Genomic DNA, 54,283 nt, shown 5'->3' on the forward strand with positions numbered 1-54,283 from the left:
GTGTTAGCCGCTTTCTTTTGCCTACTTTTCTTTGCGGCGGCAAAGAAAAGTAGGTGCCGCCCCGCACAGGGGCGACGCTTGAAGCACGCTAACAAAGCGCGGATGCCAGCGAAAAGGCAAAAATCACCAGGGCAACACATGAACAGCGAAGGCAAATCGCGAATGCCAGCGCAAAAACCAAAACACCGAACAGCAACGCATGAAGCACGAAAGGCAAAGAGCGATGCCAGCGCGAAGCACAGCGAACCACCCAGCGTCGCAGACAAAAAAACCAAACCCACTGCGACATCCCACCACACAACCGCGTCGCGCGACATCGACAAACCCTGTGCTGCGACGCGGTCGATTGCCGCACTTCACGCGCAAACGCACGCGACTGCCCCACAAAACAGAAAACCAAAATCCTGATCCAGATCAACCGCTTACAGAAAAAAAGCGCGCCCGCAGAAGCGCAGATCTGCGCCAAATCGCCACACAACGCGCCGCAGCAAAACAACAAACATTCCCCTACGCTTGCGGTCATCTGCACGAACCCGGATTCGGACACATGACCACCGCAATCTCCGCCTTCGACCTTGCCCGCATGCAGTTCGCGTTCACGGTCTCGTTTCACATCATCTTTCCCGCGCTCAGCATCGGGCTCGCCAGTTTCATCGCCGTCCTCGAATGGCGCTGGCTCAAAACCGGTAAGGCCTACTACAAAGATCTTTGTCTGTTCTGGTCGAAGATCTTCGCCGTGGCCTTCGGCATGGGCGTCGTCTCGGGCGTCGTCATGAGCTACGAGTTCGGCACGAACTGGTCGGGCTTCTCGTCGTTCGCCGGTCCCGTCACCGGCCCGCTGCTGATGTACGAAGTCATGACCGCGTTCTTCCTCGAAGCAGGCTTTCTCGGCATCATGCTGTTCGGCTGGCAACGCGTCAGCCCGCGTGCCCACTTCGGAGCAACGCTAATGGTCGCGATCGGCACGCTGATCTCGACGTTCTGGATTCTCGCGTCCAACAGTTGGATGCAAACGCCGCAAGGCTTCGATATCGTCGATAACCACGTCGTCCCCGTCGACTGGTTCAAGATCATCTTCAATCCGTCGTTCCCCTATCGCCTCGCGCACATGGCGATCGCCGCCTTCATCGTCACGGCGCTCGTCGTCGCGGCCGTCGGTGCATGGCATCTGCTTAAGGGACGGCGCGACAACGCGGTCAAAAAGATGTTCTCGATGGCGCTGTGGATGCTGCTGGTCCTCGCGCCCGTCCAGGCCTTCGTCGGCGACGCGCACGGACTGAACACGCGCGAACACCAGCCCGCGAAGATCGCGGCGATCGAAGGTCTGTGGGACACGGAGAAAGGCGGCACTGCGCTGAACCTGTTCGGCATCCCCGACATGCAGGCGGAAACCACGAAGTACGCCGTGTCGATTCCGCATCTCGGCAGCCTGATCCTCACGCATAGCTGGGACGGCGAAATCCGCGGGCTGAAGAGTTTCCCGAAAGAAGACCGCCCGAATTCGACCGTGGTGTTCTGGAGCTTCCGCGTGATGGCGGGCCTCGGCGTCGCGATGATCGGCTTCGCAATCGCCGCATGGGCGCTGCGCCGGCGCGGCAAGCTGTACGACGCGAAGTGGTTCCACCGCATCGCGATCGCGATGGGACCGACGGGCTTTGTGTCGCTGCTCGCGGGCTGGGTGACGACGGAAGTCGGGCGTCAGCCGTGGGTCGTGTATGGCGTCAAGCGCACCGTCGAAGCCGTGTCGCCGCTCTCGGCGCAACAGGTCGGCATTTCGTTGATGGCGTTCGTCGTCATCTACTTCCTCGTGTTCGGCACGGGCATCTACTACATGTTCAAGCTGATGCGCTCGGGCCCCGCGTTGCCCGGCCACACACCGGATGGCGTCCCCGACGCGCCCGGGCGCCGCCCGCTATCTGCCGTCGATCGGATGATCGACGCCTGATCCAACCTACGATACCCGCGAGAGAAAAATGGATGTGACCATAGTCTGGGCCGCGATCATCGCACTGGGCCTTTTCATATACGTCGTGCTGGACGGTTTCGATCTGGGCATCGGCATCGTGTTTCCGTTCTTCCCCGACGAAAAAGAACGCGACCTGATGATGAACACGGTCGCGCCCGTCTGGGACGGCAACGAGACATGGCTCGTGCTCGGCGGCGCTGGCCTGTTCGCGGCGTTTCCCATCGTTTATTCGACGGTGCTTTCCGCGCTCTATCTGCCGCTCGTCTTCATGCTTGTTTGCCTGATTTTCCGCGGCGTGTCGTTCGAAATTCGCGCGAAGGCGAATCGCACGAAGCATCTTTGGGATCTGGCGTTCATCGGCGGCTCGACGGGTGCGGCATTCTTTCAGGGCATCGCGCTCGGCGCGTTTTTGCAGGGCATTCCCGTTGTCGACGGCAGCTTCGCGGGCGACGCATTCGGCTGGCTCACGCCGTTCTCGCTGCTCACGGGTCTCGGCCTCGTCGTCACCTATGCGCTGCTCGGCTGCTGCTGGCTCGTCGCGAAGACGGAAGGCGATCTGCAACGACGCCTGCATCGCGTCGTATGGCCGCTGACGATCGTGCTGCTCGGCTTCATCGTCGTCGTCAGCCTGTGGACGCCGCTGCAAGAACCCGAGATCGCGCAGCGCTGGTTCGACGCCGGCATCTTCTGGCGCCTGCTGCCCGTGCCGTTCCTCGTCGCGATCTGCACGTTCTTCATGCGCCGCGCGGTGCGCGACCGGCATCACAACACGCCGTTCATGATGGCGCTCGGGCTCGTGCTGCTTGGCTACGTCGGGTTGCTCGTGAGCCTGTGGCCGTACGCAATTCCGTCGAGCCTCACGCTCTGGGAAGCGGCCGCTCCCCGTTCGAGCCAGATGTTCACGCTGGTCGGCGCGGCCATCATCATCCCCATCATCATCGGCTACACGACGATGGGCTACTGGGTTTTCCGCGGCAAGGTGCGCCATGGCGACGCCCATTACCACTAAGGCCGCCCGTTCGCGCCGGGTGCGGCTCCCCGGCTGGCTCTGGTTCGTCGCGCTGTGGTGCGGCGGCGTGGGCGGCGCGATGATCGTCGGCTATGCGTTCAAGGCGCTGATGAACGCGACGCTGTTTGCGATTACCTGAGCAGCTCACGACGGCCAAACACGCTTGCGCGCATCCGCCGCGCATAACCTGCCGGGCGGCCCGTCGAGGCCGCCCGCTTGCCTTCAAAATCCTTCCGCGAAGCTCGTCTACGTAGCAGGCCGCGAGAGCACCTTCCTCGTGGCCTCCGATGCAGTGCCGTACCAACCAGGGAAAACCACACGCGCCCAAACCGCGATGACCGCGCCGGACTTTCCGGCGAGGCCGCAGCGGCTGCGCGAGCGAGACCAGAGCATCTGATAAAACCACGCCGACGCCGTTGCATTCCAGACGGCCGACGCGAACAATGAAGCGCGGACACGCGCTGGCCGCAAGGCCGGCGCAGCCGGGCGACAAGCATGACCCATCCGGCGATCCGGCATATGATCGCGGCTTGGGAAGCAAAACAAGCTGTTGCTGCATGGACGGCCCACCGCTGGTCGGGCCGCAGGGAGTGCAGCGGGTTGCGATGCGCAGCGGGCGTACACGTCCGGGGTGCGTCGCGGCCTTGCGGACGGAGCGCGCGCAACGGGGAGCGCGCGCTCCGCCCTCGTCCCGACCGACAACATGGCACAACACCGGCAGGGCCGAGCGCCTGCATGGGACGAGAGGAAGGCGCTAAAGCGCCAACTCTGGTCCACAGCGGAGACATCATGAAGTTTCTTGTAGCCGACGATCATGAACTGATCCGCCAGGGCGTCAAGGGTCTGCTACGCGGACTCGATCCCGACGCCGTATTCGACGAAGCCGACACCTGGGAAACGCTGGCCGCCGCCGCAAGGCCCGACGCCAACCACGATCTCGCCATCGTCGACCTTCACATGCCCGGCATGACGGGCGCCTCTTCATTGCACGCCCTGCTGAAAGCCAATCCGGCGCTGCCCGTGGTCGTGCTGTCGGCGGAAGAATCGCCGGATGAGATGCGCGCCGTGCTCGCAGCGGGCGCGCTAGGTTTCGTGCCGAAGCGCCAGCCGGCCAGCGTGATGCTCAAGGCGATCGAGCTGGTGCTGTCGGGCGGCGCCTATGTGCCGATGGAAGCGCTCAGCCTGCTCGGCTCGCGCAGCGCGGATACAGCGACCGCGACTGCCACGGCGGAAGCCGCTATGACAGCAGGCGCAACAGCCATCGCCGGGCAGACGACGGCCGCGCCACCGGAAGCTGCGCCCGTTCGCATCGAGGCGCTGCAGCCGCATCAACAACATCTGCTGGAGAACCTGTCGCCACGTCAACAGGAAATCATGCGGCTCGTGCATCGCGGCTGGACCAACAAGATGATCGCGCGCGATCTCGGCGTCGCCGAAGGCACGATCAAGGTCCATCTTTCGGTGATCTTCCGCGCGCTCGGCGTGCATAACCGCGCGACCGCCATTGCCGTGATCAACGGCTGGCTCGAAGCGGGAAAGACGCTTTGAATGGGGATAAAAAAGAAGGCGACAGAACGTCGCCTTCGGCAGAACGCGGCCTTTGAAGCCGCACTTGATACATGCCCGTCAGAGCATTTCCGTCGCCAGCGTGACGCCTAGCGCAACGCCGCCGATCACGCCGATCGCGCGGCCGAGCAGCATCGCGTTGAGGTCCTCGTCGAGGAGGAACTCGCTGCGGCGCTCACGCATGACCGTGCGATGCAGCAGCGGCATGGGAAACAGCAACGCGCACGACAGCGCGACGGGCGCGCCCAGGCGCATTGCCATGTTCGCGTGGTGCTCGGCGGGAATGCCGAGATACAACATGCCGACCACGAAAACAGCCGTCAGCAGCGCGCCCGCCAGCACGCCTGCGACGAGCTTGTCGGATGGATGTCCGTTCACTTCTACACCTCATTGAATCGAAAGACCGCGCCGGGCCGATGGGCCGGACGCGAAGGTTGCCGGAATCGTTCGCGGCGGCCTGGGGAGCCGCTGTTATCGCGAAACGGCTTATTTCAGCAGCCAGGCATGGCTTCGGTCGATCAGACACTTCTCAAAAAGGCTGACGAACAGGACGGGACGCGGTGGCGCAGGCGGTAAACGGACGCGCAACGGCGCTATACGGCGCCGCTGCTATTAGGAAAAGATCGTCGATGGTCGCGATGCGGCTCGCGTTATGACGCGAGCCTTTGACTCTGTGACGGGGAGCCGGACCGAAAGGCGTGGCGCGTCGCGCCGGGGAGGATCAGCTGCGCGTCGTCAAAGGTTGCTCCGACGTCACGGGCTCCGCGCGGTCACCCGGCTTGTCTGCCACCGCGCCCGGCTGCTGCCACAGCATCTCCAGCGTGCGGCGCAGCCGCGCGGGCGTCACGGGCTTGTGCAACACGGGAATGCCCTGCATCGCCAGCGCCTCCAGTTCGACCGACGCCATATCGCCCGTGATCAGCAGCGTCACCACGCGTTCGCGGCCACGCCTTCGGAGCGCGTCGCGCACGGCGCCGAGCGCCTGCGCGCCCGTCCGGTGGTTCGCCAGCTGATAGTCGCAGAGCACGGCATCGGGCATGAAGCCTTCGTCGATGGCCAGCAGCGCGAGACGCTCGTCAGGCACGCCGCGCACGATGCAGCCCCAGCGGCCGAGCAGGCTCTGTATGCCTTCGAGGATGGCCGGCTCGTCGTCGATGCACAGCACGTGGCGCCCGAGCGCCGCCCCTCCGCTCGCGACGGAATCGTTCAGCCCGGCGACGATCCGCGCCGGATCGCCCGCCTGCACTGGGAACCGGAACACCGAGCCGCGCCCCGGCGCCGAGCGCAATTGCAGTTGCCCGCCCAGCATCTCGACGAGCCGCTTGACGGTCGGCAGCCCGAGTCCATGCCCTTGCCGAGCGTCGCGCTGCGGATTGGCGACCTGATAGAACTCTTCGAAGATGCGCCCTTGCTCGGCCCGCGGAATACCGATGCCCGAGTCGCGCACTTCGATATAGCCGCCCTCGCTCCGCCCCGCGTGCCGGAAGCCCATCCAGATCGCGCCGCTTTCCGTATAGCGCACCGCGTTCGACAGCAGGTTGCTCAGAATCCGCTCCAGCAGCACCGGGTCGTCGTGGATCACGGCGTCCGTCGGCGCGATGCGCAGCGCGAGCCCTTTCGCGGCCGCCTGCGGCCAATACTGGTTGCCGACGCGATCGAACAGTTCGGACAGCCGGAAATGCAGCCTGATGACCTGCGTGACGCCGCTTTCGAGCCGCGCCAGATCGAGCACCTGGTTGAACAGCTGGTTCAGCGCCTCGACATTGTTGGCGATGTTATTGGCCGTCTTCGCGTGCTGCACGGGCGTCGCCGACGTGTCGTTCAGCGACGCCGCGAGCAGCCCGATCGCATGCAGCGGCTGGCGCAGATCGTGACTCGCGGCGGCGAAGAAGCGCGTCTTCGCAAGGCTCGCTTCCTCGGCGACGAGCTTTTGCGCGGCGAGCGATTCGGCGAGCGCCTGCTGGTCGACGCGCGCCTGCACGACGCGCTGGAACAGCTTGCGGTAGCTGAGCGCGTAGACGTTGATCGCGCAGAAGAAGAACGCGAGGACGATCGCGAGGATCGTGCGGTCGAACGTGTGCGTGCCGAAGTGCAGCACGATCGCGGGCAGCAGCAGGAACGGGATCGCCGTCACGAAGTTGGCGCCGTCGAAACCGTTCGACATGAACACGCCCGCCGCCAGCGTGACGAGCAACACCGTGTGCAGGATGGGGAGATCCGTGTGCGGGCTCTGGAACGCGAACCAGATCGCGAGGCCAGGCGCGCTGTAGAGCAGCGCGCCGCGCGCGGCATGCAGGTTGATCCAGGTGCGTGGCGAGACGGACTCGGGCCAGCGCCGGTTGCACATCCACAGCGCGAGGCTTGCGCAGTTGGCGAAGCCATAGAAGATGAAGCAGGCCGCGAAAAGATGCGGATGCGGGATGTTATTCCAGTAGATCGCCACCAGCACCGCAATCGAGAACCAGTGCGTGAAGAAAGCAATCGGGTCCTGCGCGTACAGCACGCGCACGAGGTCTTCGTCGATCGCGCGCTGGATGGGATCGGCCCGCATCGTGCGGTCTCCTTGTCGGCAGGAACTGGCGCCTGGGCGCGTCGCTCCCGTCCATTCAATTGATTTTCGGTCGGCGGGAACGAGTACTTTTGGATCGCTCCCGTGTTGTATGAGATTCGCTGGTCGTTTCGTTTTCTGTCAAACCGCCGCCGATTGCACCAGATTGGGAATAAAACCTGGGCCTCACGCGTCCTATAAAGAGCACCCGGTACAGTCTAAAGATAGTTTACCCGTCTTACCGGCGGTTTACCCTTCAGCTATCACTTAATCCATATAGGCGGCGCCGCGTGCAAAAAGCATACTGGGTTCAACGATTCAACATTCAAGCGCGGCCAACAGCCTCTGAAGGTTCAGCTTCACGACCTGTTTCATGCCTGTTTGTCGAGGCTCTACTGGCGGCATCCCCCGCTGCCACCGCGCTCCTTGCCCCTTACCGATGGAGGCCTTCATGGGCGCAGTTCCGAGCCAGGTTTTCGCACGCACTCTCGACGAAGCCGTTCTTCCCGACCTGTGGCGCCGCCGCGCGCAGCTCACGGACGACGAAATGATGTCGATGTACGACCTCGTGAAGCGCGCGTTGCGCACCTACCACCCGCTCGAATTGCACGCGCTCGGCGAAGACAAGGAAGAGCTCGTGCATCAGTTCATCTATACGAAGGTGCTGCGTCTTGCGCCTAACCATGTCGAATCGAAGGCGACGCCGGAAAGCGCGCCGTCCAACAGCTACGCGATCTGCGCTTACTTCCGCCGCTATCTGATCGACTGCCTGAGGAGCGCGAGCCATCAGCGCAATGTGTCGATGGAAAACGAAGGCATGATGCAGGAGATCGATCTGCGCGCGCAGGCGCTCGAAGATCCCGTCGAAAGCGTGCTGCTGCAATACGGCCTGAGCGAGCGCGGCGTGCGCCAGGCCGCGCGCGAGTTCATCGCGTCGCTCGATTCGCCCGAGCGCATCGTGCTCGCAGGCAGCCTCGGCTGGTGCTCGGAAGCGAAAGGCGGTCTGTCGGCGGTGGCCGCGCAGCATCGGGTGCCCTCCTATCACTATCGTGCCGTCAAGCTCGGTGTCACGATGAAGAAGACGGACGACGCCGCGCAGTTTTCCAACACGAAGATCGGCCAATGGCTGCGCGACGAGCTCGGCATTGAAATTCACGCTGAAAACCGCGAAGCGATCCTCGTCGTGTTCAACCTGCTCGCAGCGGAAGCGACGGAAGCCGCCACCACGCCTGATGACGAGATGATCGAAGCGGCGGCGTGAGCAGCCGGGTGCGCCGCTTGAACCTTAACTCACTTAACGTTTAACAATCGCCGCCTTCGATTCGAATTTGACAATCCGGCTCGCCTAATACGCGTCGCGAACCAGAACGAGCCCGTCTCTACGCTTCATCCCGCGTGCAGTTCGCGCGACCGCTGCCTGATGGCACCCGTCCGCACGAAAGCACTCCACGCCTGCAATCACAGCATTTTTTGAATCACGCGGCTAAACGCGCGTTTTCCCTTTGCATTTCGCTGCGCGACGTCCAGGATAAAGAGGCTGCGAGCGCCAGCCAGCCGTCTATATCGCCAGGTTTCCCCCGCCCGGCACACATCCAATATAAAGAGGTGGTCGAATGAACCGCTTGTCCAGCGCCCTTTCGGCGATGAAGGACCATTACGAGGTCGTGGTCGTGGGTTCCGGCTATGGCGGCGCGATTGCCGCGAGCCGCATGGCCCGCGCGAAACGCAGCGTATGCCTGCTCGAACGCGGCCGCGAGTTCATGGCGGGCGACTTTCCCGCCACGGCGCTCGAAGGTGTCGCGCAAATGCAGTACAACACGGGCGTCGCGCAGATCGGCTCGCCGCTCGCGCTGCTCGAAGTACACGTGAATCCCGATGTGAACGTGGTGGTCGGCTGTGGACTGGGCGGCACGTCGCTGATCAATGCGAACGTCGCGCTCAAGCCCGACGCGCGCCTGTGGGACGATCCGCGCTGGCCCGCCGCCTTGCGCGCAGACCAGGCGAATCTCGACATTTGCTACGAGCGCGCCAAAACGATGCTCGGCGCAACGCCCGTCCCCGACGACTACCCCAATCTGCCGAAACTCGACGCGCTTGAGCTGTCGGCGAAACGGCTCGGCATGAGCGACCGCTTCTACCGCCCGCCCATCACGGTGACGTTCAAGGACGGCAAGAACGCGGCGGGCTTCGACCAGCAGCGCTGCATCGGCTGTGGCGACTGCAACTCCGGCTGCAATCACGGCGCGAAGAACTCGACGCACATGAACTATCTGCCCGACGCCGCAGCGCATGGGGCGCAGATTTTCACGGGCGCGGCCGTGCATTCGGTGGTGCGCGACGACGCGCGCGGCGTCTGGTGCGTACGCTATCAGCCCGCCGATCTGAAGCGCGAGCTGTACGACGCGCCCGAACTGTTCGTGACGGCCGACATCGTGATTCTGTCTGCAGGCACGCTCGGCTCGACGGCGATCCTGCTGCGCTCGCAGGAAGCCGGCTTGCCTGTGTCGAAGCAGCTCGGCCAGCACTTCACGGGCAACGGCGACGTGCTCGCGTTCGCGTTCAACACCGACAAGGTGATCAACGGTGTCGGCTGGGGCACGCATCCGGAGGGCGTTATTCCGCCTGTCGGCCCTTGTATCACGGGCATCATCGACCATCGCAACACGGCCGATGTGAAGGACGGTTTCGTGATCGAGGAAGGATCGGTCGCGGCGCCGATCGGTCTCGGCCTGATGGGCGTGCTCGGCGTCGCGGCGCCTGCCGAAGGCGTCGAAATGCCGGACCCGGCAGGCGACCCGCCGCTCGCGGACGAAGCGCGCATCGCCGAGAGCCTTCTGCGCGGCCCGTATCACGGCGCGATGCACAACACGCAGACCTTCCTCGTGATGGCGCACGACGACGAAAGCGGCCAGATCACCGTCGAAGGCGGCCGCCCGCGCGTGAGCTGGCCGAACGCGGGCAAGCAGCCGATCTACGAAACCGTCGAAAAGACGCTGATCGAAGCGACGGGCGCACTAGGCGGCACGTATGTGCGCAACCCGATTTCCGCCGATCTGTTCCAGAACCGCACCGTCACCGTGCATCCCTTGGGTGGCTGCGGGATGGCGGAGGATGCCGCGCACGGCGTCGTCGATCAGGCGGGCCGCGTGTTTTCCGGCATGGACGGCAACGCGGTCCACGAAGGGCTCTATGTAATGGACGGCGCGGTGATGCCGCTCTCGCTCGGCGTGAACCCGTTGCTGACGATCTCCGCGCTGGCCGAGCGCAATTGCGCGCAGCTTGCGCAGTCGCGCGGCTGGCAGATCGACTACAACGCGGCGGGCAACATCGCCCCGCCGCCCGCGCTGAAAATCGGCCTGCGCTTCACCGAGACGATGATCGGCACGTACTACACCGGCGACGTCAAGCCAGAAGGCCAGCAAGACGACCGCGCGGAAGGCACGCCCATCAGCTTCACCGTGACCGTCGTCTCCGACGATCTCGACGACATGCTCGCGAACCCGCAGCATCAGGCGCACATGATCGGCACGCTGACGTGTACCGCCTTGTCGCCGCAACCGATGACCGTCAACGACGGCATCTTCAACCTGTTCGTCGTTGACGAAGCGAACGTCGAACGGCGCAACATGAACTACCGGATGACGCTCGACACCGTCGACGGCAAGCATTTCTATCTGACCGGTCAGAAGATCATCACGCACACGTCGCTGACGGAACTGTGGACGCAGACGAACACGCTCTACGCGAAGATCCGCGAGTCCGATGCCGACGACGCGCCCGTCATCGGTCACGCGACGCTCATCATCACGCCCGAGAATTTCCTCAAGCAGCAGCGCACGATCGAAGTCACGAATACACCCGATATCGAAACGCGCCTTGCGTATACGCTGAAGTTCGGCCGCTTTTTTGCAGGTGTGCTGTACACGGAATACGGCGGCGTCGCGGCACCGTTGCAATATTTCGATCCCGACGCGCCGCCGCGCGTGCGCCGCGCGTTGCGCGCGCCCGCGCCGCAGATCACCTACTTCAATACCGAGGACGGCAAGACACTGCGGCTCGCCCGCTATCACGGCGGCAACAAGGGACCGCTGCTGCTGATTCACGGCTCAGGCGTATCGAGCCGCATCTTTTCGACGGACCTGATCGGCACGAACCTCGTAGAGTTCCTGTGCGCCGCGCATTACGATGTCTGGCTCGTCGATCTGCGCGTGAGCATCGAACTGCCGAGCGCGACCGAACGCACCACCGCCGATGAAATCGCACGCTACGACATTCCCGCCGCGGTCGCGAAGGTGCGCGAGTTGACGGGCGTCGACGGGATTCAGGTCATCGGGCATTGTCTGGGCGGGCTGGCCTTGAGCATGTCGCTGATGTCGGGACTCAAGGGCGTGCGGTCCGCGGTGATGTCGCAGGTGTCGGCGCATCCCGTGCCGGGACTGTTGCAGCGGGTCAAGGCCGGACTGCACACGCCGCAGATTCTTCAACATCTGGGCATCAAGGATATGACCGCTTATACACAGGACGAGAAATGGCCGCACAACCTGCTCGATCAAGCGCTGAAGTTCTTCCCTGTCGAGCAAGACGAAACGTGCAACAGCGCCGTGTGCCATCGCGCGACGTTCCTGTATGGCCTGCTCTACGAGCACGAGCAACTCGATGAACAACTGCACGCGAACCTGCAGGAGCTATTCGGCATTCACGATGTCGAGTTGTTCAATCAGCTTGCGGCGATGGTACGCGCGGGGCACGTGGTCGATGCGAATGGGGACGACGTGTATATGCCGAACATCGCAGGCATGAAGCTACCCATCGCGTTCATTCACGGCTCGGAGAATCTCTGCTATCTGCCGACCAGCACGGAGATGACCTACGATCTTCTAGTAGAAAAGTTCGGGCCGGAGAACTACGAACGACATGTGATCGACGGATATGGACATATCGATTGTGTGTTCGGCAAGCGCGCGGCACTCGATGTGTTTCCGACGATTGTCAGGTATCTGGATGCGCATTGAGCACAGATGACGGTTCGTCATGGATGCTCTCGCATTCATGACGAACCGTCGTGTGCATAAAAACGCTAGAACAACTTACCCGGATTCATAATCCCATTCGGATCGAGCGCATGCTTGATCGCCTTCATCACGGCGAGCTCTTCGTTCGAGCGCGACACGGGCAGGAACTCGCGCTTGAGCGAGCCGATGCCGTGCTCCGCCGACACCGACCCGCGCAGCGGTGCGAGCATGTCATAGACGAGCGCATACACGTCATGATGATCAACGCCCGGCACGGAATGCCCGTCGACGGTCACATGCAGATTCGAATCGCCGATATGGCCGAAGAAATACGACTCGTTGCCCGGCCAGGCGCGGTCGATCGCCGCGCGGCAACGATCGACGAATGCGCCGATCTCGCCGATCGGCAAACTCACGTCAAAGTTGATGGGATCAAGCTTGACGGGAAATTCCGCCGTGCATTCACGGATCGCCCACAGCGCGCGCGTATCGGCAACCGACTGCGCGATCACGGCGTCGCGGATCGCGGCTTCATCAAGCGCCTCCATCAGCACGCCGGAAAAACGCGACCCGTCGTCATCGGCGTCGAAGCTCGCATGCTCGATCAATGCATATAACGGATGCGCTTCGGCAAATGGCGAGCGCGCACCCGTCAGCTTCACGCCGAAGTCGAAGAAGTCTGGCCACATGATCTCGAATGCGCCGATGTCGTTGCCAAAGCGCGTCGAGAGCCGGCGCAGCAGACTGACGGCCTGATCGTAATCACTCAGCGCAACGAGCGCCGTATGACGCGACGCACGCTGCGGCTGCAGCTTCAGCACCGCGCGCGTGATCACGCCGAGCGTCCCTTCCGAGCCGATGAACCAGTGCTTCAGGTCATAGCCGGTGTTGTTCTTCACCATCTTGTTCAGTGAACTCAACACCGCACCGTTCGCCAGCACGACTTCGAGACCGAGCACCTGATCGCGCGCGGTGCCCGATTGAATCACGCGATTGCCGCCCGCATTCGTTGCGAGATTGCCGCCGATCTGGCATGACCCGCGCGCGCCGAGATCGAGCGCGAGTTCGAAGCCCGCTTGCGCCGCCGCTTCCTGCGCGGCCTGCAAGGTCGTGCCGGCGCGCACGGTGAGGGTCGCCGCTGCGCTGTCGATTTCCTCGACGCCAGCAAGACGGTCCAACGATAACGCAATATCTGTCGCACGCGGAATCGAGCCGCCCGCAAGGCCCGTCATGCCGCCCTGCGGCACCACGCTCTGGCGAGCGTCGTTACAGATCATCAACGCGCGTGCGACCTGCTCCGTCGTGCGCGGCAGAAGCAAGGCGGCGGGACGCGTGGGTTCGTGACGCGTCCAGTCCGTCATCGAGCGTTCGCCGATTTCATCGCCCACGCGCACAGCGTCATCGCCCAACGCTTCGCGCAACGCGGCCAAAGTCGATGCGAGCGCGGCCCGTTCGTTCACTGTCATGCGGTTCCTTATGTCGTTCCTTGCTCTGCGGCGAGCTTCTTCCGATAACCCATCGAACTGTTGATGCGGCCCAGAATATAGTCGCCCGCAGCGACGGGTTCGTATTTGCTGTCGGCTTCCGGCGTGCCGAGGTCGCGCGGATCGACGTCCGACGTATAGGTCGGATCATAGAACGTCGCGATCGAATAGCGCTCGCGGCCCGACGCGTTGATCACGCGATGCAGCGTCGAGCGGAAGCGGTCATTCGTCCAGCGCGCCAGCAGATCGCCGACATTCACGACGAAACTGCCTTCAATGGGCGGCGCCTCGATCCACGTCTCGTTCGCGATCTCGCGCACCTGCAGCCCACCAACCTGATCCTGCCACAGCAGCGTGATGCAGCCGTAATCGGTATGCGGCGCGACGCCGAACTGATCATCATCGGATTGCGGCGGCTGCGGCGGATAGTAGACCATCTGCGTGCGCTGCATCCGCTTCGTGTAGCGCGGCGCGAAGAAATCCTCAGAAACGCCCAGGCCCGTCGCCACCGCGCGCAGCAAGTCCGCGCCACACGCGCCGACTTCCTCGTAATAGCCATACAACGCGGGCTGCAACGCAGGCATGAAGTCCGGCCAGTTGTTCGGCCCGCGCAGCGCCTGGCCCGCGAGCACATCGGGATCGCTCTCGGGCAACTCCAGACCGATGCTATAGAACTCCTTGTAATCGGGGCGCTTTGCCTGATACATCGTCGCGTCGCCCAGCGCATTGAAGCCGCGATGCCGATGATTCACCGCCGCGCGCCGTTTCGTCTCGACGGGAAACGCAAAGAACTCGCGCGCCGCCTGTTCCGCACGATCGATCACCGCCTGCGGCACGCCGTGATTGACGATGTAGAAAAAGCCGATGGTCGTGCATGCGTCGCGTATCTCGCGGCCCGCGCGCGCAAGCGCATCGCGGTCACCGGCGCGCACGCCGGCCAGATCGACAATCGGAATGCGAGTGGCTGGCTGCATTGCGGAACTCCTTCATCACGAAGATTGAAATGACTATTTGATACATGCATCGATACACGCTTCGATACATCGCCGCGCACACCGCATGCGGATCGGCGAGAGTTTCACGTTGTATATACCGCCAAAAGCGCAATCGCAAGTTGCGTTGCACCCAGCTTCAATCATCTGCAGAAGATACGCCAGCGGCATTAGGGTTTGACAGCATGCGATTATTTTTTTCGCGCAAAACCAGCGGTATATACTGCCTCGCATGATTCGCGCCCCGCCACGTCGAGCGCGACACACTTTGCCAACGGGAGAATCTCAATGGGTATCTTTGCAGGCTGGAAGTGTCGTCTCGCGATGGTGGCGTTCTGCGCCGCTGCGTCCGTAGCCAGCGCCGGCGCGCACGCGGAAGATCAACTCGCGAAGGTCAAGAAGGCGGGCGAACTCGTGGTCGGCACGGAGATGCAGTTCGCGCCGTTCGACTTCCTCGAGAACGGCCAGCAGGCTGGTTTCAACAAGGACCTGTTCGCCGAAGTCGGCAAAGAACTCGGCGTGAAGGTGCGCTTCATCGATCTGCCGTGGCCGAGCGTGCTGCCCGGACTCGAAGCCGGCAAGTTCGACATGGTGGGCGGCCCGCTCACGGTGACGAAGGCACGCATGGAACGCTATACGTACACGCTGCCCGTCGCTGACGCGACCGACGCGCTTCTCAAGCGTGCCAACGACACGTCGCTCAAGCAATCATCGGATATCGCCGGCAAGATTGTCGGCGCGGGCAAAGGCTCCGCACAGCTCGATCAGCTGAAGGCCTACATCGCGACACTGCCGAAACAGCCCGAAGTGCGCGAATACGTCGACAACAATCAGGCGTATGCGGATCTCGCAGCGGGCCGCATCGCTGCCGTCGCCAACTCGATGACGAACATCGCGTACGTCGCGAAACAGCGCCCCGAAGCGTTCGCCGTCGTGACGCCGCCGTTCGGCGCTAAAGTGTACTTCGCATACTGCCTGCGCAAGGATGCCGACAGCAAGCCGCTCGCCGACGCGTTCAACGCCGCGCTGGTCAAGATGCACAGCGACGGCCGTCTCGCATCGTTGCAGAAGAAATGGTTCGGCGTGGCCATGGACGCGCCCACCACGATGCCTACGCCCAACTACTGATGCCCTGAATCGCGCGGCGCACCCGCTCTCGGGCGCGCCGCTTACATGTCCTTTCTTGCAGGCAACAGGCCATGTTCAGCGCCCACGTTTTCGCTCAAGGTTTTCCGCTGCTTCTGCAAGCCGCGCTCGCAACGATCGGCATTTCGCTGACGGGGCTGGTGATCGGCTTCTTCGTCGGCATCGGCGTGTGCTCGGCGCGGTTGTCGTCGAAGCCAATTGCGCAACGCTTCGGCGGCGCGTATGTGTTCTTCTTTCGCGGCGTGCCGATGCTCGTGCAACTGCTGCTCGTCTATTACCTCTTGCCGTTCGTCGGCATCAACGTGTCGCCCATCGTCGCGGCGATCAGCGCGGTGTCGCTCTGCTCGGCGTCGTACATCGCGGAGATACTGCGCGGCGGCTTCCTGAACATTCCGCCCGGCCAGATCGAAGCGGCGCGCATGCTAGGCCTTTCCCCGATCGACATGCTGCGCCGCATTCAGGTGCCGCAAGCCTTTCGGATGACGCTGCCTTCGCTCGTCAACGAAATGGTGCTGCTGATCAAGGCGTCGTCGTTGATCTCCGTGGTCGGCGTGGCCGAAATCACGCGCACCGCGCAGAACATTGCAGCCAGCACGTACCGACCGCTTGAGGCTTATGTCGCGGCGGGACTGATCTACTTCGTGATCTGCGGTGCGCTTGCGCTGGTCGCGCACGCCGCCGAGCATCGGCTTCAACACACTTGAGGACCGAACGATGCAGCAATTCGATCCCACCGTCATCACGCACAATCTGCAACCCATCGCCGCTGGCCTCGCGACGACGCTCGGCACATGGATCATCGGTGTCGCGCTCGGCCTGCTGATCGGCTTTCTGATCGCCGTGCTGCAACTCTTTTGCGGGCGCTGGGTGCGCGGCATGTTGCGCGTGTATATCGAGCTGTTTCGCGGCACGCCGTTTCTCGTGCAACTCTTTTTGCTCTACTACGGCGGCCCGTCGTTCGGCTTGACGCTCGAACCGCTGACGGCCGGCGTGCTCGGTCTCGGCCTGTACGGCAGCGCGTATTTCGCGGAAGCGTTCCGCTCCGGTTTTCAATCGATACCGCGCGGACATCTCGAAGCCGCATCATGTCTCGGCCTCACGCGCTGGCAAGCGGTGCTGCGCATCCAGGTGCCACAAATGCTCGTGCTGATCGTGCCCGCGCTGACCAACCTGACCATCGTGCTCAGCAAGGAAACGGCCGTGCTGTCGATCGTCACCGTGCCCGAGCTGACGTTCGTGCTGACGGGCATCGGCTCGGCGACTTTCGCGTTCGTCGAAACCCTGCTCGTGCTATGCGTGTGCTATCTCGCGCTCGTCGAACTCACGTCGCGCGCCGGCATGTGGGCGGAAGCGCGCGTTGCCCGCTTCATGGCGTAATCGATAATCAAGGTTCATCATGAATGCACTCGTCGACATGCCCGCTTCTTCTACGCTCGATATGACGCAATCCGGCCTGGCGCCGCTGATCGATGTGCGCGATCTGCGCAAGCGCTTCGGCGACGTCGAAGTGCTGCGCGGCGTCGATCTCGACATCAAGCGCTCGGAAGTGGTGTGCATCATCGGGCCGTCGGGCTCGGGCAAGAGCACACTGCTGCGCTGCCTCGCCGCGCTGGAGACTTACGATCACGGCGACGTGCGTATCGAAGGCGAGTTGCTTGGTTACACGGAACGCAACGGCAAGCGTGTGCGCGCGTCGCAGGGCGAGATCAACCGCGTGCGCCGCAGCGTCGGCATGGTGTTCCAGCAGTTCAACTTGTGGCCGCATATGACGGCGCTCGGCAACGTGATGGAAGCGCTGTTGCGCGTGCGGAACCTGTCGCGCGAGGATGCGAAAAAGCGCGCCAATGCGATGCTCGAAACGGTCGGCCTCGCGCACAAGGGCGACGCGTATCCGGCGAAGCTGTCGGGCGGTCAGCAGCAGCGCGTCGCGATTGCACGCGCGCTCGCGATGGAGCCGCACATCATGCTGTTCGATGAGCCGACCTCCGCGCTCGACCCGGAACTCGTGGGCGAAGTGCTGCAAGTGATGAAGCAGCTTGCGCGCGACGGCATGACGATGGCTGTCGTCACGCACGAAATGGGCTTCGCGGCGCAGGTTGCCGACAAGGTCGTGTTCATCGACCAGGGGCGCATCGCCGTGCAAGGCAAGCCGCAAGATGTCTTTCACGATGCGAATCAGCCGCGCCTGCGCCAGTTCCTGCAAAACTACTTCGACCGCAACGCATTCTGGTCGCGCGGCGCGGACAGCGCGGAGCCGGTATGAGCGCCCGCCTCAGCCGATAAAAACCGATGCCCGCCCCCGCCATCCGCGACAAGCTGCACACGCGAGCCCTTGCGAAAGCACGCAAGTCTCGCGGGCCGGATGCTCACGCGATGGCACCCGATGCACCGAACGGCGCCCCTGCCGCGCGCTACGAGCAGGTCAAACAGTACATCCGCAACACGATTGACTCCGGCGAACGACGCGCGGGCGATCGCATTCCATCGGAACTCGATCTCGTCGAATCGCTCGGCGTATCGAGGATGACGGTCAACCGTGCGTTGCGCGAACTCACGAACGAAGGCTTGTTGACGCGTGTGTCGGGTGTCGGCACGTTCGTCGCCGAATCCAAGCCGCAGTCGACGTTGCTGATGATCGCGCATATCGGCGACGAGATCCGCTCGCGTGGCCACGAGTACAGCTATCAGACTGTGCTGATGCAGCGCGAGGTGGCGCCTGTCAATGTGTCGAATGCGCTGGGGTTGCCGTTGGGCGCGTCGGTGTTTCATGTGATCTGCGTACATCGCGAGAACGGCTTGCCCGTGCAGCTCGAGGATCGTTTCGTGAATCCCGCCATTGCGCCGGATTTCATCGAGCAGGATTTTGCGGCCGTGCGTCCTTCCGAATACCTGTTCAGCGTCGTGCCGGCGCATGACGTCGAGCATGTCGTCGATGCGGGTCTGCCGAGCCGCGCGGAAGCTGAGTTGCTGCAGATCGCGCCTGAAGAGCCCTGCCTCACGCTGATGCGGCGCACGTGGACGAGCGGCGTCGCGGTGACGTTTGCGCGGTTCGTGCATCCGGGTTCGCGATATAGGCTTGGATGCCGGTTTGCGCCGGATACGTCGCAGAGGCAGGGGTAGTGTTTTCAAGCTGGGCGCCTTGATTGCCTCTCGGCTTCTCTGCGCTCGTTACGCGTTGAATTGCTGGCCAATCTCTCACAGTTGTTGGTGGTTTGGGGTTGGAGTTGGCATCCGCGATGCGTTAGCGTGCTTCAAGCGTCGCCCCTGTGCGGGGCGGCACCTACTTTTCTTTGCCGCCGCAAAGAAAAGTAGGCAAAAGAAAGCGGCTGACACCGCCAGTGCTAGTCCTTGCCTGAGGGCCCCCAACGGGTCTTACGCTTCACACGGCAACTTTCCTGTTCGCGTTCGTTGCCAACGCTTCGAATAGTCGCCTCACCCACTTCAGACACCCACACAAGAACTAGCGGCAGCGAATGGTATGTGCCGCCCAGGTGGCAAACTGTGTGTAGGTTGTCGCGTCGTATAGCCTGGCGCTCTTACATGGAGGTATGCGCGCGCTATCGGGTCCGAAGTGAGGCGTGTGTGGCGCTAAGGCCTACACACAGTTTGCCACCTGGGCGGCAGTGGAATCTCTGGCACGGCATGCTGCAACGCGGGTGAGTGAGGCGGGTGAGGCGCACCGCAAGAGCGTTGGCAACGAACATGGGTCACGTGATTGCCGTGTGAAGCGTAAGACCGGTTGAGGGCCCTCAGGCAAACACAAGAACTGGCGGTGTTAGCCGCTTTCTTTTGCCTACTTTTCTTTGCGGCGGCAAAGAAAAGTAGGTGCCGCCCCGCACAGGGGCGACGCTTGAAGCACGCTAACAATTCGCGGATGCCAGCAAAAAGCCCAAAAAAACCAAACCGGATGCCAGCGCAAAACCAAAACAAACCACCCAGCGTCGCAGACATCCAAAAGCAAGTGCCACCCCGCACAGGGGCAACGCATGAAGCTAGATACCGCATCGCAGATGCCAGCGCAGCAAAAAAACCCTACACATTCCCCGCCAAATGAAACCGCGAAGCCGGATGCCACAACTGCACCGACGTCGCGACCTGCTCCCCAACCCATGTTCTGCGCCACAGCATCAGACAAGGCTCGCCAATCTCCATCATCAGATGGCGGCGCACATGCGCGGTAGGCTTCTGCGCGTAGATGCGGAATTCGGCGCGCTGGATCGGCGCGAGACGCACCATGTAGTGATTCGGCGTTTCGACCGTGAAGTCCTGATTCAGGTAATCCGGAAACACGCTCGGATTCACATAGCGGTCTTCGTATTGAATCGGCTCACTTTCTTCGTTGTGTACGATGCGCGAATGGAACACGGGGCCATTTGCGAGCACCAGCGCATCGAGCGCGAGCGGATCATCACTCACTTCGAGCGTCAGCACACGCGCCGAATGGCGGTGGCCGCGCGCGGTGATCTCGTCGGCAATATTGCGGATTTCGAGTACGGTCGATTCATAGCGTTGCGGCGCGACATATGTGCCCGAGCCTTGCACGCGCGTCAGCACGCGCTCCGTCGTCAACTCGCGCAGCGCGCGCGATACCGTCATGCGCGCAACGCCGAACTCCTTCACCAGTTCCGCTTCCGACGGAATCAATCCGCCCGGTTTCCAGACGCCCTCTTCGATCCGCGCGATCACGTAACGCTTGATCTGCTCGTACGCGGGCATCGCTTTGGCAGGCGTCGTGCGCGCGCCAGCGGAATGTTCCTCTGCCGTCTCCAGGTGCCCGTTTATCGTCATGTTCACGTCGACCTCGTGGGTTGATCGCATTCTTATGCGGCGGATTGCGGCGCGTGCTGCGCGGCAGCCTTCGGATCATTCGCGGCGTGCGCGGCAAAGCCCGTGTGATCGCCGGGTGCCGGCGTCGACGGCAGGTTGCCCGAAGCGGGCGGCAACGGCGGCGCTGCCTCGCCAATCAGGCGGAACGCAACGGCCATATCGTCGGCCAGCGGACGATCGTCGCGATACGTCGGCACGACGGCACGCACACGACGCCACAATGCGTCGGTGTGCGGCGCACGCGATGCGTCGATGGGTTGCAGGTCGTATGCCTGTGCCGCCGCGAGCAACTCGATCGCGATGATGCGACCGGTGTTGTCGATGATTTCCAATGCCTTCAGCGCGGCGGGCGTCGCGTGACACAGATGGTCTTCCTGCAAGCCCGATGTGATGCCCCCATCCAGGCTCGCGGGCGCGGCCAGCCGCCGGTTCTGCGCGACCAGCGAAGCGGCCGTGTACTGCGCGATCATGAAGCCGGAGCACGTACCGCCCGGCTCCGCGAGAAACGCGGGCAGGCCACTCACGAGCGGGTTCACGAGCCGGTCGAGACGGCGCTCTGCCATCGCCGCGACCTGCGCGATGGCCGTCGCGAGACTGTCCATCGCCAGTGCGATCGACGCGCCCACTGCATGTGCCTGCGAATAAACTCGCGGCGCATCCGGTGTACCTGCAACGATCGGATTGTCAGTGATCGACGCGAGTTCGCGGTTCACGACCACAACGGTCGCATCGAGCACGTCGCGCGCCGCGCCGTGTACGTGCGGAATCGTGCGCATCGAAAGAGGATCCTGCGTGCGCTGACCGACTACCGAAGCAAGAATGCCGCTCTCCGCAAGCGCATTGCGCATTCGCTCACCGACGAGATTCAATCCCGGCGATACACGCAACGCGAGCGAATCGGCATCGAATGCGGCGAGCTGTCCGCGCAGGTTTTCGAAGCTCATCGCCGCGATCGCGTCGGTCCAGTCGAGCACGCGTTCGGCGCGCGCGAGCGCCAGCGCCGCGAGTCCCGTCACGCAAGGCGTGCCGTTGATGAGGCTCAAGCCTTCTTTCGCTTCGAGCACGAGCGGCTCGCGCCCGAGCCGCGCGAGCGCCTCGCGTCCGCTGATGCGTTCGCTGCCGTGCCGCACATGTCCTTCGCCGATGCACACCAGCGCGATATGCGCCATATGGCTCAGATAGCCGACAGAGCCGAACGCGGGCACTTCAGGGATATAACCTGCATCGAGCAAGGCGACCAGTTGATCCGCGACCTCGAGACGAATGCCCGAGTGACCGTGCGCGAAGTTGTTGATCGCGGCGGCCATGATCGCGCGCGTTTCCGCGACACCAAGCGGCGCGCCAACGCCCACCGCATGGCTCATCAGGATGTTGCGCGACAGCGTGCGCTGTTCCGACGGCGACACGATCACATCGCACAGCGCGCCCACGCCCGTGTTCACGCCATACGCGCGAATGCCGCGCTCGACGATCTGTTCGACGAGCACGCGCGCGGCCGCGATGCGCGCGCGCGCCGCGTCGGAGAGTTCGAGCGGCTCGCCCGCCGCGACCGCGGCCAGTTCGCGCCAGTTCAGAGGACGGTCGGATCGGATGACTGCCATGATGTTGCCTTTCTCGGTACGTGTACTGCTTTTCTAATGTTTGTTGAGTCTCAGGTTCTCAAGCGGAGCGAACTCGCTCAGTTCGCGGTGCGCGAATGATGGCTCGACACGAATTGCTTGAAGCGCTCCGACTTCAGGTCGCCGAACACCTCATCGGGCGTGCCGTCGCATTCCGTTTGCCCTTGATGCAGGAACATCACGCGGTTCGATACGTGCCGCGCAAAACCCATTTCGTGCGTGACGACCAACATGGTGCGGCCTTCTTCCGCGAGCGAGCGCATCACGCGCAGCACTTCGCCGACCAGTTCGGGATCCAGCGCGGACGTCGGCTCGTCGAACAGCATGACTTTCGGATGCATCGCGAGCGCACGCGCAATCGCGACGCGCTGCTGCTGACCGCCCGACAGATGCGCCGGATAGTGGCCGCGCTTTTCTGCAAGGCCGACCTTAGCGAGCAGTGCTTCAGCTTCTTCGACAGCTTCTGCGCGGCTACGCTTTTGCACGCGCATCGGCCCTTCGATCAGGTTGTCGAGCACGGTCATGTGCGACCACAGATTGAAGTTCTGAAACACCATGCCGAGCTGCGAGCGAATGCGGTCGACCTGCTTGCGGTCGTCCGGCTGCAGCTTGCCGTCCTTGCGGCGTTTCATCTTCAGCGTTTCGCCCGCGAGCGCAACGCTGCCGTCGTCCGGTGTTTCGAGCAGATTCAGGCAGCGCAGGAACGTGCTCTTGCCCGAGCCGCTTGCGCCGAGAATCGAAATGACGTCGCCTTCATGCGCGTCGAGCGAAATGCCCTTCAAAACGTGATGGTCGCCGAACGACTTGTGAATGTTCTTGACCGACAGTGCAACGGGTGCCGTAGCGTTCATGAGATTCTCCTGGATGGGCCGTCAGGGTGCGGCACGACGTGCTTCGGTAGCGGACGGAATCGCGCGCGGCGCAGCGTTCACGGGCGCTGCGCGCAGATGACGCGACAGACGCCGTTCGAGCAAACCAAGCAGGCGCACGACGACAAAGTTCAGGAACAGATAGATCAGCGCGGCGCAGATGAACACTTCCGTGGTGCGGTACGTCTGCTGGATGATCTGCTGCGCGACGCCCGTCACTTCCCACACGGTGACGAGACTCGCGAGCGCCGTCGACTTGACGAGCAGCACGGCCTCCGTCGAATACGCGGGCAGGCACTGGCGCAGCGCAATCGGACCGATGATGCGGCGCAGAAGCGAAATGCCCGACAGGCCGATCGAATAACCCGCTTCGATCTGTCCAACAGGAACGGCCATTAGGCCGCCGCGAATGATTTCAGCCGTATAACCCGCCGTACACAATGCAAGCGAGAGCACTGCGCACACATACGGCTCGCGCAGCACGGGCCACATAAAGCTCTCGCGGATCACGCCGAACTGGCCGAGGCCGTAGTAGACGAGAAACATCTGGATCAGCAGCGGCGAACCGCGAAACACGAGAATGTACGCACGCGCAAAGCGGTTCGGCAGCCAGTGCGGCGACACGCGCATCGTGACGATCACGAGCGACAGCAAACCGCCCAGCACCAACGACGCGAAGAACAGACCCAGCGTGGTCGGCACGGCGCCGAGCAACTGGCGCAGCGTGTCGAGCAAAAAGTCGAAATCGAAAGACATGTTGGCGCTCCGTCGTCAGTTACGCGCGAAGTTGCGCCGGAAGGATTTGCCCACGTGTGCTTCGGCACGGTTGAAGACGCGGTTCGAGATACCCGTCATCACCAGATACAGCGCGCCGCCCACGACGAAGAACAGGAAATACTGGTGCGTCGAACTGGCGGCGATCTGGCTTGCGCGCAGCAGTTCGGCAAGACCCGTCACCGAAATCAGCGCGGAGTCTTTCAGGCTCAACTGCCATACGTTGCCGATGCCCGGCAGCGCGAAACGCAGCACCTGCGGAATCAGAATGCGTCGGGCCATGGTCATGGTCGGCATGCCGATCGAACGTGCTGCTTCAAGCTCGCCCTTCGACACCGCGAGCACAGCCGAGCGATACACCTCGGCCTGATACGCGCCCGAAATCATGCCGACGGCCAGCGCGCCGATCACGAACGGTGGCACGCCGACGAAGCCTTCGGCGCCGAACCACTGGCCCACCGTGGTCACGAGCGTCGAGCCGCCGAAGTAGAACAGATAGATGACGAGCAGCTCGGGCACGCCTCGAAACACTGTCGTGTACAGATCGCCCAGCACGCGCGCCGTGCGAAAGCGCGACAGCTTCGCGGCCGCGATGATCGCGCCGAACACGGCGCCGACTGCGAGCGCCGCGAGCGTCAACGCGACGGTCATCAATGCCGCGAGCAGCAGCACGCCGCCCCAGCCTTCCTGCCCGAAGCCGAGCGTCTCGATCAGAGCCATGGCTTACTCCTCATCCCTGCTTTCGTTGATTGACCTGCTTCGCTGAAACAGGTCGTTCGAGCAAGCGCGCGCCACTGCGGCGCGCGCATACGGCTATCGATCAAGGCGTGACGTCGGTCTTGAACCACTTGTCGGAGAGCTTCTTCACGGTGCCGTCCTTCAGCGCGTCGGCGATCGCCGTGTCGAACTTCGCCTTCAGGTCGGCGTCCTGCTTGCGGAACGCGAGGCCTTCGCCCGGACCCCAGATCGGGCCGCCGATCTTCGGTCCTGCCATCGAGATTTGCGCGGACTCTTTCTTGTCCGAGTTGGCGGCGTAGTACGTGACGTCGTCGAACGATGCGTCGATACGGCCGTTCGCCAGATCGAGATCGCGTTCCGGCGAGGTCTTGTACACGCGGATCGTCGCGATGTCCTTGAAGCCTTCGTTGATGAATTTAGTGTAGACCGTGCCTGACTGGATGCCGATCGTCTTGCCCTTCAACTGCTTGCGCAGCGCGTCGACGGTCGGCTTGTCGGTCTTCGGGTCGCCCGTCAGCTTGACGACGGGTGCGCCCGGCGTTGCCTTCGGGATGACCTTGGTATCGGAGACGGCGAACGTAGCAGGCGTCGCCGCGTAAGGGCGCGAGAACGCGATGATCTTTTCACGCTCGGGCGTGATCGAGATCGCGTCCATCAAGACGTCGAACTTGCCTGCCTGCAGGCCGGGAATCATGCCGTCCCAGTCTTGTGCAACCAGGTTGCACTGCAGCTTGATGCGCTCGCACAGGTTGGCGACCAGTTCCGGCTCGAAGCCGCCCAGCTTGCCGCCCGGCAACGTGAGGTTCCACGGCGCGTAGCCGCCTTCCAGCGCGATCGTCACCGACTTCCATTCCTTCGCCTGCGCGGGCGCGCCAGCGAGCGCCACGGCGCCGAGGACCGCGCCCATCAATACTTTCGACAACATAGTGCGGCTTGCCTTGTTCACCTTCACGTCGAATCTCCTTTTGGTCTGAACGGGTCCCTTCGCTTGTCGCGTGCCGGACATGTATAGACAAGTCTGCATGAGGTCAAAAATGATCGCAACTGAAATCCCGAAAAATTATTGAATTCTTCGGGTAAGCCCTTATACAAAGGGATTCACACGGGCTCGACCGACCGGACAAGCGGCTGTTTCAGTCGCGCCACGCTGGTGCAGCTGACTAGACAGGTTGACGATTACGGTGCCGCCTTTGCACCGGATTGGCACCCAAAGCCCTGGGCCGGGAACCTTGCAGAAGCGAAAGCCATCTTTCGGGCAGCCGCGCCGCAGTCATACGTTGGTATGGCGGGCGGGAACCTTTGGCCTGATCCGCTCATCTGCGAAGCGGCATCGCGTCAGACACGCGCATGACCTGGCAGTGTTTTCAGCATCCAGACGGTCATGCGATGCAACGTTAGTAGGTCCCGACTTGTTCGTATGTACGGCTGGAGCGCAGACCGCCATCGCACTACATTACATGCACCGCTGGCCGATCTGATGGCTGGCGCAGGAGCCGGACTACCTGGGCTGAATTAACCAGGCCCATCCGCTCCGCAACAAAAAGTTTGGCTTGCCGGGAATGAAAGTCGAAGTCGCTGTGTTTGCCTCTATGTAGCAAGCGACATCGAAACAGGTTTGACAGAAGGGCACGACCAGACAGCCGTACGACAGCAGCAGTTGATGCAGAAGCTTTAACGACGTTTTCAAGCTCATTCACCGGATCGGATTGAACACAATTCGTTCAGGATGCCGAAACAGTATTTTCGACATGCAAATGAGCCCTACGTTTAAACACACTCATTCTGGAGTTACATCATGAAGAAGATTTTTGTTTGCCTCGCAGTCGCAGCCGGCGCACTCGCCGCTCCCGCTCTGAGCTTCGCGCAATCGAATGGCCCCGTCACTCGTGCCGAAGTTCGCGCCGATCTGGTTCGCGTCGAACAGGCCGGCTATCAACCGGGCCGCGGCGAGGACATCAACTATCCGTCCGACATCCAGGCTGCCGAAGCGAAGATCGCTGCGCAGGACAACCACAATCTGACGAACAACGCAGTTGGCGGCGTCGCGATGACGGGTACGTCGTCGTCGGGCAAGTCCTCGCGTTCCGCTTCGAACAACAACGCGTGTGTCGGCCCCGTCAGCTACTGCAATATTTTCTTCGGCAGCTAAATGGCGCGCACATGACCCTGCTCCCCACTGTCAGGCGCAGAGTCGCGCCAGCCTCCCTTCCTGGTCTGTTCCTGTTTCTGTTCCTGATTTACGGAGTCTCTTGTGAAAAGTTCGTTGCACGTAGCCGCTGCCCTTGCGTTGTCGACCGGTCTTCTCGCCTCTTCGGGCGCGATGGCGCAGGACGCCCAACCGGCGCACGGCCCCGTCAAGAATATCGTTCTGGTTCATGGCGCCTGGGTGGACGGTTCGGGCTGGAAGCCCGTCTATGACATCCTCACCAAAGACGGCTATCACGTCACGCTTGTGCAGGAACCGCTGACCTCGCTCGACGACGACGTCGCGGCAACGAAGCGTGTCCTCGATCTGCAAAACGGCCCGACCATTCTCGTCGGCCACAGCTACGGCGGCTCCATCATTACGGAAGCAGGCGTCGATCCGCATGTGGTCGGTCTCGTGTATGTCGCCGCGCATGCGCCGAACGTCGGCGAAGACGAAGCCACGCTCGGCAAGGGCAAGCCCAGCTATACGTCGAAGCAGGCGGGCGCAATCGATAAAACGGATGACGGCTACACGTATCTGAATCCGTCCGTGTTCCCGAAGGACTTCGCTGGCGATCTGCCGCTGAAGCAGGCGCAGTTCGAAGCGCAATCGCAGATGCTGACGGCCGCGAAAGTGTTCTCGCAGCCGCTGACGGCCGCCGCTTGGACGACCAAGCCGAGCTGGGGCATCGTCGCGGGCAGCGACAAGATCATCAATCCCGATCTGGAGCGCTGGTACTACGAGCGCGCGCATAGCCACACGACGGTGATTCCGGGCGCGAGCCACTCGGTCTACGAATCGCGTCCGCAGCAGGTCGCGGCCGTGATCGAGGATGCCGCGAAGCACGCACAGCAGTGACCGTCGACGCTCACGCCAAACGCGAGCGCTGAATGCGAAGCGGCGCGCCCACAAGGCGCGCCGCGCGCGTATTGCAGGTCATCGAATCAGTTGCCGAAGTAGATATTGCATTGCGTACCGGTCGAGCAATTACGCGTAGACTGCATCGTTCTGCCCGACGAAGTGCGGGTATCCATCGCGCCGCCATACGACATATCCGTCGTCGCTTGCGCCGACGCATTCGCATTGTTCTGCATCGTGGCCTTCGACGCATCGCTGCTCTGTGCGATGTCTTCGGCCATCGTCGCGACGGGGATGGCCATCAGCAATGCGCCCGCCACGGGTAACGCCATCAGGATCTTCATGTCGAACTCCTTCCATGCAGACGAATCGTCACGCCCTGCATCACGATTCGCCGGACGCCCATCGACGCCTGCGCCATCCGCATCGTTTCGACCGATGCCCGCAGGCGTGAAATCGCGCGCAGCGGCCACCCGCGCCGCAACGAGCTTTTGTTCTATATGCGATTGATTGGCTCAAAGCCGCCGAGTCTGTCGGGCGGCGCAGCGCGGCGCGAAAACGCCGGTTTCTGATCGTTTGACTATCGGCTGCGCAGAGAGGTCCGCACTGCTGCTTCTGTTATAGACCTTTGCGACGAGACTGCAATGGCGCCTCGCTGCACTGCAATGCGGCGCGCATCGGCTGACGAGGCGCGCCGCTTTTCGTTTTGCAGCTTTCAGCGCAAATTGGTCTTCACCAGTTCGACGATTTCATCGCCGCGGCCGTTGAGAATCGCGCGCAGCATGTAAAGGCTGAACCCCTTGGCCTGCGACAGTTCGATGGTCGGCGGCATGGCGAGCTCATGTTTGTCCGTGACGACGTCGACGAGCGCCGGGCCCTTATGCGCGAACGCCTGTTTCAGCGCGCCCTCCAGTTCTTCGGAATCCTCGACGCGGAGCGAAAAAATTCCCGCACCTTTCGCGATTTGCGCAAAATCGGTCTTACTCAGGTCGACGTTCGTGTCGAGATAGCCACCCGCCTTCAGTTCCATCGAAACGAAACCCAGCAGGCTGTTGTTGTACACGATGACCTTGATGGGCAACTCGAGCTGGCGCGCCGTGAGCAGATCGCCGAGCAGCATCGACAGCCCGCCGTCGCCCGACAGCGACACCACCAGCCGCCCCGGATGTGCCGCCTGCGCGCCGAGCGCCTGCGGCATCGCATTGGCCATCGAGCCATGATTGAACGAGCCGTGCAGTTGCCGCTTGCCGTTCATCGTCAGATAGCGCGCCGCCCAGAGCGTGGGCGTGCCGACGTCGGCCGTAAAGATGGCGTCGTCGCCGGCGGCTTCGTCGATCATGCGCGTCAAATACTGCGGATGGATCGGCGCGCCGGGGTCGGAAGGCGTGGCGAGCTCGTCGAGATCGCGGCGTGCTTCTTCGTAGTGCGCGGTGGCCATATCGACGAAGGTGCGGTCGTCTTTGCGCTTGAGCTTCGGCAGCAGCGAGGCGACGGTCTCTTTCACGGTGCCGACGAGGCCCATCGCGAGCGGCGCGCGCTTGCCGAGCTGCGAGCCCTTCCAGTCGATCTGCACGACTTTTGCGTCGGGCGGATAGAACGGCCGGTAGGGAAAGTCGCAGCCGAGCAACAGCAGCACGTCGCACGACATCATCGCGTGATAGCCGGAACTGAAGCCGATCAGCCCTGTCATGCCGACGTCGAACGGATTGTCGTACTCGATGAACTGCTTGCCGCGCAGCGCGTGGACGATCGGCGCGCCTAGCGTGTCGGCGAGTTTGACTACTTCGTCGTGGGCGCCCGCGACGCCGCTGCCGCACATGATCGTCACCGCTTCGCAGTCGTTGAGCATCGTCGCGAGTTTGGTGAGTTCGCTATCGGGCGGCAGGATCGCGGACGGCGCGGTCGCATTCCAGACGGGCGACAGCGACGGCCCTTCGCTCAACGCGATATCGCCGGGCAGCACGATCACGGCGACGCCGCGCTGCTCGATTGCGGTGCGCATGGCGCGCTCGAGTACGCGCGGGAATTGTGAAGCGTTCACTATCAGTTCGGCGAAGTGGCTGCACTCCTTGAAGATTTCGGTCGGGTGCGTTTCCTGGAAGTAGCCGAGGCCGATTTCCGTCGACGGAATGTGCGCGGCGATCGCGAGGACGGGTTGCTGGTTGCGGTGGCAGTCGTATAGGCCGTTGATCAGGTGCAGGTTGCCTGGGCCGCAGCTGCCTGCGCAGACGGCAAGCTGGCCGCTTGCGGCGGCGTCGGCGCCTGCTGCGAAGGCTGCTGCCTCTTCGTGGCGAGTGTGCATCCAGCGGATTGAGCCCACCTGGTCGAGGCTGAATGCCAGGCCGTTCAGACTGTCGCCTGTGACGCCCCATATGCGTTTTACGCCTGCGGCGGCTAAGGTTTTTGCAAGGTAATCCGCGATTGTGGTCTTTGCCATGAGCGTTCCTTGAAGATGGGTTTTGGGGCTTTTTTATCTGCGATGCCGGGTGGTTTGCTTTGGCTTTTGCGCTGGTATCCGGTTTGGTTTTTTTTGGGCTTTTCGCTGGCATCCGCGTTACGGTGTTTGCCGTTCACGCGTCGCCCCTGTGCGGGGCGGCACCTACTTTTCTTTGCCGCCGCAAAGAAAAGTAGGCAAAAGAAAGCGGCTAACACCGCCAATTCTTATTTCTGCCTGAGGGCCCCCAACGGGTCCCTTGCTTCACGCGGCAACTTCTCAATTCGCGTTCGTCGCTAACGCTCTTACGATGCTCATCACCCGCTTCGCGCACCCGCATTACTGCATGCCGTGCCAGATATTCCACCGCCGCCCAGGTGGCAAACTGTGTGTCGGCCCTCTGTGCTCCATACGCACCACTCCGGACCGATAGCACGCGTGTCCCACCCTGCAAGAGCGCAAACTTATACGACGCGACAACCTACACACAGTTTGCCACCTGGGCGGCACATACCATTCGCTGCCGCTTGCCCGGGTACGGGTATTCGAAGCGGGTGAGGCGTTCATTCGAAGCGTTGGCAACGAGCGCAAACAGAAAGGCTGCCGTATGAAGCGTAAGACCCTGTAGGGGCCCTCAGGCAAATACTAGAACTGGCGGTGTGAGCCGCTTTCTTTTGCCTACTTTTCTTTGCGGCGGCAAAGAAAAGTAGGTGCCGCCCCGCACAGGGGCGACGCTTGAAGCAAGCTAACAAATCGCGGATGCCAGCGCAAAGCAAAGCGAACCACCCAGCGTCGCAGACAAACAAACAAAAAATTCACCACACATACGGCACAAACCGATACCGAACCCGCGCAGCATATTCCTTATAGCCCGCGAGTTGCTCGCACAGCATGCGCTCCTCGAGCACTGCGCGATAGGCAAGCCCAACGACCAGCAACGGCACACAAGCAAGCCCCCAAAAAGAGCCCAGCAACAACGGCGTGCCGAACAGAAACAAAATAGCCCACGCATACATCGGATGCCGGACATACGCATACGGCCCGCTATCGCTAACCTTATGCCCACGCTCAGCCATGATCTTCACAACGGGCGCAGCATAGCTATTAGCACGAAAAACCGACCGCATAGCAACCATGCTAACCAGAATAGCAAGCACACCCACAACCTGCAGCGATGGGTGCATCGACGACCAATAAAACCGCCGCGCATCGAATCCCATCAGCACGAGCCACGCGCACCACGCAATGGCAACGCACACCATGAAGAACTTGTCCCAAGCGCCCTGCCCGTGTTGAATAAAAGAGCCAAGCCGCTCCGCAAGCAACGCCGGATCGTGGCGCGCGAGCCACACCCCGACCCACAGCCCCAGCGCGCCCATTTCGAACAGATAACACCACGCCCCCGGCCACGCGAACGTGCCCGCCGCGCCGAACAGCACGGCGCCCATACCCGCAAGCCATAACACCGTCTGAACGATGAGCCGCGCGATCATCACCCTCGACCTATGAAGCGTTTTCAGTCGACACGCGCCGATAAATATCCGCGACATCGATATCGCCAAGCTCGATCAGGAACGTGTCCCGCAGGCATATTTCAAGCTCGTGCGCGCTTTCGATCCGGCGCTCGATCGCCTCGCCGTCTATCGAACGCGCGGTAAGACGGTCGTTGAACAGCGTCAACCGCCCTTCCGGTGTCACGCGGCATACGACGAGACTCGTCGTGAAGAACGACGTGGGATGCGTCGACGTGTACCAGTTCGATACCTCGTAATCGATCCACTCCGCGCGCTGCAGGTCGAAACGATACGTCTTGAGCCACGTTTCGCCCGATAGCACCTCGAGATCGAACGCGCCCTGCGACGCATCGGCGAGACGGAATGGCTCGTGTGCGGTCTGTTGCGCGACGCCCGTTTGCAGCCGCAACGGCGAAGTCAGCGTGACCGCGCCAAAGCCGACGTCGGCGATCCACGGCTGATCGTCGACAGTCACGCGCAGCAGCATGTGCGTGCGCGGCGTGATCGCGTCCGGCTCGCGGCCCCACAGCACGCGCGCGATCATCGGCGTCACGTCGAAGCCGAGTTGCATCAGCACATGCGCGAACAGCCGGTTCTGCTCGAAACAATAGCCGCCGCGTCGCCGCTCGATCAGCTTGTCGACGACGGCAGGCAGATCCAGATCGACGCGGCGGCCCGTCAGCGGATCGAGGTTTTCGAACGGGATCGACAACGGATGCAGGCGTTGCAGCTCGCGCAACACGTCGAGCGTCGCGGCCTGCGGCCCCGTATAGCCGATACGCCTGAAATAGCGGTCGAGATCAAGAGTGCTGGACATCCGGTGCTCCTGGTTAGCGTGGGTGGCGTTGCCGCTGGTTACCTGCTTGTATGCGCGCTGTAGGGATGAGCGACAGCGTACCGTCATTGACCCGCGCCGTGCGCGAAGCCCTCATATGCGAAGGCCCATTTACGAACGGTCGAACGGATGCGCGCCGATCATCGCATCGCGCGTGGCGACACATGACGGATTGCAAGTCGCTGCAATGCATCACGCGCCGCCTGAGCACCATGAACGCGCGTCAGAAACCTTTGAGCGCCGAGGTCGCAATCGACGGCACGCTGATGCCATGGCTCGACGCGAACTGCACGGCCGCACTCAGCGTCGACGCGAGCGACTGCAACTGCCCCGGCGCGGACTGCGCGATATACGACGCGGCTTGCGCCGTCTGCGGATTCATGCCCGCTTGCAGCAGCGACGACGGATTCATCTGCCCGACGCTGCCGAGGCTCGATTGCAGGCTCGAATACTGGCTCACGCCCTGGCCGAGCGATGTGAGGCCGTTGGTGAACGCCTGCTTGTCGACGGGCGTCGACGGGTCCGACGCGCGGCTCGTGAACGCCTGTGTGAGCGTCTGCGATAACGACTGCTGCGTGCTGCCCACCTGCGACAACTGGCTAACCGATGGCGTGCCGCCGCTCAACAGTCCGGATGCCTGCTGCGCCTGGCTCGCGGCGCCCGAGAGCCCCATCGCCGATGCGAGACTCGACTGGCCGCTCAACACCTGCTGGTTTGCGCCGACGTAGGTCTGCAGCAATTGCCCGATCCCGCCCGACGAAGCGGCCCCGCCCGCATTGCCCGACGAATTGCCGCCGCCGATGCCGAATTGCTGAAGGTTCAGTTGCGCGAAGCTCGCGCTGCTCACGAACAGGCCGGTGGTAAGTAGCGCGGCGCAGAGAATGCGTGTTTTCATGGCTGGCCCTCCTGTCATGTGTCTGATGTGTGACGTTCGTCTCGACTTGCTGCTTCGTTTGTGTCCGTTCGACACACGCGCAAGGCACGCGTTCGCGCTTTCGTCAGATGTCATGATGGGCCGCAAAACGCGGGCCCGCGTTATTAACAACTCCGTCAATGCGCGTGGCGGTTGCCGTCGCCAGCATACGGCGTAAGCGCGGCATGCAAGCCTGGCGTCACGCCCTCGCTCGCGCTTCGCGCGCCTCCCGCGTCTCGCGCGGCGACCCGCGCACCGACAGGTCCTGCATCATCTGCGCAGCGAAATAGTCGCATGTCGGGCGATCCGATTTCGCACTGCGCGCGACGACGATGTCGAGCGGTTCGATCACAGGCAGACCTTGCTCGGCGCCGAGAATAGCGAGTCGCGACGGCACGCTGCATCGCGCGAGCGCAATTACGGAAAGCCCCGCGTCGACGGTCGCGACGAGGCCGCTCAGGCTCGCGCTGCTGTACGCGGCGCGATACCGGATGCGTGCCCGGTCGAGCGCCGCGAGCGTATTCGTGCGCGCGACGCAGCCGGGCTCGTACAGCCCGACCGGCAACGGCGACACGTTCAGCACGGACGTATCTTCGGATGCTCCTACCCACACCATCGGCTCGCTGCGCACGAATTCGCCGCGCAATTTGCGGTCGCGCGTGACGAATGCGAGGTCGATCTTGTTGTCCGCGAGCATCGGCGCGAGCGCGGTGCTCTGCGCGCAGACGATCTCGATCTCCACGTGCGGATACAGGTTCGAGAAGCGCCGCAACACGGGCGACAACAGCGACGACACGTAATCGTCCGGCGCGCCGAGCACGACGCGCCCCGTCACCTCGGGCCGCACGATGGCCGACCACGCTTCTTCGTGCAGATCGATCACGCGCCGCGCATATTCGAGCAGCGTATTGCCGGGCCGCGTCAGCGACAGGTTGCGCGTATCGCGAGCAAACAGCGTCGTGCCGAGCATTCGCTCGAGCCGCTTGATCTGCATGCTGACGGCCGCCTGCGAGCGATGCACGGTGACAGCCGCCTTCGTGAAGCTGCCCGCCTCGACGACGGCAACGAATGTGCGCAGCAGATCGACATCGAACTCGGGGTGCATGATTTATCAATCCTGCTTATGGAATTTCTCAATTTTATTCGTTTGCCACGATAAGGCAACGGATCGATACTCGGATGCATACAACGCGATCGAGGGATTTACTGCCATGTCTTTGTCGTCGGTATCGTCGATATCGCTCAGCCGAAGCCAGCAAGGCGCGCTCACGCTTGCGAGCGGCGGCCTGTTGATGGGCACGATTGGCGTGTTCGTCGAGGAAGCGCGGCTCGGCGCGCTGACGCTGGTGTTCTTTCGCTGCCTGTTCGGGTTTCTGTCGCTTGCTGCGTACTGCGCATATAAGGGCTACTTCGCGCGCCGTTATTTCACGCGACGTACGGTGCTGCTTGCGGCGCTATCCGGCGTGCTGATGGTTACCCAGTGGGTCGGTTTCTTCGATGCGATTCATCGCACGAGCATCGCGGTGGCGACGGTCGTGTTTCATGTGCAGCCGTTTTGGGTCGTGTTGATCGGTGCTGCGCTGTTCAATGAGCGGCTGGGTATCGACCGGTTGGGGTGGATCGCAACGGCGTTCGTCGGGCTTGTGCTTGCGTCGGGCGTCGCGGGAGCGGGTTCATTGCAGGGACATTCGAGTTATCTGATCGGGATTGGCGAGGCGCTCGCTGGTTCCGTGCTCTATGCGAGTGTCACGCTCATTGCCAAGAGTCTTGGCGATCTGCGGCCGCATCTGCTGACGCTTGCGCAATGTGCTGTTGGTGTCGTGTGCTTGCCGTTTATCGCGCCGCTCGGCGCGGAGCATATCGGGCCGATGCAGTGGTTCTGGTTGATCGGGATGGGTGTGTTGCACACTGGGCTTTCTTATGTGCTGATCTATGGCGCGCTGCCGAAGCTCTCGACGCCGGTGATCGCGGTTCTGCTGTTCGTGTATCCGCTGACGGCGATTGCCGTCGATGCAATTGTTTATGGACGTGCGCTCGGTGTTTCGCAGATGGGTGGGATGGTGTTGATTGTTGTTGCCAGTCTTGGCGTTAATCTTGGGTGGCCGTTGGTGTCGGTTTTGCGGTTGCGTGCGAGTTAGTGGGTTTTTTGTCTGCGACGCTGGGTGGTTTGCTTTGTGTATGCGCTGGCATCCGCGTTATGCCTTTGTGCTTCAGGCGTCGCCCCTGTGCGGGCATTCGTTTGGCGCCTTCGCGGCGCGGGCGTTGCTGTTGTGTGCTTGCCTCTGCGCTGGCATCCGCGATTTGCCTTCGTGCTTCACGCGTCGCCCTGTGCGGGCATTCGTTTGGCGCCTTTCGCGGCGCGGGCGTTGCTGTTGTGTGCTTGCCTCTGCGCTGGCATCCGCGCTATGCCTTCGTGCTTCAGGCGTCGCCCCTGTGCGGGGCGGCACCTACTTTTCTTTGCCGCCGCAAAGAAAAGTAGGCAAAAGAAAGCGGCTCACACCGCCAACATTTCTTCTTGCCTGAGGGCCCCCACAGGGTCTTACGCTTCACACGGCAATCACGTGACCCATGTTCGTTGCCAGCGCTCTTGCGCTGCGCCTCACCCGCTTCACGCTCCTGCGTTTCAGCATGCCTTGCCAGATAGTCCCCCGCCGCCCAGGTGGCAAACTTTGTGTAGGCCGTAGCGCCTCGCATGCCTCACTCCGGACCGATTGCGCATGCGTCCCACCCTGTAAGAGCGCTACCCTGTACGACGCGACAACCTACACACAGTTTGCCACCTGGGCGGCACATACCGTTCGCTACCGCTAGCACGTGTGCGGGTATTTGAAGTGGGTGAGGCGTTCATTCGAAGCGTTGGCAACGCACGCAAACAGAAAGGCTGCCGTGTGAAGCGTAAGACCCTTTGGGGGCCCTCAGGCAAGCACAGGAGCTGGCGGTGTTAGCCGCTTTCTTTTGCCTACTTTTCTTTGCGGCGGCAAAGAAAAGTAGGTGCCGCCCCGCACAGGGGCGACGCCTGAAGCACGCTAACAATTCGCGGATGCCAGCAAAAACACAAGCAAACCAAACCGGATGCCACCGCAGAGGCTCAGACAAACCAAACCACCCCACGCCGCGAAGCCGCCACAAAAATCACTGCGGCAAAACTTCCCCTTTAGTCTCCTTAGCAAACGGAATCACAAGCAACCCGACAATAAACGCAAGCGCCGTCAGCGCAACAGGCACGCCAAGCGTATGCATACTGAGCACAGCCGCCCCAAGCAGAAAATTCACCCCCGCCCCGACAAACCGCCCAAACGAAGTACAAAAAGCAAAAGCCGTCGCGCGAACACGCGTTTCGAACAGTTCAGGCAGCCACAGGCTAAACAGCGCGAAATTCCCACCAAAGAACCCAAGCACAAACAGCCAGGCAATAAACGGCGCCAACCCGTTAGGCAGATAAAAGGCCCAGCCAAAGCTGCCAATAATCGCCACCGCCATCCCGGCAAAATACACAGCAAGCGTTTTCTTGCGCCCAAACCGCTCGGCCAGCGGCGGCAACGCAAGACACCCAAGAATCGTCCCGATCGACAGCAACCCCGTCGCGATCGAAGCCATCTTCAATGCTTCAGGCCTTGCCATGCCAGCCCGCGTCGCGAGTTGAATGACCGCCGAAGGCTCATACACAGCACCCGCCCACAATCCAATAATCGCGATCGTCAGCAGCGCACACATGACCCAGGTACGCCGCCGATACGTCGGCCCAAAAATCTCGCGCATCGGGCTCACGCGCGCCACATCGCGCGATTCGGCCCGTTGCCATTTGTCCGACTCCTTCACCCGCGTGAGAATCATGATCGCGACGACCACGGGCACCGCCCCCGTCAGGAACATCGCGCGCCAGCCGAAATGCACGCCAATCGTGTAGTTCAGCGCGGCAGCCAGGAAAAAACCCGCGTAGTAGCCCGTCTGCAGATAGCCCGCGCCCATCTTGCGGCGATCCTCGGGCCACGCCTCGGCGACATAGGTCCCCGCCAGCGCCCATTCGCCGCCAATGCCCACGCCAGCAATGAAGCGATAGATGCCCAACTCCCACACATTATGCGCAGTCGCCGACAGCCCGGTGAAGATCGCGAACGTGAAGATCGTGCCCGCCAGCACCTTCGTGCGGCCGAAACGGTCCGCGAGCGGGCCCCAGATGAACGACAGCCCCCAACCCACCAGGAAGAGCGCAAACAGGATCGAACCGGCAAGTCCGACGTTCGCGGGCGTCGCCGCATAGCCCGAGCGCGGCAGCAATTCAGTCAGCGCCGGCGTCAGCACCAGCGCATAAATGAACGAGTCCATCCCGTCCAGCGTCCAGCCCGCCCACGCGCCCCAAAAGCCGGCGATCTGCGACCGGTTGAGCGGCGTCTTCTGCCGCACGGTTCCCGCACGGTCCGATATCGAAGAATTCAACATGCTCCTGCTCCTCCATGTACTACGGTTGGATTGGGTGACCGTCACGGCACAACGGCTCCCCCGCATGCGGGCCGCCGCATGTGCGAGAGGCGCCGCGCGTCAGCGCCGTGCCTTTATGAAAACCCCGGGTTTGCCCGCTAGAAATTCGTCGTTTTTATATATAATATTTGATGTCATGAACAACGCAACCGGTGGTTTTCCCCTGGACAGCGCCCCGCGCGTCCCCTTGCTGCCCACGGCGCATGAGCCGCGGCCCAGCACTTCGCGTGTGATCGCGGAGGCGCTGCGTACGGCAATCGTCGAAGGCTCACTCGAGCCTGGCGCGCCGCTGCGGCAGGACGCGATCGCGCGGCACTTCTCGGTCAGCGCAATTCCCGTGCGCGAAGCGCTGCGCCAGCTGGAAAGTGAAGGCTGGGTGAAAGTCGAGCTGAACAAGGGCGCGACCGTCGCGCGGCTCTCGCCCGCTGAGGCGCGCGAGATCTATGAGATCCGCTCGGCGCTCGAAAGCCTTGCCATCACGCTGGCGATTCCGAATCACACGCCCGAGTCGCTGCGCGAAGCGGTGGCGCTTTGCAAAGCCGCCGAAAGCGAACCGGACCCTACCCTTTACGTGGCCCGCAATGAAGCATTCCACACCGCCTTGTACGCGCCCGCCAACCGCCCTCAGCTCGCGGAGATGATCGCGGCGCTGCATCGGCGCGGCGAGCGCTACTTGAGGCTGAAATTCGGTTTGCCCGCTTACAAGGGCGAATCCGATGCCGAACACCTGGACATCCTTGCCGCCGTCGAACGCAAGGACATCGCCGCCGCCCAGTCGCTCATCTCCGCTCACCTGCTGGGCACGGGCGAACTGGTCTATCGTTTCTTGACGGAACGCGCGCAGGCGGAAGCCGCCGCGGCCACCCCGCGCCGAAAGCGCGGAAGGCCCGCGCGCACTCCAACCACTATCGGGAGTTGAAGCACCGATGAATCAGCGAATCGAATCAGCCAAGCTCGGATTGGCACAGTCAACGGGAGCGCCCGCAGGGTCATCTGCCGCGCGTTCCTGGACCACCAAACGCGACGAGAAGCGACGCAGGCTCGCCGCGATCGAGCCCTGGCTCGAAGACGGCATCCTGCCCGCGCATCGCATCGTCGATGCGCTCGAAACGCTGATCCGCCCCGGCGATCGCGTCGCGCTCGAAGGCGACAACCAGAAGCAGGCGGACTTTCTGTCTCGCTCGTTCGCGAAGGTCGATCCGCAGAAAGTGCATGACGTGCATCTGCTGATTTCGAGCATCAGCCGCCCCGAGCATCTGACGCTCTTTGAAAGGAACATCGCGCACAAGGTCGATTTTGCGTTCGCGGGTCCGCAGAGCCTGCGCGTCGCGCAACTGCTCGAAGACGGCCAGCTCGAAATCGGCGCGATCTATACGTATGTCGAACTGTACGCACGCATGTTCGTCGACCTCACGCCGAACGTCGCGCTGCTGTGCGCGGAAAAAGCCGACCGGCACGGCAATCTCTATACCGGCCCGAACACGGAAGACACGCCCACCATCGCCGAAGCCGCCGCGTTCCGGCATGGCATTGTGATCGTGCAGGTCAACGAGATCGTCGATGAACTGCCGCGCGTCGATATTCCCGCTTCCTGGGTCGACGTGGTCGTCGAGGCCGACCGCCCGTTCGCCGTCGAGCCGCTGTTCACACGCGATCCGCGCCATATCGGCGATCTGCAGGTGCTCACCGCGATGATGGTCATCAAGGGCATCTACGAGCCGTACGGCGTGACATCGTTGAACCACGGCATCGGTTTCGACACGGCTGCCATCGAGCTGCTGTTGCCGACTTACGGCGAGTCGCTCGGACTGAAGGGCAAGATCTGCCGCAACTGGACGCTCAATCCGCACCCCACGTTGATTCCCGCCATCGAATCGGGTTGGGTCGAAAGCGTGCATTGTTTCGGCAGCGAAGTCGGCATGGAGGCGTATGTCGAAGCGCGCCCCGACGTGTTCTTCACGGGCAGCGACGGCACGCTGCGCTCGAACCGCGTGCTGTGCCAGCTGGCCGGGCAATACGGCGTCGATCTGTTTATCGGCTCGACGCTGCAGATAGACGGCGATGCGAATTCGTCGACGGTCACGCGCGGGCGTCTGGCGGGCTTCGGCGGCGCGCCGAACATGGGTCACGATCCGCGCGGCCGACGCCATTCGAGCGAAGCGTGGCTCAAGCTGCTGAAAGACGAAGGCCCCGTGTCGCGCGGCAAAAAACTCGTCGTGCAACTGGCCGAAACGTACAAGAAAGGCGGCGAGCCGACGTTCGTCGATGAACTCGACGCCGTCGCCGTCGGCGCGAAAAGTGGCATGCCCATCGCGCCCGTGATGATCTACGGCGACGACGTCAGCCATGTCGTGACGGAAGAAGGCATCGCGCATCTGCACAAGGCCGAAGGCGTCGAAGAGCGGCGCGCGGCGGTCGCGGCGGTCGCCGGCGTGACGCCGATCGGCTTGCGCGCGAAGCCCGAAAAGACGGCCGAACTGCGCCGCCGGGGCATCGTCGCGTATCCGGAAGATCTCGGCATCCGGCGCGGCGAAGCGAAGCGTTCACTGCTCGCGGCGCGCAGCATCGACGATCTCGTCACCTGGTCGGGCGGGCTGTACACACCGCCGGCACGTTTCCGCAGCTGGTGATGCGATGGCCTTGCAATACGCTATCCCGCTCGACGCGGGCATGCCTCCGCGTGCCAACGCCCGCTGTCTGCCTCGCGTCGATGCCGCGCCGTGCGATGCCACGCTCGCGCGATTCGCGGTCGAGTCGCTGATCGAAGAAGCGCAACTGACGCCGAAACCCGCGCTCGTCGATGGGCGCGGCAGCGGTGCGCATCGCGATCTGGACTTGCCGCTGATGCTGCGCTCCGCCCACTCGCTCGAACCGAGTTTCGCGGCGCTGGCACGCGCATCGCGTGGCCGCCTGCCTTCGGCGACGCTGCGCGCGGAGCTTGCGCAGATCGGACGCGCTGGCGAACACGACATGATGCACGCGACGAACGGCAGCAATGCGCATCGCGGCGCGATCTGGATTGTCGGCCTGCTGGTCGCGGGCGCGGCCATCATTGCCGACGATGACGACAACGTTTTGCGCGAACTGCTGCCGTATGAACGCACGCACTCGCACGCCGCGCGCGTCTGCGAACTCGGCGCGCAGATCGCCTGCTTTCCCGACCGCTTCGCCGCACCCGTCGACAGTCATGGCGAGCGCGTGCGTCAACGGTTTAATGTCGGCGGCGCGCGTCAGGAAGCGCAGGACGGTTTCCCGCACGTAATTGGCGTCGGTCTGCCCGCGTTGCGCGCGGCACGCGCGAAAGGCATCGGCGAAAACGCTGCGCGTGTCGACACGCTGCTCGCGATCATGGCCGCGCTCGACGATACCTGCCTCCTGCATCGCGCCGGTCTCGCCGGTCTGCATGCGGGGCAACGCGGCGCGCGCGCCGTGCTCGCGGCGGGCGGCGTCACGACGGCGGCGGGACGCGCCGCGTTCGACGCGCTCGAAACCGAATTGCTTTCGCTCAACGCTTCTCCTGGCGGCGCAGCCGATCTGCTCGCCGCCACCCTCTTCATCGACAAGCTGGCGCGTCACGCTCCAGCGGGAGCTGAAAACTGATGGAACAGATGACTTTCGATTATCCGGCGCAACGCGCGATCACCACGCGCTCGCATGTGGGCGTGGTCGGTTCGGGCGATCTCGAAGTGCTGCTGTCGCCCGCCGGCGCGATGCAGGCGACCGTGACCGTGCGCACCAGCGTCGATGGCTACGGGCACATCTGGAAGAGCGTGCTCGACCGGTTCTTCACGCGCTATGACGGCGCGGCGCAGATCGAGATCAACGACTTCGGCGCGACGCCGGGCGTGGTCGCGCTGCGTCTCGCGGAGGCCATCGAAGCGGCCGACGAAGGAGCAAGCTCATGAGCACGGCGACGATCCAAAACCCACCTTCGATGCCGGTGTTGCGCGACAGCTTCATCGAGCTGACGGCACGCGAGCGCGCCCGCGCGCTGCTCGACGAAGGCACGTTCCGCGAACTGCTCGGCCCGTTCGACCGCATCGAATCGCCGTGGCTGCCGTTGCAAGGCATCGTCTGCCAGGCCGACGATGGCGCGGTGATCGCGCGCGGCACAATCGACGGCCAGCCGGCCGTGATCGCCGCGATCGAGTCGGCGTTTCAGGGCGGCAGCATCGGCGAAGTGTCGGGCAGCAAGATCGCCGCGGCGCTGGAACTCGCACTGCGCGATTGCGAGCGCGGCAAGATCGTGCGGCCCGTCGTGCTGTTCGAAACGGGCGGCGTGCGTTTGCAGGAAGCGAATCTGGGGCTGGCCGTGATCGCGGAGATGCAGGCGGCGATCGTCGCGTTACGGCGATACGTGCCCGTGGTCGGCGTGATCGCGGGCATGGTCGGTTGCTTCGGTGGCATGTCGCTCGCGGCCGGGCTGTGCTCGTATCTGGTCGCGACGAAACAGGGACGCCTCGGCATGAACGGCCCCGAAGTGATCGAACAGGAAGCGGGCATCGAAGAACTCGATTCGAGCGACCGGCGCCGCGTGTGGCAGATGATCGGCGGCGAGCAACGCACGGCGACAGGACTTGCCGACGCGCTCGTCGACGACGATGCGCACGCCGTCCAGGCAGCGGTTCGCGATGCGTTCGCGCGCGGCGTGCCGGCGGCGCATCGCACGGAACAGGTGGCTGAATATCTGGAGCGGCTCGCGCGCATCGATCCCGCGAACGTCACGCCCGAAACGATGCGCGATGTGTTCAAGCCAAACGAAGCGGCCACGCCGCGCAAGGGGCAATGATGAGCGATACGGTACTGACGCGCGGCATGCGCTGGTTCAAGGCGCTTGCGGGCGACACGTCGACGGCCGCGCCCGTCTGGTCCGGCGAGGCGCCGCTTGGCAACGAGATGGCGACCTTCTTCTCCGTCGTCCCCGACCCCGACAACCGCTTTCCGCGCGCGCGCGATAACGTCGTCGGACTCGAACAGGGCTGGAAGCTCGCGCAAGCGGTGCGTGAAGCGGTAGCGCGCGATGCGTCGTCGGAACACAAGCGCCCTATCGTCGCGATCGTCGATGTCAAAAGCCAGGCGTATGGATATCGCGAAGAGACGCTCGGCATTCATCTGGCGTGCGCGTCGGCTGTCGATGCGTATGCGAGCGCGCGCGACGCCGGGCATCCTGTGGTTGCGCTGATCGTCGGTCCTGCTATGTCGGGCGCGTTCCTCGCGCATGGCTATCAGGCGAACCGGATCGTCGCACTCGATGCGCCCGGCACGCTGGTACACGCGATGGGCAAGGAAGCCGCCGCGCGCGTCACGCGCCGCACGGTCGAAGAACTCGACAAGCTCGGCGAAACGATCACGCCGATGTCGTACACGATGGCGTCGTTCGCGAAGCTCGGGCTGCTCGACACGTTGATCGAAGGCGTCGATGCTGATGAGCCCACGCAAGCGCAAATCGAAAGCGTGCGCAGCGTGCTCGCGGAAGCGGCCAGGAGCGCCCGCTCGGATACGCGCGGGTTGTCGCGGCGGCTGGAGTCGGATGCGGCGAAGAAGACGCGCGCTGCGTCGATTGAAGTGCGGCGCAAGCTCGCCGAACAGTGGGACGCTGCGTGATGCGTGTTTGCGCGGCCGCGCCGTTTGCGCCAGAAGACGCGCTCGTTACTGACGATCTGCGCTGGCAAGCGCATGACATCGTGCGCTTGCGGCGGCTCGAATCGTTCGATAACGAACCGGCGTGGGTCCGCGCTGCGTTCGCGCGCGCGCCGTTCGTTGTCGTGCGGCGCGCGCAGGCGGCGGCAGGATTGGTAGCCATCGGGTTGCGCGGCGCGGCGCGCAATGAGCGGTATGGAACGTGGGCGCATAGTGATGATATCGAGGCTGTTTTCAGGCCTGAAGCGTTGTTGTCTTCTTCGTTGGATTCCGCGTTGCTTGTCGCCGATCGCGCCGCACTTCCCGTTTTCGTCGCGCTAGATGCGCTGCGGCGCGACACGTCATGCATTGATTCATTCATTTGGGGACCAACAGGAAGCGTCGGTTTCGAACTTGCATCCGGCAAGCCCACCGCCACCGCGACCAGCGACCTCGATTTATTAATACGGATGTCGAATCATTTACCACGCGACGAAGCACAACGCATCCAGGCGAAACTCGACGAACACGCAGCACATGCAGGCATCCGCATCGACGCGCAACTCGAAACGCCCGCAGGCGGCGTCGCGCTCGCCGAATACGCGTCCGGCAAGGCGCGCGTGATGGCGCGACATGCGAGCGGTCCACGGCTCGTCTCCGATCCTTGGGCGCTCTAATGCTCGCTTTTATTTTCCCTGGCCAGGGCGCGCAAACCGAAGGCTTCCTGCATCGCCTCGGCACGCATACCGCCATTCAGACAACGCTCGACGAAGCATCCGCCGTGCTGAACGTCGACGTGCTGACACTCGACACCCAAACAGCGCTCGAATCGACCGTCGCCGTGCAGATGGGCTTGCTGATCGCAGGCGTCGCAATACAGCGCGCGCTCGCCGCTGAAGGACTGGCGCCCGAACTGAGCGCGGGTTTGTCGGTGGGCGCGTATGCAGCCGCCGTGAGTTGCGGCGCAATCGACTTCGCGGCCGCGCTGCTCATGGTGCGCAAGCGCGCCGAACTGATGGAAACGGCGTATCCGCGTGGCTATGGCCTGTCCGCGATTGCCGGGCTGACCGAACACGAAATCGAGAAGCTCGCCGACTCGCAGGCGCGCGACGCCGCCGCACGCGTCTATGTCGGCAATGTAAACGCGCCGCGTCAGATCGTCGTGGCCGGCTCGGACGCTGCGCTCGATGCATTCAACGAGCGAGCGTTAGCGGCAGGCGCGCGCAAGGCGACGCGGCTCGCCGTCAGCGTGCCGTCGCATTGCGAACTGCTCGCGGCAGCCGCCGATGCGCTGACGGACTACGCGCGCGATGTCCCGTTTCGCGCGCCGTCGAGCGGCTATATCGGCAATCGCGGCGGCCGCGCGCTGTATACAGCGCATGCCGTGCGCGACGATCTCGCCACGAACATGCGCTACACGGTCCGCTGGTTCGACGCACTGACCGTGATGATCGAAATGGGCGCGAAGGTGTTCGTTGAAGCGCCGCCTGGCCAGGTACTGACCGATATCGTCCGCGAGCAGTACCCGGACATGGCCGCGATCGCAGCAAGCACACTGCCCTTCGAGCGGCTGGCGCCGACCATCCATCGACGCCTCGAATCGGCTGCCTGAAACCGATTCCTTATGCGCATAAATTTTTTAAAAGTTTTAACGTACTTGTAGCAGGAGCATGCGCAGCTAGCGTCCTGGCGTCACGAAGCGGAAGGTCAGGTTCACGCGTTCGCCCTGCACCTTCGGCTCCTTCGGCACGCGATGCCGCCACTCGGCCTGTGTCCGTCCGCGCATCACGAGGAGGCTGCCGCCCTTCAACGGATAAGACTGCACGACGTGCGTCTTGTTGTGCTGCAGATCGAAGCGTCGCGTCGCGCCGAGGCTGACGGACGCGATCACCGGCTCCTTGCCGAGTTCGGGCTCCCGATCCGCATGCCAGCCCATGCTGTCCGCGCCGCTGCGATAGCGGTTGAGCAGCACGCTATTGAACGGCGCGCCGCAAGTTGCTTCAACGGCGGCTTTCAGTTCCGCGACGGCGGGCGTCCACGGCGACGGCACGTTGCGGATGCCCGAGTACACATAGACGGCATCGGACTCGCCTTGCCATGCCGTCAGGCGCGGCAACGGCACGCGGCCGGCGGGTGTGAACATCGAATCCTGCTGCCAGGCGACTTCGTCGACGATGCGCGCGAGCAGCGTGGCAGCGGCATCGGGCGTGAGCCAGTCGGGGAACCACGCCACATCGGGCGTTGGCAAATCGTCGAACAGATCGGCGGACATTGCGTTGCAATCGCGAGCGCACAACACTGCATTGCGCTCGCGAAACCTCTCTTCACAGGAAACAGCGGGTATTATCGAACGCGCCGCTGCCGCGGGTCATCCGCCAGCTTGCGCTTTCATTCGACTTTTCGTCATTCAGCCCATCATCATGATTCTTTCCGACGACGCTCTCGATCAACTATTCCGCACCGCCCGCACGCACAACGGCTGGCAGACGCGGCCCGTCGACGATGCACTTCTCAGGCAACTGGTCGACCTCGTTTTGCTCGGCCCGACCTCGGCCAATTCGAGCCCCGCACGTTTCGTGTTCGTGAAGACACCGGAAGGCAAGGCGCGGCTGAGTCCCGCGCTGTCCGCAGGCAATCTGGAAAAGACGATGGCCGCGCCCGTCACGGTGATCGTCGGCATGGACATGGCCTTCTACGACCACTTGCCGAAGCTCTTCCCGCACGCCGATGCGCGCAGCTGGTTCGCGGGCAACGAAGCCGCGATCGCCGAAACCGCGTTCCGCAACTCGACGCTGCAAGGCGGCTATCTGATCATGGCTGCACGTGCGCTCGGCCTCGACACGGGCGCGATGTCCGGCTTCGACAAGGCGAAAGTGGATGCCGAGTTCTTCGCGGGCACGACGGTCCGGTCGAACTTCCTGATCAATCTCGGCTACGGCGACGCGTCGAAGCTGTTCCCGCGCAGCCCGCGTTTCTCGTTCGACGAAGCGGCGCAAATCGTCTGACGCCCGCTGGCGTTACCCTAAGCCCGCCGCGCGCCGGGCAGCGTCAGCTTGCCATCAGCGCGACGTAGAACACGATCGCGCCGATCAGCGCGCCGACGAAGCAGAAACCCTCTTCCGCCTCGTCTCCGCGCGATCGCAGCCACGCCCCGACCACGCCGAACAGGCCCGCCACGCCGAGCGCGACGAACACCATCACGACGTAAAAGAGCGCGGTGCGCCCCAGTTCGGAAAAGTCGATGTGCTGGACGCCGTAGTAGACGCCAAGCGCCATCAGCGACAGCACGACCATAGGCAGCATCACGTGACTGCCTTCGTAACCGATGTGATGCTCGCGATGCGCGAACTTTGTCGTTTTCATCATTCGTCTCCTCCCAAACCGCAAACCGATTGGGCGATCAGGCGCAGCTGCCGCCTGCAGAGGAGTGTCTCGCGCGCCCGTGATACCGGGAACGGGATGCGAGGCCTGCCGCCGACAGTCACGCTCCATTTCAGAATAGTCCGTTCATGCGTCCAATTCAATAGTCATTTAATAAGCATTTAATCGGCATGACGAAGAACTTGCAGCGTACGTATGCTGCATCGCAATGCCCACATATTGGCGTTGCCCCGACATGTCCGTACAGCTTCGGCAAGCGCGCTGAACTGCTTGTAGAATGATTGGCCGCCGCTCTGCAACGGCGTGCGCTTTCTGCGACTCACCTTCCGCGCAATCCGCGCCCCACTTTCACCTATGCGCCGCCTATCGTTTTTCGTCCGGATCATTGCCATCGGCATCCTGCTGCACGTGTATGTCGGCATCCGGATCATTCCCGAACTGCCCGTCGATGCCGCCGTGAAAGGGCTGTGCGCGCTGTGGCTCGTGCTGTCCGTGCTGCTGATTCCCGTCGGCATGATCGCGCGCTCGCTGCAGCGGCAGCCGCTCGGCGACCGGCTCGCGTGGGCGGGGTTGATCGCACTGGGTCTTTTCTCGTCGCTGCTCGTGTTGACGTTCGCGCGCGAATTGCTGCTGCTCGTCGTGATGATCGTTCGCGCAATCTCGCCGGAAGTAGTGAACCCCGCGGGCTGGGAGATCAATAGCGCGATCGCCGTGCCGCTGCTCGCGCTGCTGTCGACTGCTATCGGCTTTTTCAATGCGCGACGCCGTGCGCGTGTCGTGTCGATCGACGTGCCGATCAAAGACCTGCCGCACGCGCTCGACGGCTTCACCATCGTGCAGATCAGCGACATTCACGTCGGGCCGACCATCAAGCGCGGTTACGTCGATGCGATCGTCGATGCCGTGAACCGGCTCGAGCCGGATCTGATCGCAGTGACGGGCGATGTCGTCGACGGCAGCGTCGAGCATCTTGCCGATCACACGCGGCCGCTGTCGCGGCTGAGCGCGCGGCATGGCGCGTATCTGGTGACGGGGAATCACGAATACTATTCGGGCGCCCATGCGTGGATTGCCGAGTTTCAGCGGCTCGGCCTGCACGTGCTGCTCAACGAGCATGTCGTCGTCGAGCACGATGGCGCGCAGGCGGTGATCGCGGGCGTCACCGATTTTTCCGCAGGGCATTTCGATCCCGCGCACGAGAGCGATCCCGCTGCGGCGCTCGAAGGCGCGCCTGGCGACGTGCTGATCAAGGTGCTGCTCGCGCATCAGCCGCGCTCGGCGGAAGCGGCGGCCGATGCGGGCTTCACGTTGCAACTGTCCGGCCATACGCATGGCGGCCAGTTCTTTCCGTGGAATTTTGCGGTGCGGCTGCAACAGCCTTTCGTGGCCGGTCTTTCGCGTCTCGACGACCTGTGGGTCTATACGAGCCGCGGGACCGGGTATTGGGGACCACCCAAGCGTCTGGGCGCGCCGTCGGAGATCACGCGCTTGCGTCTGGTCGGCGGCGGCACCTGACGTCCGTCAGTTCAATTACGTCACGCTGTGACGTTTCGCTCCGGCAGCATCGATCCCGTTTCCTGGAAGCGCGCGTGCCATGCGAACGCTTCGCGCAGCACGTGCGGCGTTTGCCCGCCAAAGCGCAGCGCGTCGCGATAGTAGTCACGCAGCAAATCGCGATACAGCGGATGCACGCATTGGTCGATGATCAGCGACGCCCGTTCGCGCGGCGCGAGTCCGCGCAGGTCCGCAAGACCGATCTCCGTCACGACGATATCGACATCGTGTTCGTTGTGGTCCACGTGCGGCACCATCGGCACGACGCTCGAAATCGCGCCGTCCTTGGCGATCGATTTCGTCGCGAAGATCGCGCACGACGCATTGCGCGCGAAGTCGCCCGAACCACCGATGCCGTTCATCATGTGCGTGCCGCCGACATGCGTCGAATTCACGTTGCCGTAGATGTCGAATTCGAGCGCGGTGTTCAGCGCGATCAGGCCCAGACGGCGAATCACTTCGGGATGGTTGCTGACCTCTTGCGGACGCAGCACGAGCCGGTCGCGATAGCGCGCGAGATCGCCGAACACCTGCGCCTGGCGCTTTTCCGTCAACGTGATCGACGCGCCCGACGCGAACGTGACCTTGCCGGCATCCATCAGATCGAAGGTCGAATCCTGCAGGACTTCCGAGTAGATCGAGAACGGCTCGAACGGCGAATCGGCGAAGCCGGCCAGCACCGCATTCGCAATCGTGCCGATGCCCGCTTGCAACGGCGGCAACGGCGAAGGCATGCGTCCATGCGCCACTTCATGCTGCAGGAACTCGATCAGATGGCCGGCGATCAACGCCGTGTCTTCGTCGGCGGGCAATGCAGTCGATGGGCTGTCGGGCTTGTTCGTGATGACGATGGCGGCGATCTTTTCGGGCGGGATCTCGATCGCCGTCGTGCCGACGCGATCGCTCGGGCGCACGACGGGCAGCGGATCGCGATGCGGACGGCGGCCCGGAATCCAGATGTCGTGCAGGCCTTCGAGCGCGAGCGGCTGCGCCAGATTGATTTCGACGATCACCTTGTCGGCGAGAATCGCGAAGCTCGCCGAATTGCCGACTGATGTGGTCGGCACGATGCCGCCCGTCTCGGTGATCGCGACGGCTTCGATGATCGCGACGTCGAGCTTGCCGAGCTGGCCGGCGCGCAACATTTCGACCGTCTCCGACAGATGCTGGTCGACGAACATCACGTCGCCGCGATTGATCGCCTTGCGCAAGGTGCTGTCGACCTGGAACGGCATACGGCGCGCGAGCACACCGGCGTCCGTCAACAGACTGTCGACGCCGTGACCCAGCGATGCGCCCGTTATCAACGTGATCCGCAGCGGCTTGCCTTCGCTGCGCGCGCGTTCGGCCAGCGCAACGGGAACTGCCTTCGCATCGCCCGCGCGCGTGAAGCCGCTCGCGCCGACGCGCATGCCATTGTCGATCAGCAGCGCTGCCTGCGCCGCCGATGTGATCTTGCCGCGCACCGCGGCACAGCGAATCCGGTCTTCGTACATGATGAAAGTCTCTCCGATGTCACGCTCGCGAAAGCCGGTTTGCACGTCTTGTTGTTGGTGTGCGTGGTCCGGCTGTCGCTCGATTTCCGCTCATTCCGCCCGATGCTTCAGGCGGCTGCGCGGTGCCGCTCTGGTCAGCTACCGAAATACATCACGCAGTAGCTCACGGGACCGACACACTCATCGGCCTTCTTCGCCCGCTTCGCGACGGGACGCCCCGCTTCGGGTTGCGCGACGCGTGCTGCGTTCGCCTGTGCGACCTGTTGCGCGCTTTCGTCCGCCGGCGCCGTCTGCGCGTGCGCAAGCGCCGCAGCGGACAACGAACAGGCAATCAGGACCAACTTCAGCGCTTTCATTTCAATCTCTCCAGTTGTTTCAATGGCTGCGTAAGCAGTGGTTCCAATATATGACTGAGATCGGCGTGGATTAAGAGGGACGGCTGGAAGGCATTCTTCCTGGTTGCGGCAAGATCGGTTTAGGCTCGGGCTTTCGCGTTTGCGCTGGGCGTCGTGACGGCGCAAAAGACTGTTGTGTCGATTGCATTGTTCGAGATGTGCCGGGGATCAACGCGTGTCGAACGGCGCGCCTTTGTCGAGCAGCGCCGTGCGGATGAAATGCAGGCAACTGAGGATGCGCTGCTGATCGTGACGCTTCTCGCGGTCCGCATGGACGGCTTCCAGCACTTGCTGAACAACCCGCATCGCCGCACGCACGGAGATTTGCGTTCGTTCGGCATGCGTTTTGTCGGGCCGCTCGAATAGCTGCGCGAGATCGCGCGTGACGCGATCGAGAGACGGCTTCCATCGGGCGTGTGCGTCGCTTGCGTATGTGGCGCGTTCGATCTCGCTGCGTAGATCGATAGTCGCGTGCCCGACTTCGAGCGTGACGAGCATCCATCTGAGCGCGTTGCGATGGCGTCGCGAACGCTTCGGCAGCAGCATGCGCAACTGGTGCATCAGATCGTGCGTGCTCGACTGGAAGCGATGTGCGAGACCCGCGAGCGGCGCCGTGCATGCCAGCGTGACCTGGCTGCGCAGGTCGCCTTCGATACGCGCGATCAGCCACGGCATCTGCACCGGGAACACGATCGCGGCGCCGATGGCCGTCACGAGCATCGACACGACGATCGCAATGCCATTGTTGATCAGCAGATCGGGCGCGTAGACGACGACGTTGTCGGGCGCGGCGAGCAGGCAGAAAAAGACCGTGAAGCCGACGCCGTAACCCGCTGTCTTCGTCCGCGACGCGAAGAAGGTGCCGACGGCGAGCACGGGCGCGAGCATCGCGCACAGCAGCGGAAAACCATCGACCGCGGGATACACATAGCACGTGACCAGATAGCCGGCGATCGTCGCGCACGCCGCGCCGACCGACATCTGCAGCGCGAGCTTGACGGGGTTCGGCGCCGCGGAAGTCAGCGCGCACGTGAGCGCGGCGCCGATCACGGCCATGCCGCCGCTCGGCCAGTTCGTCGCGATCCAGAACCAGCTGATCGCGCCGACGACAGCCGCCGTGCGCGCGAACGTGCAGGCGACCACGAACGCGTTGGTCCGGCTGACGTAGCGCACTGGCGGCCGCTCGCGCGCCGGATTGTGATTGGTCTCCAGCGACGCATACGTGTCGATATAGCGGATGAACTCGACGACGAAGCGATACAGCAATTCGCCAGCGGTATCGAAATCGGGTAGACACTGCGGCTCGTCCGATTCCAGCGGACGGCGTGTCGCACGCATTCTGGCGGGCAGCGTCGCCTGGAAGGCTTTGAGTCTGATCGCGATGCGTGCGGCATCGGATGAATCGAAGCGGCGCTCTTTGTGTGCGCCGAGCAATTGCGAAAGTTCGTGGAAATATGGCGCCGTCGCTTGCACGGCCTGGACAGACGGGTTGCCGCGCAGGCGCTTTCTCAACTGATGCAGCGCGTGCAGTCGTGCGCAGACGTCCATGAACTCGTGGTTCAACCTTGCAAGCACCTGACTGCGCGAGCGCATGCCAGGGTCCTCGAAAGCAGCGAACGCGCGTGTGGCCTCGAAGCCCACGACTTCATCGACGAGGTCCGCGAAATAACGCTCCGACGTGCCGCGCTCGACGGCCCCATCGAGCACTTTCACTGCGAAGGTCGTAAAATTCAGATGCCTCGATTGCAGTGCGTTTTGCAGTGCGAGGCTCGATCGACGCGGCACGATCAGCGCGCTGACGGCCGCCGAGCAGACGATGCCGATCGCCACTTCCGCGGCGCGCGTCAACGCGGCGAGGAACAGGCCATTCGGTTCCATCACGGTCGGAATGCCGATCAACGCCGCGGTATAGCCAGCCAGCACGAAGCCATACCATCGAAAATGCCGATACCGGACCGCCGCCGCCACACACACGCCCATCCAGGCGGTGATGCCGAGCATGTACAGCTCGGGCTGCTGCGCGAACAGTGCGCCGAGCAGCAGCGCGGCCAGCATGCCGACGAACGTTCCGACAATCCGATAAAAGCTCTTCGCGAGTACCATCCCGCTGAACGGCTGCATCAGGACGAACACCGTCGTCATTGCGGTGCGCGGTTGCTGCAATTCGAGCAGCATCGCTATGCCCAGCGCAAGCAGCGCGGCCAGTACCGTCTTGAACAGATGAAGCCAGATGAGGCCGTCGGTGGTCGCCCACTCTGTGCCGGCGTCGGCGATCGCGCGCAGCATGCCAGCTCGCCATCCGAAAGTATCGGACGACACTTGCTTGATCGCATGCTGGCGTTTCATGATTAATACCGCGCGGGGTCCTAGTCTGAGGAATGCGCGAATCGACTGGCGCACGCCTACCCTGAAGGCGCCGATTGTAGGAGCCAACGATGTGTGGATTAATGCGAGGCGTCGGGAACGTCCCTTCCAGATCCCTCAACAATGGCGGCCCGCGACAGGCGGACAATAACGCTTTGATGTCGATCAAGAAGGATTGATGGATACGTTACAAAACATGCGAGTGTTCGTGCGCGTCGTCGAAGCGGGCAGCTTCACGGCAGCGGCGCAATCGCTCAATACGACCACGGGCGCGATGTCTCGTGCGGTTTCAGAACTCGAGGCGCATTTGCGGACGCGTCTGCTCAATCGATCGACACGGCGCCTCGCATTGACGACTGCCGGTGAGACATATCTGAAGCGATGTCAGCAGATTCTTGCTGATATCGACAATGCGGAAGAAGAAGCGAGTGGCGCGCATGAGCGCCCGTCGGGCGTGCTGCGGATGCATAGCTTTGCGAGCATCGGGCAGCATTATGTGTTGCCTGCCATTTCGCGGTATCGCGCACTGTATCCCGAAGTCGCCGTCGAGCTGACGCTCTCGCAGCAGTTGCCGGATCTGTTCGAAGGAAGCGCGGATGTGGCCGTCGTGGGCGCGTCGACGCTGCCCAATTCGGATCTCGTGTCGCTGTTGCTTGGGACCACGTTCAGCATTTTGTGCGCGTCGCCTGCGTATATTCACGCGCACGATGCGCCCAAAACGCCCGCCGATCTGTTGCATCACGACTGTCTGTTGCTCAAGACACCCGCTTTTCCGACCAGCGAATGGACACTGGATGGCCCTAACGGCAGCGAAGTGCTGAATGTGAACGGGCCCGTGCAGGTGAATATCGCCGAATCGCTGATCGTCGCGATTCGCGAGGGTATTGGGATCGGGATATTGCCGTTGTACGCCGCTATCGATGGATTGCGATCAGGGTCACTCGTGCGCGTGCTGCCGGAGTACACGCTGCAGAAGATGAATGTCTATGCGCTGTATCCCTCGCGCAAGTTCATCGATGCGAAAACGAGGACCTGGGTGGAGTTTTTGCGGACGCATTTGCCGCAGGTTATTGCTCGCGATGTCGCGCTGTTGGGGGAAGTTGGCCGCCAGAATATCGCCGCCGATGATGCGCTGCACGCGAATGAAGGTGGCGAAGCTGCACCGCGCAGTTAAGCAGTGAGGTGAGACGCGTGGCCGGCGAGTTTGCGTTGTTGGCTGGATCGCCGGCTGCGTGGATCTGCGTGGGACAGTTGTCTTGCGACTAGGCGGTATCGTCAACGCTATCGCGTGACGGCTATGCCGCGGAATGTCGATTCAAGATGGCAGGGATGAACACGCGCGGACTATTGCGGCCCGGCCACGCCGTCGTGGCGCGACGTTAAAACGTGTGCCCCACAAACGCCAAGACCCCGCTTTTGAGGGCGGGGTCTTGTCTTGGGTAAGGAGCCTGACGATTACCTACTTTCACACGGGCAATCCGCACTATCATCGGCGTGGAGTCGTTTCACGGTCCTGTTCGGGATGGGAAGGGGTGGTACCGACTCGCTATGGTCATCAGGCATGACGGGTTGCTGCGTCGCATTTGGGGTGCGCCACAGCCAATCTGGAAGAAGCGTAAAGAGGGTGTTGGGTTGTGTTGTTTCTGGCACAACACTGATCTCAACCTGTGTGTCTGCTGGAGACCCTGCGCTGCGCGCAGGGT

General features: G+C 62.9%; 49 protein-coding genes and 1 rRNA gene. 25 read left to right on the forward strand and 25 right to left on the reverse strand.

Annotated features, from left to right (window positions below; translation table 11 throughout):
* Positions 1 to 317 (reverse strand): hypothetical protein (locus BLT65_RS47715; protein WP_208545880.1); only part of this gene is annotated, 317 nt, incomplete at its 3' end.
* A 230-nt stretch (positions 318 to 547) separates the two neighbouring features.
* Between BLT65_RS47715 and BLT65_RS40110 the strand changes: the two genes are divergently transcribed.
* The 4 genes from BLT65_RS40110 to BLT65_RS40120 all read left to right on the forward strand — a co-directional run bounded on the left by BLT65_RS40110 (position 548) and on the right by BLT65_RS40120 (position 4,523).
* On the forward strand, positions 548 to 1,945 hold the full coding sequence (locus BLT65_RS40110) for a cytochrome ubiquinol oxidase subunit I (protein WP_091789138.1): 1,398 nt from the start codon (positions 548 to 550) through the stop codon (positions 1,943 to 1,945).
* Between the two features lie 28 nt (positions 1,946 to 1,973).
* A complete protein-coding gene (gene cydB, locus BLT65_RS40115; protein ID WP_035996583.1) occupies positions 1,974 to 2,975 on the forward strand; it encodes a cytochrome d ubiquinol oxidase subunit II in 1,002 nt (333 codons plus the stop codon).
* A complete protein-coding gene (locus tag BLT65_RS47480; RefSeq protein WP_167306629.1) occupies positions 2,953 to 3,114 on the forward strand; it encodes a hypothetical protein in 162 nt (53 codons plus the stop codon). Before cydB ends, BLT65_RS47480 begins: the two co-directional genes overlap by 23 nt.
* A 650-nt stretch (positions 3,115 to 3,764) precedes the next feature.
* The gene (locus tag BLT65_RS40120; RefSeq protein ID WP_042314739.1) at positions 3,765 to 4,523 is read left to right on the forward strand and encodes a response regulator transcription factor; all 759 of its coding nucleotides are present in this window, start codon (positions 3,765 to 3,767) and stop codon (positions 4,521 to 4,523) included.
* A 78-nt stretch (positions 4,524 to 4,601) separates the two neighbouring features.
* On the opposite strand, the gene BLT65_RS40125 is transcribed toward BLT65_RS40120, so the two are convergent.
* Together BLT65_RS40125 and BLT65_RS40130 are read right to left on the reverse strand one after the other, a co-directional pair.
* Positions 4,602 to 4,919, reverse strand: a complete 318-nt coding sequence (locus BLT65_RS40125; RefSeq protein ID WP_042314738.1) for a hypothetical protein — start codon at positions 4,917 to 4,919, stop codon at positions 4,602 to 4,604.
* Positions 4,920 to 5,262: 343 nt separating this feature from the next.
* Positions 5,263 to 7,092, reverse strand: a complete 1,830-nt coding sequence (locus tag BLT65_RS40130; protein ID WP_091789141.1) for an ATP-binding response regulator — start codon at positions 7,090 to 7,092, stop codon at positions 5,263 to 5,265.
* A 448-nt stretch (positions 7,093 to 7,540) separates the two neighbouring features.
* On the opposite strand from BLT65_RS40130, the gene BLT65_RS40135 reads away from it, so the two are divergent.
* Together BLT65_RS40135 and BLT65_RS40140 are read left to right on the forward strand one after the other, a co-directional pair.
* Positions 7,541 to 8,350 carry a hypothetical protein gene (locus tag BLT65_RS40135; RefSeq protein ID WP_042314743.1) on the forward strand — a complete coding sequence of 270 codons (810 nt, stop codon included), beginning with the start codon at positions 7,541 to 7,543 and terminating at the stop codon, positions 8,348 to 8,350.
* 352 nt (positions 8,351 to 8,702) lie between these two features.
* Entirely contained in the window at positions 8,703 to 12,101 is a 3,399-nt protein-coding gene (locus tag BLT65_RS40140) for an alpha/beta fold hydrolase (RefSeq protein ID WP_091789145.1), read from the forward strand.
* Between the two features lie 65 nt (positions 12,102 to 12,166).
* Here the strand turns inward: BLT65_RS40140 and BLT65_RS40145 are convergent, their stop codons facing one another.
* Both BLT65_RS40145 and BLT65_RS40150 read right to left on the reverse strand, forming a co-directional pair.
* Positions 12,167 to 13,567, reverse strand: a complete 1,401-nt coding sequence (locus BLT65_RS40145; protein WP_091789148.1) for an FAD-binding oxidoreductase — start codon at positions 13,565 to 13,567, stop codon at positions 12,167 to 12,169.
* 8 nt (positions 13,568 to 13,575) lie between these two features.
* Positions 13,576 to 14,559, reverse strand: a complete 984-nt coding sequence (locus BLT65_RS40150) for an isopenicillin N synthase family dioxygenase (RefSeq protein WP_091789151.1) — start codon at positions 14,557 to 14,559, stop codon at positions 13,576 to 13,578.
* A 306-nt stretch (positions 14,560 to 14,865) separates the two neighbouring features.
* On the opposite strand from BLT65_RS40150, the gene BLT65_RS40155 reads away from it, so the two are divergent.
* The 5 genes from BLT65_RS40155 (at position 14,866) to hutC (BLT65_RS40175) (ending at position 18,843) form a co-directional block, all read left to right on the forward strand.
* Complete coding sequence (locus BLT65_RS40155) at positions 14,866 to 15,705, forward strand: transporter substrate-binding domain-containing protein (protein ID WP_091789154.1); 840 nt, start codon at positions 14,866 to 14,868, stop codon at positions 15,703 to 15,705.
* Positions 15,706 to 15,776: 71 nt separating this feature from the next.
* Complete coding sequence (locus BLT65_RS40160) at positions 15,777 to 16,427, forward strand: amino acid ABC transporter permease (RefSeq protein ID WP_091789157.1); 651 nt, start codon at positions 15,777 to 15,779, stop codon at positions 16,425 to 16,427.
* A 10-nt stretch (positions 16,428 to 16,437) separates the two neighbouring features.
* The gene (locus BLT65_RS40165; RefSeq protein ID WP_042314742.1) at positions 16,438 to 17,100 is read left to right on the forward strand and encodes an amino acid ABC transporter permease; all 663 of its coding nucleotides are present in this window, start codon (positions 16,438 to 16,440) and stop codon (positions 17,098 to 17,100) included.
* A 19-nt stretch (positions 17,101 to 17,119) separates the two neighbouring features.
* Positions 17,120 to 17,986 (forward strand): amino acid ABC transporter ATP-binding protein, encoded by an 867-nt coding sequence (locus BLT65_RS40170; RefSeq protein WP_091789160.1) that lies wholly within the window; start codon positions 17,120 to 17,122, stop codon positions 17,984 to 17,986.
* 110 nt (positions 17,987 to 18,096) lie between these two features.
* Positions 18,097 to 18,843 carry a histidine utilization repressor gene (gene hutC, locus BLT65_RS40175; RefSeq protein ID WP_091789163.1) on the forward strand — a complete coding sequence of 249 codons (747 nt, stop codon included), beginning with the start codon at positions 18,097 to 18,099 and terminating at the stop codon, positions 18,841 to 18,843.
* Between the two features lie 912 nt (positions 18,844 to 19,755).
* On the opposite strand, the gene hutC (BLT65_RS40180) is transcribed toward hutC (BLT65_RS40175), so the two are convergent.
* The 6 genes from hutC (BLT65_RS40180) to BLT65_RS40205 all read right to left on the reverse strand — a co-directional run bounded on the left by hutC (BLT65_RS40180) (position 19,756) and on the right by BLT65_RS40205 (position 25,475).
* On the reverse strand, positions 19,756 to 20,511 hold the full coding sequence (hutC, locus tag BLT65_RS40180; protein WP_042315470.1) for a histidine utilization repressor: 756 nt from the start codon (positions 20,509 to 20,511) through the stop codon (positions 19,756 to 19,758).
* A gap of 32 nt (positions 20,512 to 20,543) precedes the next feature.
* On the reverse strand, positions 20,544 to 22,151 hold the full coding sequence (locus BLT65_RS40185; protein WP_091789166.1) for an HAL/PAL/TAL family ammonia-lyase: 1,608 nt from the start codon (positions 22,149 to 22,151) through the stop codon (positions 20,544 to 20,546).
* A 77-nt stretch (positions 22,152 to 22,228) separates the two neighbouring features.
* Positions 22,229 to 23,020, reverse strand: coding sequence for an ABC transporter ATP-binding protein (locus tag BLT65_RS40190; RefSeq protein ID WP_007587171.1), 792 nt, complete (start codon positions 23,018 to 23,020; stop codon positions 22,229 to 22,231).
* Positions 23,021 to 23,041: 21 nt separating this feature from the next.
* Positions 23,042 to 23,794 carry an ABC transporter permease gene (locus BLT65_RS40195; protein WP_042315460.1) on the reverse strand — a complete coding sequence of 251 codons (753 nt, stop codon included), beginning with the start codon at positions 23,792 to 23,794 and terminating at the stop codon, positions 23,042 to 23,044.
* Positions 23,795 to 23,809: 15 nt separating this feature from the next.
* On the reverse strand, positions 23,810 to 24,532 hold the full coding sequence (locus tag BLT65_RS40200) for an ABC transporter permease (RefSeq protein WP_007587161.1): 723 nt from the start codon (positions 24,530 to 24,532) through the stop codon (positions 23,810 to 23,812).
* A 100-nt stretch (positions 24,533 to 24,632) separates the two neighbouring features.
* On the reverse strand, positions 24,633 to 25,475 hold the full coding sequence (locus tag BLT65_RS40205) for a transporter substrate-binding domain-containing protein (protein WP_042315471.1): 843 nt from the start codon (positions 25,473 to 25,475) through the stop codon (positions 24,633 to 24,635).
* Between the two features lie 870 nt (positions 25,476 to 26,345).
* On the opposite strand from BLT65_RS40205, the gene BLT65_RS40210 reads away from it, so the two are divergent.
* Together BLT65_RS40210 and BLT65_RS40215 are read left to right on the forward strand one after the other, a co-directional pair.
* Complete coding sequence (locus tag BLT65_RS40210) at positions 26,346 to 26,699, forward strand: DUF4148 domain-containing protein (protein ID WP_007587157.1); 354 nt, start codon at positions 26,346 to 26,348, stop codon at positions 26,697 to 26,699.
* Positions 26,700 to 26,801: 102 nt separating this feature from the next.
* A complete protein-coding gene (locus BLT65_RS40215) occupies positions 26,802 to 27,596 on the forward strand; it encodes an alpha/beta hydrolase (RefSeq protein WP_091789169.1) in 795 nt (264 codons plus the stop codon).
* 86 nt (positions 27,597 to 27,682) lie between these two features.
* On the opposite strand, the gene BLT65_RS40220 is transcribed toward BLT65_RS40215, so the two are convergent.
* The 7 genes from BLT65_RS40220 to BLT65_RS40245 form a co-directional block, all read right to left on the reverse strand.
* Entirely contained in the window at positions 27,683 to 27,940 is a 258-nt protein-coding gene (locus tag BLT65_RS40220; RefSeq protein WP_091789227.1) for a hypothetical protein, read from the reverse strand.
* Positions 27,941 to 28,311: 371 nt separating this feature from the next.
* Positions 28,312 to 30,033, reverse strand: coding sequence for a ubiquinone-dependent pyruvate dehydrogenase (gene poxB / locus BLT65_RS40225; protein WP_042315463.1), 1,722 nt, complete (start codon positions 30,031 to 30,033; stop codon positions 28,312 to 28,314).
* A complete protein-coding gene (locus tag BLT65_RS47485) occupies positions 29,991 to 30,170 on the reverse strand; it encodes a hypothetical protein (protein ID WP_167306631.1) in 180 nt (59 codons plus the stop codon). The genes poxB and BLT65_RS47485 overlap by 43 nt, the downstream gene beginning before the upstream one ends.
* A gap of 675 nt (positions 30,171 to 30,845) precedes the next feature.
* Complete coding sequence (locus BLT65_RS40230; RefSeq protein WP_091789172.1) at positions 30,846 to 31,523, reverse strand: methyltransferase family protein; 678 nt, start codon at positions 31,521 to 31,523, stop codon at positions 30,846 to 30,848.
* 10 nt (positions 31,524 to 31,533) lie between these two features.
* Complete coding sequence (locus tag BLT65_RS40235) at positions 31,534 to 32,361, reverse strand: arylamine N-acetyltransferase family protein (RefSeq protein WP_091789175.1); 828 nt, start codon at positions 32,359 to 32,361, stop codon at positions 31,534 to 31,536.
* A gap of 241 nt (positions 32,362 to 32,602) precedes the next feature.
* Complete coding sequence (locus tag BLT65_RS40240; protein ID WP_091789178.1) at positions 32,603 to 33,274, reverse strand: hypothetical protein; 672 nt, start codon at positions 33,272 to 33,274, stop codon at positions 32,603 to 32,605.
* Positions 33,275 to 33,491: 217 nt separating this feature from the next.
* The gene (locus BLT65_RS40245) at positions 33,492 to 34,397 is read right to left on the reverse strand and encodes a LysR family transcriptional regulator (protein ID WP_042315469.1); all 906 of its coding nucleotides are present in this window, start codon (positions 34,395 to 34,397) and stop codon (positions 33,492 to 33,494) included.
* Positions 34,398 to 34,527: 130 nt separating this feature from the next.
* On the opposite strand from BLT65_RS40245, the gene BLT65_RS40250 reads away from it, so the two are divergent.
* Entirely contained in the window at positions 34,528 to 35,430 is a 903-nt protein-coding gene (locus tag BLT65_RS40250; RefSeq protein ID WP_091789231.1) for a DMT family transporter, read from the forward strand.
* Between the two features lie 994 nt (positions 35,431 to 36,424).
* Here BLT65_RS40250 and BLT65_RS40255 read toward each other — a convergent pair.
* On the reverse strand, positions 36,425 to 37,732 hold the full coding sequence (locus BLT65_RS40255) for an MFS transporter (protein ID WP_091789182.1): 1,308 nt from the start codon (positions 37,730 to 37,732) through the stop codon (positions 36,425 to 36,427).
* A gap of 175 nt (positions 37,733 to 37,907) precedes the next feature.
* Between BLT65_RS40255 and BLT65_RS40260 the strand changes: the two genes are divergently transcribed.
* Genes BLT65_RS40260 through mdcH form a run of 8 tightly spaced genes read left to right on the forward strand, consistent with a single transcriptional unit; the run spans position 37,908 to position 45,002 of the window.
* The gene (locus tag BLT65_RS40260; RefSeq protein WP_091789185.1) at positions 37,908 to 38,690 is read left to right on the forward strand and encodes a GntR family transcriptional regulator; all 783 of its coding nucleotides are present in this window, start codon (positions 37,908 to 37,910) and stop codon (positions 38,688 to 38,690) included.
* A gap of 7 nt (positions 38,691 to 38,697) precedes the next feature.
* Positions 38,698 to 40,401, forward strand: a complete 1,704-nt coding sequence (mdcA, locus tag BLT65_RS40265; protein ID WP_091789190.1) for a malonate decarboxylase subunit alpha — start codon at positions 38,698 to 38,700, stop codon at positions 40,399 to 40,401.
* A gap of 4 nt (positions 40,402 to 40,405) precedes the next feature.
* The gene (locus tag BLT65_RS40270) at positions 40,406 to 41,371 is read left to right on the forward strand and encodes a triphosphoribosyl-dephospho-CoA synthase (protein ID WP_091789194.1); all 966 of its coding nucleotides are present in this window, start codon (positions 40,406 to 40,408) and stop codon (positions 41,369 to 41,371) included.
* Positions 41,371 to 41,676, forward strand: coding sequence for a malonate decarboxylase subunit delta (locus tag BLT65_RS40275; protein WP_042315482.1), 306 nt, complete (start codon positions 41,371 to 41,373; stop codon positions 41,674 to 41,676). The genes BLT65_RS40270 and BLT65_RS40275 overlap by 1 nt, the downstream gene beginning before the upstream one ends.
* A complete protein-coding gene (locus BLT65_RS40280; protein ID WP_091789197.1) occupies positions 41,673 to 42,560 on the forward strand; it encodes a biotin-independent malonate decarboxylase subunit beta in 888 nt (295 codons plus the stop codon). Before BLT65_RS40275 ends, BLT65_RS40280 begins: the two co-directional genes overlap by 4 nt.
* Positions 42,560 to 43,375 carry a biotin-independent malonate decarboxylase subunit gamma gene (gene mdcE / locus BLT65_RS40285; RefSeq protein ID WP_042315495.1) on the forward strand — a complete coding sequence of 272 codons (816 nt, stop codon included), beginning with the start codon at positions 42,560 to 42,562 and terminating at the stop codon, positions 43,373 to 43,375. The genes BLT65_RS40280 and mdcE overlap by 1 nt, the downstream gene beginning before the upstream one ends.
* Positions 43,375 to 44,067 (forward strand): malonate decarboxylase holo-ACP synthase, encoded by a 693-nt coding sequence (locus BLT65_RS40290; RefSeq protein WP_091789199.1) that lies wholly within the window; start codon positions 43,375 to 43,377, stop codon positions 44,065 to 44,067. The genes mdcE and BLT65_RS40290 overlap by 1 nt, the downstream gene beginning before the upstream one ends.
* A complete protein-coding gene (gene mdcH / locus BLT65_RS40295) occupies positions 44,067 to 45,002 on the forward strand; it encodes a malonate decarboxylase subunit epsilon (protein WP_091789203.1) in 936 nt (311 codons plus the stop codon). The genes BLT65_RS40290 and mdcH overlap by 1 nt, the downstream gene beginning before the upstream one ends.
* 66 nt (positions 45,003 to 45,068) lie before the next feature.
* Here the strand turns inward: mdcH and BLT65_RS40300 are convergent, their stop codons facing one another.
* Entirely contained in the window at positions 45,069 to 45,662 is a 594-nt protein-coding gene (locus BLT65_RS40300; RefSeq protein ID WP_091789206.1) for an alpha-ketoglutarate-dependent dioxygenase AlkB family protein, read from the reverse strand.
* A 148-nt stretch (positions 45,663 to 45,810) separates the two neighbouring features.
* Here BLT65_RS40300 and BLT65_RS40305 point away from each other — a divergent pair, with 148 nt between their 5' ends.
* Positions 45,811 to 46,395 (forward strand): malonic semialdehyde reductase, encoded by a 585-nt coding sequence (locus tag BLT65_RS40305; RefSeq protein WP_091789234.1) that lies wholly within the window; start codon positions 45,811 to 45,813, stop codon positions 46,393 to 46,395.
* Between the two features lie 43 nt (positions 46,396 to 46,438).
* On the opposite strand, the gene BLT65_RS40310 is transcribed toward BLT65_RS40305, so the two are convergent.
* On the reverse strand, positions 46,439 to 46,753 hold the full coding sequence (locus BLT65_RS40310) for a hypothetical protein (protein WP_007739009.1): 315 nt from the start codon (positions 46,751 to 46,753) through the stop codon (positions 46,439 to 46,441).
* A gap of 372 nt (positions 46,754 to 47,125) precedes the next feature.
* Here BLT65_RS40310 and BLT65_RS40315 point away from each other — a divergent pair, with 372 nt between their 5' ends.
* A complete protein-coding gene (locus BLT65_RS40315; RefSeq protein WP_091789209.1) occupies positions 47,126 to 48,286 on the forward strand; it encodes a metallophosphoesterase in 1,161 nt (386 codons plus the stop codon).
* 20 nt (positions 48,287 to 48,306) lie between these two features.
* Here BLT65_RS40315 and BLT65_RS40320 read toward each other — a convergent pair whose 3' ends face one another.
* The 3 genes from BLT65_RS40320 to BLT65_RS40330 form a co-directional block, all read right to left on the reverse strand.
* Positions 48,307 to 49,821 (reverse strand): acetyl-CoA hydrolase/transferase family protein, encoded by a 1,515-nt coding sequence (locus BLT65_RS40320; RefSeq protein ID WP_091789212.1) that lies wholly within the window; start codon positions 49,819 to 49,821, stop codon positions 48,307 to 48,309.
* A 134-nt stretch (positions 49,822 to 49,955) separates the two neighbouring features.
* Positions 49,956 to 50,177 (reverse strand): hypothetical protein, encoded by a 222-nt coding sequence (locus BLT65_RS40325; protein WP_091789215.1) that lies wholly within the window; start codon positions 50,175 to 50,177, stop codon positions 49,956 to 49,958.
* A 207-nt stretch (positions 50,178 to 50,384) separates the two neighbouring features.
* Positions 50,385 to 52,562: an FUSC family protein gene (locus BLT65_RS40330; RefSeq protein ID WP_091789218.1), complete on the reverse strand. Its 2,178-nt coding sequence runs from the start codon at positions 52,560 to 52,562 to the stop codon at positions 50,385 to 50,387.
* A 196-nt stretch (positions 52,563 to 52,758) separates the two neighbouring features.
* Here BLT65_RS40330 and BLT65_RS40335 point away from each other — a divergent pair, with 196 nt between their 5' ends.
* Positions 52,759 to 53,754 carry a LysR family transcriptional regulator gene (locus BLT65_RS40335; RefSeq protein WP_091789221.1) on the forward strand — a complete coding sequence of 332 codons (996 nt, stop codon included), beginning with the start codon at positions 52,759 to 52,761 and terminating at the stop codon, positions 53,752 to 53,754.
* 272 nt (positions 53,755 to 54,026) lie between these two features.
* Here BLT65_RS40335 and rrf read toward each other — a convergent pair.
* Positions 54,027 to 54,140, reverse strand: a 5S ribosomal RNA gene (gene rrf, locus BLT65_RS40340).
* Positions 54,141 to 54,283: the final 143 nt, after the last annotated feature.

Origin of the sequence: Paraburkholderia steynii, assembly GCF_900100565.1 — a bacterium.
Classification (GTDB): Bacteria; Pseudomonadota; Gammaproteobacteria; order Burkholderiales; family Burkholderiaceae; genus Paraburkholderia; species Paraburkholderia terrae.

Excerpts from the sequence above, each read along its gene's own strand:
- BLT65_RS40110 (WP_091789138.1), top strand. The coding sequence starts at position 548 with ATGACCACCGCAATCTCCGCCTTCGACCTTGCCCGCATGCAGTTCGCG.
- cydB (WP_035996583.1), top strand. The coding sequence starts at position 1,974 with ATGGATGTGACCATAGTCTGGGCCGCGATCATCGCACTGGGCCTTTTC.
- BLT65_RS47480 (WP_167306629.1), top strand. The coding sequence starts at position 2,953 with ATGGCGACGCCCATTACCACTAAGGCCGCCCGTTCGCGCCGGGTGCGG.
- BLT65_RS40120 (WP_042314739.1), top strand. The coding sequence starts at position 3,765 with ATGAAGTTTCTTGTAGCCGACGATCATGAACTGATCCGCCAGGGCGTC.
- BLT65_RS40130 (WP_091789141.1), bottom strand. The coding sequence starts at position 7,092 with ATGCGGGCCGATCCCATCCAGCGCGCGATCGACGAAGACCTCGTGCGC.
- BLT65_RS40135 (WP_042314743.1), top strand. The coding sequence starts at position 7,541 with ATGGGCGCAGTTCCGAGCCAGGTTTTCGCACGCACTCTCGACGAAGCC.
- BLT65_RS40140 (WP_091789145.1), top strand. The coding sequence starts at position 8,703 with ATGAACCGCTTGTCCAGCGCCCTTTCGGCGATGAAGGACCATTACGAG.
- BLT65_RS40145 (WP_091789148.1), bottom strand. The coding sequence starts at position 13,567 with ATGACAGTGAACGAACGGGCCGCGCTCGCATCGACTTTGGCCGCGTTG.
- BLT65_RS40150 (WP_091789151.1), bottom strand. The coding sequence starts at position 14,559 with ATGCAGCCAGCCACTCGCATTCCGATTGTCGATCTGGCCGGCGTGCGC.
- BLT65_RS40155 (WP_091789154.1), top strand. The coding sequence starts at position 14,866 with ATGGGTATCTTTGCAGGCTGGAAGTGTCGTCTCGCGATGGTGGCGTTC.
- BLT65_RS40160 (WP_091789157.1), top strand. The coding sequence starts at position 15,777 with ATGTTCAGCGCCCACGTTTTCGCTCAAGGTTTTCCGCTGCTTCTGCAA.
- BLT65_RS40165 (WP_042314742.1), top strand. The coding sequence starts at position 16,438 with ATGCAGCAATTCGATCCCACCGTCATCACGCACAATCTGCAACCCATC.
- BLT65_RS40170 (WP_091789160.1), top strand. The coding sequence starts at position 17,120 with ATGAATGCACTCGTCGACATGCCCGCTTCTTCTACGCTCGATATGACG.
- hutC (WP_091789163.1), top strand. The coding sequence starts at position 18,097 with ATGGCACCCGATGCACCGAACGGCGCCCCTGCCGCGCGCTACGAGCAG.
- hutC (WP_042315470.1), bottom strand. The coding sequence starts at position 20,511 with ATGACGATAAACGGGCACCTGGAGACGGCAGAGGAACATTCCGCTGGC.
- BLT65_RS40185 (WP_091789166.1), bottom strand. The coding sequence starts at position 22,151 with ATGGCAGTCATCCGATCCGACCGTCCTCTGAACTGGCGCGAACTGGCC.
- BLT65_RS40190 (WP_007587171.1), bottom strand. The coding sequence starts at position 23,020 with ATGAACGCTACGGCACCCGTTGCACTGTCGGTCAAGAACATTCACAAG.
- BLT65_RS40195 (WP_042315460.1), bottom strand. The coding sequence starts at position 23,794 with ATGTCTTTCGATTTCGACTTTTTGCTCGACACGCTGCGCCAGTTGCTC.
- BLT65_RS40200 (WP_007587161.1), bottom strand. The coding sequence starts at position 24,532 with ATGGCTCTGATCGAGACGCTCGGCTTCGGGCAGGAAGGCTGGGGCGGC.
- BLT65_RS40205 (WP_042315471.1), bottom strand. The coding sequence starts at position 25,475 with ATGTTGTCGAAAGTATTGATGGGCGCGGTCCTCGGCGCCGTGGCGCTC.
- BLT65_RS40210 (WP_007587157.1), top strand. The coding sequence starts at position 26,346 with ATGAAGAAGATTTTTGTTTGCCTCGCAGTCGCAGCCGGCGCACTCGCC.
- BLT65_RS40220 (WP_091789227.1), bottom strand. The coding sequence starts at position 27,940 with ATGAAGATCCTGATGGCGTTACCCGTGGCGGGCGCATTGCTGATGGCC.
- poxB (WP_042315463.1), bottom strand. The coding sequence starts at position 30,033 with ATGGCAAAGACCACAATCGCGGATTACCTTGCAAAAACCTTAGCCGCC.
- BLT65_RS40230 (WP_091789172.1), bottom strand. The coding sequence starts at position 31,523 with ATGATCGCGCGGCTCATCGTTCAGACGGTGTTATGGCTTGCGGGTATG.
- BLT65_RS40235 (WP_091789175.1), bottom strand. The coding sequence starts at position 32,361 with ATGTCCAGCACTCTTGATCTCGACCGCTATTTCAGGCGTATCGGCTAT.
- BLT65_RS40240 (WP_091789178.1), bottom strand. The coding sequence starts at position 33,274 with ATGAAAACACGCATTCTCTGCGCCGCGCTACTTACCACCGGCCTGTTC.
- BLT65_RS40245 (WP_042315469.1), bottom strand. The coding sequence starts at position 34,397 with ATGCACCCCGAGTTCGATGTCGATCTGCTGCGCACATTCGTTGCCGTC.
- BLT65_RS40255 (WP_091789182.1), bottom strand. The coding sequence starts at position 37,732 with ATGTTGAATTCTTCGATATCGGACCGTGCGGGAACCGTGCGGCAGAAG.
- BLT65_RS40260 (WP_091789185.1), top strand. The coding sequence starts at position 37,908 with ATGAACAACGCAACCGGTGGTTTTCCCCTGGACAGCGCCCCGCGCGTC.
- mdcA (WP_091789190.1), top strand. The coding sequence starts at position 38,698 with ATGAATCAGCGAATCGAATCAGCCAAGCTCGGATTGGCACAGTCAACG.
- BLT65_RS40270 (WP_091789194.1), top strand. The coding sequence starts at position 40,406 with ATGGCCTTGCAATACGCTATCCCGCTCGACGCGGGCATGCCTCCGCGT.
- BLT65_RS40275 (WP_042315482.1), top strand. The coding sequence starts at position 41,371 with ATGGAACAGATGACTTTCGATTATCCGGCGCAACGCGCGATCACCACG.
- BLT65_RS40280 (WP_091789197.1), top strand. The coding sequence starts at position 41,673 with ATGAGCACGGCGACGATCCAAAACCCACCTTCGATGCCGGTGTTGCGC.
- mdcE (WP_042315495.1), top strand. The coding sequence starts at position 42,560 with ATGAGCGATACGGTACTGACGCGCGGCATGCGCTGGTTCAAGGCGCTT.
- BLT65_RS40290 (WP_091789199.1), top strand. The coding sequence starts at position 43,375 with ATGCGTGTTTGCGCGGCCGCGCCGTTTGCGCCAGAAGACGCGCTCGTT.
- mdcH (WP_091789203.1), top strand. The coding sequence starts at position 44,067 with ATGCTCGCTTTTATTTTCCCTGGCCAGGGCGCGCAAACCGAAGGCTTC.
- BLT65_RS40300 (WP_091789206.1), bottom strand. The coding sequence starts at position 45,662 with ATGTCCGCCGATCTGTTCGACGATTTGCCAACGCCCGATGTGGCGTGG.
- BLT65_RS40305 (WP_091789234.1), top strand. The coding sequence starts at position 45,811 with ATGATTCTTTCCGACGACGCTCTCGATCAACTATTCCGCACCGCCCGC.
- BLT65_RS40310 (WP_007739009.1), bottom strand. The coding sequence starts at position 46,753 with ATGAAAACGACAAAGTTCGCGCATCGCGAGCATCACATCGGTTACGAA.
- BLT65_RS40315 (WP_091789209.1), top strand. The coding sequence starts at position 47,126 with ATGCGCCGCCTATCGTTTTTCGTCCGGATCATTGCCATCGGCATCCTG.
- BLT65_RS40320 (WP_091789212.1), bottom strand. The coding sequence starts at position 49,821 with ATGTACGAAGACCGGATTCGCTGTGCCGCGGTGCGCGGCAAGATCACA.
- BLT65_RS40325 (WP_091789215.1), bottom strand. The coding sequence starts at position 50,177 with ATGAAAGCGCTGAAGTTGGTCCTGATTGCCTGTTCGTTGTCCGCTGCG.
- BLT65_RS40330 (WP_091789218.1), bottom strand. The coding sequence starts at position 52,562 with ATGAAACGCCAGCATGCGATCAAGCAAGTGTCGTCCGATACTTTCGGA.
- BLT65_RS40335 (WP_091789221.1), top strand. The coding sequence starts at position 52,759 with ATGGATACGTTACAAAACATGCGAGTGTTCGTGCGCGTCGTCGAAGCG.